Source organism: Kitasatospora sp. NPDC023118 (assembly GCF_055560875.1).
The window spans coordinates 1-54118 of sequence record NZ_JBVHHW010000002.1; the positions used below are offsets into that span (position 1 = coordinate 1).

Consider the following 54118-nt stretch of genomic DNA (forward strand, 5'->3'; position numbering starts at 1 on the left):
GGGCACGTGCCCCCTGGTTGACCGAGCGGTCGCGAATCTCGAAGTCCATCGCATCCCCTGAGCTGGGGTGTTGCGAGGACCGCTAGAACTCAAGTGTCCCCGCAGGCCGTTTTGTCCTTGAGTGCCTCCACGGGCAGCAGAGCACCTACCTGGCTGACCGGCGAGGTCCGGGAGGACGGCCGGTACAACGTCGTACGCGGTCTACAGCGGGACGCTGTTGGTCATTCATTCGCCAGCAGCGTCTTCCTCGCAGGGGGCCGCCGCCCCTATGAGACGCCTGTGCGCGCGGCAAGCTCCCGCACGCCGGCCACGGTGACCGGCGCGTACAGCAGGTCCGCTGTGAGCGCCCGCAGAGCCGGCCGACGCACCTCCTCCGGGGCGACCTGCTCGGTGAACCGCAGCGACGCGAACGTCTTGCGGTGGTCGCCGAGGTGGTGCCACATGCGCGCGCAGTCCGTGCCGTACCGGGCCCGGCGCTCGGCGGTCGGCAGCTGTCCCGGCGCAATACGCACCGCGTACGGCACTCCCTCGTCGGGGGTACCCAGCGCCGTGTGTACGCCAATCCAGTACAGGTCCACCTGCGGGCTGGTGGCGTCGACGGTGAACAGCGGGATGCTCGGCCGGAACCTGGCGCTGGTCACCCGATCGACCGCGTCCGCCGCACCCGACATGAGGTCGAGGGCTTCGCCTCGGCGCTGCCCGCACGCAGCCGTGTAGGCGGACGTCATCAGCAGGGTCGCCGCCACAGCCCAGGACACGTCGTTTCGGTCCTGGGAGAGCGAGTCAGCGGTGCGACGCAGGAGATCGACGGCGGCGGCCGGGCGTCCTGAACGTCGCATCGTGATCGCCAGAACCCGAGCTGCCTCCCCGTGCACCACCGGATCGCCGCTGGCCTGGGCCGCAGCCAGAGCCCGGTCCGCTGCCGGCCACGCGACGTCGGAGTGAGCCTTCAACGCGAGCTCCGTCGCCAGCACCCAGGCACGGGCCACGCACCCATGGGCCTCCTCGCGGGACCGGCCGGACAGGGCCTCGCGGGTCGCCTGCGCCGAGCCCAACAAGCCGGGCAGGAAGTCGCCGAGGTGTCGGTAGCGGGCCGCCGTGAACTGTGCGCGCGCCGAGGTCAGCGATGCCTTGAGCTGCTGCAACGACGTGGGTTCAGAGGGTCCGGGCTCATACAGGGCCCCAACGATCCGGGCTGATGCATCCGGGCGCGCGGCAGCAGCGGAGGCGGATGAAAGCACTGACGCCCCAGCTGCCGCCATGCCGGCCACGAGCAGCTGCCTGCGGAGCATGGCGTCCTCCTGATCCGGGGTCACATCCCGCGCCAGCGTAGCCGGTCGACCCAGGCCAATGGCGTCAAGCGACAGGTCTAACGCCTGGGCAATCCGCAGCAGCGCCTGCTCGGTTGGCCGGAGCACGCCCGCTTCAACCCGGCTGATCGCCGACGCCGAGTAGCCACACGCCCGGCCCAGCTGGGCCTGAGTCATCCGCCGTGCACACCGAGCGGCCCTGATGACCACCCCAAGCTGACGTTGACGTGACACGGTGTCGCCCTTCGACTGCGTGGAGTGGCAACCGTATCGACAGGACGGCATCCCCAAGCAGGGCGTGCACGGGGTGTGCGGGGCACGCACACGGCGTGCGGGAGCCCCCCGACGGCATCCACCTCTGGACCGCAGCCGAGTTCCCTGGGTGATGCCCGGCCGGCGCACCTCTGCCACTCCATCCCGAGGGGAGACGCCATGAGCACCATCCTGCTCGACAAGCCCGTCACCGAGATCGAGCCCACCGCCACCCCAACGCCCAGTACCCTGCTGGAGCGGGTCGACGAGCCGAGCGCCCGCACCTGCCCGGTCTGCGGATCGGGCGCCACCTACCAGACCATGGACGGCCGATGGGGCTGCACCGCGTGCGGCTCCACCTGGGCCTGACCCCGGGGAGGACGCGATGGCGGACTGCACGCAGTGCTCCGCTCCTGCGGTGATCGAGGATCTCGACGTGCAGCCGCCACAGCCCTGGTGCCTCGGATGTGCGACCACCCTCGTACGAGCCGGCGATCCGGTGATCAACTACCGCTCACTCAACGGCGGGAGCGAGTACCAGCACATCCTGGCCGGTGGCAGCACCCAGGTCCTGCCCTTCGGCTGACCGGCACACCGAAGCGACCCGCTCCCTGCGCGCAGGGAGCGGGCCGCTCTCGAAGTCCATGACAAAATCGCTCCACTGCGCGGTCAGCGGGATGTCCGAGTAGACCGCCCTCCGCCACGCCTCCGGGTCCTGCGACCGGTACACCACGGGGTTCTGTCGGGCGCCGTCCGCGATGCCCGGCCAGATGCGATCTGGGACGAACAGTTCGCGGGGTACGGCCCGGAAGGACGGAAGCCAGTCCGAGGACAGCGTGCCGCCGGCCACCAGCGCGGAGGCGAGCCCCTGCGGGCCCGCCTCTCTGTGCGTCCCGCTGGTCGCTTGATCAGGCTTCGGACTGCGTCGCTGACTTCGGGCAGATTGCCGGGCCGGGCCCACTGGTGGGCGTCGTGTTCGGTCAGGACGATCGGCTCGGTCTTCTCCACGGTGACGGCGAAGTTGAACTGGCGGGTGGTGCCGCCACGACTGTTCTGGTAGTCGAAGTAGCCGATGTAGCCCGTGACCTGGTCGATGGTCAGACCGGTCTCCTCGCTGGTCTCGCGGTACAGGGCGTCCAGGATGGTTTCCCCGGCCTCGACCGTCCCGGAAGGGATCTCCCACAGGCCGCCCATGTAGTCGTCGGGGTTTCGGCGCACGAGCAGGACCCGCCCGTCGTGGTTGATCACGGCGGCGGCGACGAAGCCGGTGATGCCGGCGGCTTCGGCGTCGGCAACGAGGCCCGCCACGAACTCGGGGGAGGCGACAGTCACAGCAGCTCCTTGTGATGGTCGCTGATCTTGATGGCCGCGCGGACGTACTGCTCGGCCAGTTCGAGATCCTGCTCACGATGCCAGACCGGGAGCTTGATCGTGTGGGCGTGGGCGTGCTCGGCGACGGGGAAGTCCCCAGCCTGGTACCGGCGGTGGGAGTGCGGGTTGCCCGGGAAGAGCGAGGCGGGGTGCTGGTATAGCGGGAGCAAGCCGACCACGTGTTGCAATGACCTGGGAATCTCCCGGAAAGGGCCCCTGGGGGATTTCAACAGCTCAAAACAAGCTATAGGACTGCAACACCCCCTGTATTCTCAACTGCCTTTCTCTATGCGCCAGTTAAGTGCTAGCGTTCGCTTCCTCCACTCCGATAACTGCGCGAGGCTCCCTTCATGACTCAGGAAAATTCTCGCCCGAAGAATCCCATGACTCCGCGATTTCAGGTTGCGTTGCGACCTGCGGAATTGCCCGACCACGACTTTGAGGACGACGCCACGATCAAAGGCAGGCAATACAGCGGGCTGAGCCTCGCTGGCCGAGCGGGCGAAGCAGTCGAAGTCGAGCAATGCGCCTTCGAGAACGTCCGATTCACCGGGATGCACCTGGTCCGGTCGGTGCTCGCTCACATCACCTTCGAGACCTGCGACTTCGCCACAGTCCGGACACAGGACGTGTCCATCCTCCGAAGCACGGTGACCGGATGCCGGCTCACCGGGTCGTCCTGGAGCAACGACAGTTTCCGTGACGTCCTCTTCGAGGGCACCCGGACAGACAGCACGTTGTTCCGCTACGCGAAGTTCAAAACGGTGGTCTTCAGGGAGTGCAATCTCTCCCAGGCAGATTTTGAGTTCTCCGAACTCCGCGATGTCCGATTCGAGAAGTGCAACCTCACCGGAGCCCAGTTCGCCAACGTCGCCATTCAGCCCGGTGTCAGCTTCGACAACTGCACACTCGTTGATGTCGGAGGTGCCTCGCACCTCAAGGGCGCCACTGTGCGAGGCCCAGGATCCATGGAGCTGGCCCTGAGCCTCGCCAGGGAGGCCGGCATCCTGTTCGAACCCTAAGCGGCGACAGGCAGCTCGTAGTATGCGAACTCCTGGCCCGAGATCGACCGGATGACAAGGTCGAAGTCGATCGTCTCGGCGAAGGCCGCGAGTTCGCGCACCATCCCCTGGCCGTACGGCGTGAACAGGTCCAGCTTGCCGAGCAGACCGTCCGTGCACTCGCGGATCGAGTGGCGGAACTTGTCCACCAACTCGGTCTCGCCCCTCAGATGCTGCATGAGCATGAGGGGCGGGGCCACCACCGCGCTGTGGAACGCCTTGTCGAGCGGGCGCATCTGTCCGAACTTCACTGCGGACACGACCCGGAACTCGTCGGCCTCCAACTCCTTGGCTGGCCTCGTGTAGAGGCGGTACACCATGTCCGCCAGGAAGACGTTCAGGTGCACGGTCTCGTGCACCAGGGACTCGGCGTAGTCGTGGGGCCGCCACTCGTCGCCGGGGCTCATGCTCACCAGGCCCGGAAGCGTCGAACCGGTGCCGCCGCCCTTGTTGGTCGAGCTGAACATCACGACGTTGGTGACCACCAGGTCCACGAGCGCCCCGAGGTCGGGGACGAGGTCCCTGGTGTGCAGGAGCGCCACGGAGAAGTCGCGCTTCCACCGCTCCCGCAGGTCGGCCGGAGTGTTCTCCAGTCCCTCGAAGATGTTCTCGAAGGTCCTGTTCTCGATCAGGTAGCTGCCCCACTCGCTGTCCTTGAAGGACAGCGAGATGCCCTCGCCCTCCACCGGCAGCGGGCGGAGAGCGGAGATGACACTCCGGTATGCGGCCGGGAGGTCCGCGGCGGTCGGCGGGGGCTGCTCGTTGACCGCGCTCACGAGTCGGCCGATCGTCTCACGGACGTGGTGGATGTTGAGGAAACGCATGGACACTCGCTCCTTCGCTGGAATGCTTGGGAAGCGCGTGCCCGGCCCCAGTTGAGGTGGGGCCGGGCACGCGACTACTTCAGGCGCTCAGGTCGGCCGTCAGCTGGTCCAGCCGCCCATCATCGAGGTGTTGTCCTCGCCCAGGAACGCCCGGACGTTGCCCCGGATGGTGTCAGCGGCGCCCTCGCCGAGCGTCACGGCCTCGGTCACCTCGGTGTTCTCGGTGTCGCTGGTGATCACGGACATTGCGATCTCCCTTCGCTGGATGGATGGAGCAACCTCCCCGGACTGGGAGGAACTTGTGGGGGTCGGTGACCCGAGTCGGCTACGTAAGCCGGGTACCGCTCCCTACGGCAGGGACGTTGGTGGGGATCAGCCGGACCGTCGACGGCTACCGGGCCCGCAGCACTCGCGCCGCTTGAGGACGTCCGGGTCAGTGCGGAACTTGCCTGATTGTCGATCAGTCGGCGTCTGTGACAGCCCTACTTCGCCCCAACGAGCCGGCATGGCTCGACGGGGCGTGCAGCGGGAATCTGCGGTCAGTCCCGGAGTCGCTGTAACCGATAGCAACACGCCAGGAGGGCAGGCGAGTTGGGATCCATGTGATTCTACGAGATTGCACGACGTCACCCGATCGCATCAATGACAGCCGTGATCAACGCACGGGCCTTCGAGCCGTATACCGCCATGTCCGCCAGCACGGCGAACGTGTCGGCGTACATGGCCACTTCGCTGGGCTGCGTCAGGGTGAGGTGCCCGGAGACCAGCTCCACATTCACCTGAGCCGTGTCGAAGATCCAGAACCCTTCCACGGGCATCTTCGTCCGGTGGAGCCGCGTAGGGACGATCCCAGTCAAGCTGAGATCGTCCGCGTCTAGGGCGCATACAAGACGTCGGCCCGCCGCTCGGGAGCGGCGGGCCGACGGGAGGAAGTCGGATCAGGCCGGCGGGGTGCCGTTGGGCCAGACGCAGGGTGAGCTGACGTTTAGGGAGACGTTGCGGCTTGCGTCGGAGACCCCGTCCAGGACGGCGAGGAAGTTGTCCTTGGGGTTCTTGAGCTTGATCCAGTCCGGGTGGAAGTTGGGGGCGTCCGCTACCGGCTGGAAACCCCGCTCGGTCATGAGGGCACGGAATGCACTGGCGGTTTCGGCCCTGGTGGCGGACGGAACGTCCCCGAAGTCGTATCCTCGGCTCGTCTGTGTTCTGCCATGCGGACCGATGTCGTTGGCCTCGCATTCCAGATCGCTGAAGTCGCCCGAGCTCGCCGTGGGCTTGATCGGCAGCTTGGCCAGGATATCTGCGAGGTAGCTGTCGACCTGCTTCTTGGTCTGGTCCAGTGTCATTGTGGGCTTGGACCGTTCCTGCAGCGTGCTCACTCCGCAGGCATTCAGGGCCAGCGTCGTGATTCCCAGCACGGCTGCGACCGCGGACCTTTTGGTCAGTGACAACGCTGCGGAGGCGCGCATCGTGGTGCTCATGTGATCGGCTTTCCCGCGATGGCCTGTCCCATCGCGATGAGGGACGCAGAGTTGTTGTCCCAGTAGCCGGAGTGATCCGTCCCCGGGCTGGTGGGGAGTATCTGCGCGCCGAACTGCGAGACGCTCGGGTCGCGCCCGTAGGCCACGTGGTGGTCGGGGTTGTCAGTGATTCCGAGGTCAACGGCGACGTTGTTGTCTATGTTGCTCGCCGGCCCGTTGAGGCTCTCGGGAAACGCGTACTTGATGCTGTCCTTGTCGCCCTGCGCCGCGAAGACGTGGGACGGGTCGACACCCAGATCACGGGCGTGCTCGACGCCGACGCCAGGGCTGGCGATCAGGACGACGTTGTCGACCGGCAGGCCCTTGTCACGCAAGGTGTAACCCACGGTCGTGGTGCCGTAGCTGTGACCGAGGATGGTGTTGTTCGATGGTTTGCCCTCGTGCGTGGCGCGGAGCCCGGTCTCGAAGCTGTGCAGCTTGTCCTCGGCGGCCTTGGCGTAGATGTCGATCGCCGCATCGGGGACGATTGACTGTGGTGCGTCGTAGCCGACCCAGGTGATCGAGGAGGTGGTGGCGGGGTCGCCGACCTTCTTGTTGGCCGAGTTCGCCGAAGCAACCATCAGATCCGACCGCTCGATGTCGCTGCGGAGGCTGTCACCGAGGCGGGCTCCAGTGCCGGGGACGTAGGTCGAGACGTTGTCGGCGGTGTCCGGATTGTTGACCGCGACGATGGCGTGGCCGTGGCCCTTGGTGTCGAACCCGAGCAGGAACGTGGGCGGGTGGTCAGCGTCGACCGGCTGGTGCAGCCGGTCCTCGATGGCCTTGACACCGTGCATCTTGTCCTCAAGGTCATCGTGCTTGCGCTTCCACTCGTCGTAGTCGGGGTTCTTGATGGGCTGGCCGTTGTAGGTCGCCAGGGTCTTCACCGGCTCGGGGCCGAGGCCGTCAAGCTGGCGTTGGAGGTCCTGCTTGCCCTGCTGCAGGTTGATCAGGTTGGCCTGGTTCCGGGCGACGGCGGGGATGCCGTCGAGGGCGCCGATCTTGTCATGGCCGGTGAGGATCATCCGCTGCTGCTGAGCGTCGGTGAGGCCGTTCCACCACGCCTTGACGCTGTTCGGGTCGGTGCCGGCGGCGGGGATCTGGCTGAGCGCGTCCGCGGCGGCCTGGTCGCTCTTCGCCGTGGCGGCGTCGAGCCCGATGCCGTTGCTCGCATTGGTGGCCAGATGGCCGAGCCGCGCGCTGATGGTCTGGTCGGCGTGGTCGGCCTCGGCGAGCGCGGCGGCGATCCGCTTGCTGATCTCCTGTGCGGTGGCGTCGGCCTTGTCGCCAGCGTAGTTGGCGGAGTGGGGGTCGTTGTCCCAGGTGATGCGCCCGTCGGGGGCCACGGTCATCTTGTTGGTCTTGGCGTCGTCCAGCGCGCTGATCAGGTGGGACTGCGCCGCCGCGATGCCCTCGGCAGCATCGGAGAGTGCCTTGCTGATGAGGCCGAGTTCCTGCTTTGCCGCCTGGAGCTCGGTCCCCAGGAACTGGATGCGGGTGTGGGCGTGGCCGGAGGCCGTCCCGGTCCAGTGTGAGTTGGTCAGCCGGTCGACGACCTCATGCTGCCAGGACTCGATGTGCTGGCCGAAGGCGGTGAAGAGGGCGTCGTATGCGTTCTTCGCGACGGTGATGTTGTTGATGTTGGCGTCGTAGAGCGTCTTGATGTCCATCGCTTACTCGGCCGCCTTCGCGCTGTAGGGCTTCACGGGGCCCGGGACGACGACCGTGCCGAAGGGATCGGGCTCGTCCGTCGGCGCGTTCGGATCCCTGAGGCTCGCGTGGATGTTCTTGTCGACCTGGCGGTAGTAGGTGGCCGATGTGGCGAGCTTGGTGCCGACGTCCCCCATGTCGCCGCCGAGCTTGTCCAGCAGCGCCTTCCAGTTCGTCTGGCAGTTTCGGATGGCGGTGGCCATCTGCCAGCCTGTCAGACTGCCGGCGGCCTGGTTGGACGGTTCGGTGACCTTCGAGGTCTCGCCCGGTATGAGACCCCCGATGTGCTGCGCGCTCTGTCCGCAGCCGTCCAGCTCGGCCGGGTTGACCTTGAACTCGTTCGCCGGACCAGGATCTGTCATGTGTTCCCCCCCACTCTGCTACCACGGGCCTCGCGCTCCCTGCCGGAGCCGATTGAAACAGGCAGCGGCATCTCGCGCATGAGTACGAGTACTCATGCGCGAGATGTGCACTCAGAGCTCGGCCGACTGCTTTGATGCCGATCTCGAAAGACGCGGCTACAAGCGGCAAATGCGTGGCGGAACTCACCCGTTGGGCGCGAGCCTTCGCGTGTTTCAGGGCTGGTCGTTGTGCTCCTCGGAGCGGGGCATCCTGAGGGTCGCGAGGACGCCGAGGGCCACGGTGGCGATCGCGAGGGCGAGCAGGGCGAGGAGGATCGCGCCGACGAAGAACTTCACCGGTGCCACGCCTCGTCCCTCTCCAGGTCGCGGAGCAGGTGGAGGAGGTTGAGCAGGGTGCTGACCGGCGCGTTGCCGAAGTCGATCAGGATGCGGCCGTCGAGGGTCGTCTCGCCGGCCGAGGCGGAGCCCCAGAGGAACCCGTACGGCAGGCCGCGCAGGTGCAACTCGCCCAGGAGCGAGGTGATCTGGGGCTCGGTGTAGTCACGCATCCGGGGGTCGCCCGGCGCGATGGGGTCGCGGGTCACGCGCTGGAGTCCAGCTCGTACCAGGTGGTCTTGCCGCGCTTCTGGGGGTCGACGCCCCAGCGGTGGGTGAGGCCCTCCACGAGCTGGAGGCCCCGACCGGTCTCGACGAGGTCGGAGGACGTTCGCGACTGGGGAAGGGCGTCGCTCTCGTCGGAGACCGTGACCCGGAGGGTGCCGTTGAGGAGGGAGAACCAGACGACGGGCGCGGGGGTGTCGGCGTGCCGCCAGGCGTTGGCGATGAGCTCCATCAGCGCGAGTTCGGCGTTGAAGATGGTCTCGGCGTCCCAGCCGCTGCGGGTCATGGCGTCTCGCAGGGCCTGGCGGGAGAGGGAGAGCGAGGGGGTGTTACGGGTGCACACGGGAACCTCCGTGAGGCTGTGGCGTGGGAGAGGTGAGGACGGTCGTCACCGTGAGCCAGACCGGGGCGGCGGTTGCTCTTCGGTGCGCGGGCAGCAGGCGCCTACTGCCCTGAAAACAGGCCTTACTGACGATCCGTCGAATCGAGCTGAGAACGACGATAGCGCGGTCCGCCACAGATTTGTGGCGGACCGAGGGAAGTTCCCTCTAACGTGGCAGTCTCTCTGCGGCAGACTGAACCCACGACCTGCAGAGAGGACGCCATGGCGCTTCGATCGAACCCAACTCTCCGCCAGCGTCGGCTGGGTGCCGAACTGCGCAGGATGCGGGAGCAAGCCGGACTCGGCGGAAGCCAACTCGCCCGGGCCCTGGGCATCAACCCTGCCCATGTGACGCAGATGGAGAGCGGGAAGACAGGTATCAGCGTCGAACGCCTTCGCATGATCGCCGCGTTGTGCATGTGCGCCAACGAGCCTCTGGTCGAGGCCCTGGCGGAGATCATCACGGATCGTGACAAGGGCGGCTGGTGGGAGGAGCACCGTGGAACAGTCTCGGACGACTTCCTTGAGGTCGCCGAGATGGAAGGCCATGCTCACGGGCTTTCGACCTACACGATGGCCTTCATTCCCGGACTTCTCCAGACCAATGCATACACCTCTGCCGTCTTCGATCGATCCCTGACGCCCCTCCCGCGCCACGAGGTCGATCTGAGAACGGCATTTCGGATGCGGCGGCAGGACGTCGTGCGATCCGGCGCAACACCGTACTCCGCCTACATCCACGAGGCGGCCCTACGCATGCAGTTCAGCGGGCCGAAGATTCAAGCCGAACAGCTGCGGAGCCTCACCGAGGACTCCGAGCGGTCGACCATCTCGGTTCGAGTCGTGCTGTTCGACGTCGACGCGCTTCCACTCAACTATGAGAACTTCACGTACGTCGAAGGTCCGATTCCGGAGCTCGACACAGTGCAGGCGGACTCCAGCGTTGGCAACGTGCTCTTCGATGCACCGGCTCACATCGCCAGGTTTCGATCCATGCTCGCTCGGCTCGATTCGGCGGCTCTCTCAGAAGATGACTCCCGAGAGTTCATTCGCTCGATCAAGAAAGATATGGAGAGCAAGTATGCCTAACTCTACCTGGCAGAAGTCCAGTTACTCCGGCGCTAACTCCGACTGCGTCGAGATCCGTACCGTTGAGGAATTGGTCGAACTCCGTGAGTCCGACGAAGGTAATGTCATCGTCCGGACCACCCGCCCCACCTTCGCCAGCTTCCTCCAGGCCGCCAAGGCAGGCGAGTTCGACCATCTGACCGCCACCCCCTGAACGCGAAGCCCCCGCGCCCGCCACCCCGGGGGCGCGGGGGCCGTCTAAGGGTCCTAGACCTCCCGGACGCCTGCTCGCCAGACCGCCGCCGTCAGCGGCACGCCCGGCCGGTACGCCAGGTGCACGTGCGAGGGCGCGTCCAGCAGCAGCAGGTCCGCCTGCGCGCCGACCGCGACCGTCCCCACGTCACTGCGCCGCAGGGCGTGGGCGCCGCCCGCCGTGGCCGCCCAGACCGCCTCGTCCGGGGTCATCCCCATCTCCCGCACCGCCACCGCGATGCAGAACGCCATCGAACTCGTAAAGCTGGAGCCCGGGTTGCAGTCCGTCGAGAGCGCCACCACCGCGCCCGCGTCCAGCAGCCGGCGTCCGCTCGGGTACTCGGCACGGGTGGAGAACTCCGCCCCCGGCAGCAGGGTCGCGACCGTCGCCGAACCGGCCAGCGCCGCCACGTCCTCGTCGGTGAGGTGGGTGCAGTGGTCCGCCGAGGCGGCCCCCAGCTCCACCGCGAGCTGTACGCCCGGCCCGTACGTGAGCTGGTTGGCGTGCACTCGGGGGGTGAGGCCGCGCTCGATCCCCGCCGTCAGAACAGCCCGTGCCTGGTCCCCGTCGAACGCGCCCTTCTCGCAGAACACGTCCACCCAACGGGCGTGCGGCGCACACGCGTCCAGCATCTCGCCGGTCACCAGCTCCACATACCCCGCCGGGTCCTCGGCGTACTCGGGGGCCACGATGTGCGCGCCCAGGTAGGTGGTCTCCGGGGTGTACTGGGCGGCGATCCGCAGCGCCCGGGCCTCGTCCTCGACCGTCAGCCCGTAGCCGGACTTGCACTCGATGGTGGTGGTGCCCTGCCTCAGCGCCTCCCGGACGAACCCCGCCAGGTTCGCCTCCAGCTCGGCATCGCTCGCCGCCCTGGTGGCCGCCACCGTGGTACGGATGCCGCCCGCCGAGTAGGACTGCCCGGACATCCGGGCGTTGAACTCGGCGGTGCGGTCGCCCGCGAACACCAGGTGGGCGTGCGAGTCGACGAAGCCGGGCAGCAGCGCCCGGCCCTCGGCGTCGAAGCGCTCGTCCGCCGCCGGGGCCTGCGCGGCCGGGCCGACCCAGGCGACGGTGTCGCCGTCGACCACCACGGCCGCGTCGGCCAGCAGGCCGAGCGGCCCGGTGCCGTGTCCGGGGTCGTTGGTGACCAGGCTGCCGATGCCCGTGATCAAGGTGGTCCTGGTACTCAAGACAACGCCTTCCGAGGGGAGTTGGGAAACAGGGGTCAGCAGTCCAGCGCGCCGATCGCGGAGCGCAGCGCCCCCGGCACGTCGGCCACCAGCTGGTGCACGCCGTCCCGGACGACGTGCCGCCCGCCGACCACCACGTGCCGCACGTCCGCCGCCGAGGCCGCGAAGACGGCGATCTCGGCGCCGAGCCGGGGCGGCGGGCCCGCCGTACGGACGGTGTCCAGCGCGATCGCCGTGAAGTCGGCGAGCGCCCCGGCCTCGATCCGCCCGGCCTCGGGCCAGCCGAGCGAGGCGTGGCCGTCCTCGGTGCCGGCCCGCAGCAGTGCCTTCGCCGTCCAGTGGCCACGGGTCTGCGTGCGCAGCCGCTCGTTCAGCTCCAGCGCGCGGGCCTCCTCGAACGGGTCGATCACCGCGTGGCTGTCGCTGCCCAGGGTGATCGGGCTGCCCGCCGAGGCCAGCCGGCGGGCCGGGCCGATGCCGTCCGCGAGGTCCCGTTCGGTGGTGGGGCACATGCAGACGATGGTGGAGGAGTCGGTGAGGAGCCTGACGTCCTCGTCGGTGAGGTGGGTGGCGTGCACGGCCGAGGTGCGCGGGCCGAGCGCGCCGTGGTCGGCGAGCAGCCGGGTCGGGGTGACGCCGTGCGCGGCGAGGCAGGCATCGTTCTCGGCGGTCTGCTCGGACAGGTGGACGTGCAGCGGGGCCTTGCGCATCGCCGCCCAGTGCGCGACGGTGCTCAGCTGCTCGGCCGGGACGGCCCGGACCGAGTGGATGGCGGCGCCGATCCGGGCGTGCTCGCGGGGCTTGAGCGCGTCCGCCCGTACCGCCCAGGCCTCGGCGTCGCCGTCGCTGAACCGAAGCTGCGGGTGCGTCGGTTCGGCGCCGAAGCCGGAGGACAGGTAGCAGGTGTCCAGCAGGGTGATCCGGATGCCGGCCAGGGCGGCGGCCTCGATCAGCGCCTCGCCCATCGCGTTCGGGTCGGTGTAGCGGGCGCCGCCGGGCGCGTGGTGCAGGTAGTGGAACTCGCCGACGGCGGTGATCCCGGCGAGCGCCATCTCGGCGTAGACGGCGGTGGCGAGCTCCAGGTAGGTGTCCGGGTCGAGCGCGCCGGCGAACCGGTACATGGTGTCGCGCCAGGTCCAGAACGTCCCGGAGCCGACCTGCACGTGCCCGCGCAGCGCCCGGTGGAAGGCGTGCGAGTGGGCGTTGGCCTGGCCGGGCACCAGCAGGCCGTCGAGGCGGACGGCGCCGGGCGGGCAGGGACCGCTGTCCGGGGTCACGGAGGTGATCCGGCCGTCGGGGCCGGTGGCGATCAGCACGTCCTGCCCGACCACCGGCCCGTCGTCGTGCGGCAGCCACGCGTACTGCGCCCAGTAGGTCACCGGGGTCGATGCGGTCAGTGGCACGCCAGGTCCTCCAGTACGTCGGCGAGGGCGGCGACCCCGGCCAGGCAGTCGGCCTCCTCGGCGCGTTCGGCCGGGGAGTGCGAGACGCCGGTGGGGTTGCGCACGAACAACATGGCGGTCGGGACCGCGGACGCCAGGATGCCGGCGTCGTGTCCAGCGCCGGTGGGCAGCACCGGGGCGTCCAGCAGCTTGGCGAGCCGGTCGCGCAGCGGGCCGTCGAAGTCCACCACCGGGGTGTAGGACTCGCGGGTCAGCTCGACCCGGACGCCGTCGCGCCCGCCGCGCTCGGCGGCGGCCCGCTCGATCTCGGCGACCAGCTCGGTGAGGGTGGCCTCGTCGGCGGCCCGGGAGTCCAGCCAGCCGCGCACCAGCGAGGCGATCGCGTTGGTGCCGTTGGGCTCGACCGCGACCTTGCCGAAGGTGGCCAGCGCGCCCGCGAGCTTCGCCTTCTTGCGGGCGGCGAGCACGGTGTTGGCGAAGGTCAGCATCGGGTCGCGGCGGTCCTCGATCCGGGTGGTGCCGGCGTGGTTGGCCTCGCCGTGGAAGTCGAACCGCCACCGGCCGTGCGGCCAGATCGCGCTGGCCACGCCGACCGGCTGCCCCTCGGTGAGGTGGCGGCCCTGCTCGACGTGGAGTTCGACGAAGGCGCCGATCCGGGCCAGCCGCTCGTCGTCCGCGCCGATCGCGGTCGGGTCGTAGCCGGCCTTCTCCATCGCGTCGGGCAGCCGCAGGCCGTCGGCGTCACGCAGCTCGTACGCGTCCTCGCGGGAGAGCACCCCGGCGGTCAGCCGGGAGCCGATGCAGGCCACGCCGAACCGGGCGCCCTCCTCGTCACCGAAGTTGACGATCGCCAGCGGCCGGGTGAACTCGGCTCCCCTGGCGCGGAGTTCGTCCAGCGCGGCGAAGGAGGAGACCACCCCGAGCGGCCCGTCGAAGGCGCCGCCGTCCGGGACGGAGTCCAGGTGCGAGCCGGTGACGACCGCCCCGTGCGCGGTCGGGTCGCCCAGCCAGGCCCACTGGTTGCCGTTGCGGTCCAGCTCGTACGTCAGACCGCGGCTGCGGGCCTGCTGCTCGAACCAGGCGCGGCACTCGGCGTCGGCGGAGTTCCAGGCGAAGCGGCGGTAGCCGCCGGAGGAGGCGGAGCGGCCCACGGGGAGCAGCTCCGCCCACATCTCTTCGAACGATGAGGTCACAGCTCGCCCATCGGGACGCGGACCCCGCGCTCGGCGGCGACCTCGGTGGCCCGGTCGTAGCCGGCGTCCACGTGCCGGATGACGCCCATGCCCGGGTCGTTGGTGAGCACCCGGCGGATCTTCTCCCCGGCCAGCGCGGTGCCGTCGGCGACGGTGACCTGGCCGGCGTGGATCGAGCGGCCGATGCCGACGCCGCCGCCGTGGTGGATGGACACCCAGGAGGCGCCGGAGGCCACGTTGACCATGGCGTTGAGCAGCGGCCAGTCGGCGATCGCGTCCGAGCCGTCCAGCATCGCCTCGGTCTCCCGGTACGGGGAGGCCACCGAGCCGCAGTCCAGGTGGTCGCGGCCGATCACGATCGGGGCGGACAGCTCACCGGAGGCGACCATGTCGTTGAAGCGCTCGCCGGCCTTGTCGCGCTCGCCGTAGCCGAGCCAGCAGATGCGCGCGGGCAGGCCCTGGAAGTGCACCTTCTCCTGGGCCATCTTGATCCAGCGGGCCAGCGACTCGTTCTCCGGGAAGAGGTCGAGGACGGCCTTGTCGGTCTTGTGGATGTCCTGCGGGTCGCCGGACAGCGCCGCCCAGCGGAACGGGCCCTTGCCCTCGCAGAACAGCGGGCGGATGTACGCCGGGACGAAGCCGGGGAAGGCGAAGGCGCGGTCGTAGCCGGCCAGCTGGGCCTCGCCGCGGATCGAGTTGCCGTAGTCGAAGACCTCGGCGCCGCGGTCCAGGAAGCCGACCATCGCCTCGACGTGCCTGGCCATCGACTCGCGCGAGCGCTGGGTGAACTCGGCGGGCTTGGCGGCCGCGTAGTCGGCCATGTCCTCGAAGGCGACGCCGAGGGGCAGGTAGCTGAGCGGGTCGTGGGCGCTGGTCTGGTCGGTGACGATGTCGATCGGCGCGTCCATCGCGAGCAGCTGCGGGACCAGCTCGGCGGCGTTGCCCAGCACGCCGATGGAGAGCGGCTGCCGCTTGTCGCGGGCGGCGGTGGCGAGCTCCAGGGCGTGGGAGAGGTCCTTGGCCTCGACGTCCAGGTAGCGGTGCTCGATCCGGCGGGAGATGCGGGACGGGTCGCAGTCGATGCAGATCGCCACGCCGCCGTTCATGGTGACGGCCAGCGGCTGGGCGCCGCCCATCCCGCCGAGGCCGGCGGTGAGGGTGATGGTGCCCTCCAGCGTGCCGTTGAAGCGCTTGTTGGCGACGGCGGCGAAGGTCTCGTAGGTGCCCTGGAGGATGCCCTGGGTGCCGATGTAGATCCAGGAGCCGGCGGTCATCTGGCCGTACATGGTGAGCCCGAGGCTCTCCAGGCGGCGGAACTCCTCCCAGTTGGCCCAGTCGCCGACCAGGTTGGAGTTGGCGATGAGCACGCGCGGCGCCCACTCGTGGGTCTGCATCACGCCGACCGGCCGGCCGGACTGGACCAGCATGGTCTCGTCCTGCTTCAGCCCCTGCAGCGTCTTCACCATCGCGTCGAAGGAGCGCCAGTCACGGGCGGCCTTGCCGGTGCCGCCGTAGACCACCAGCTTCGACGGGTGCTCGGCCACCTCGGGGTCGAGGTTGTTCATCAGCATCCGCAGGGCGGCCTCCTGCTGCCACCCCTGCGTCGTGAGTCCCGTCCCGCGCGCCGCACGCACCTCTCGCGGTCCGCTCGTCTGCTGCACCATGTCCCGGCCTCCCTGCGGATGGATTCATTCAAGCTCGGTCCGGCTGAATATATCTAAACAGCCAGCTTTCGACCAGACCCTGAAACCGATCGAGCCAATCCGATCAGCCACGCCGCGAAGCGGGTTCGCGCGCTAGCCTGAACCCGGCGAACACCAGCCACTCGGCCCAGCGCCAGGGAACGGAGGACAGGATGACGGCCATCGGCGTGCGGCCCGGCAGACTCCGGGATGTGGCGGAGGAGATCGAGCGGAGCACCGGCCTCCGTGTCCAGATCATCGGAGGAACCCTGGTGATGTCCCCGACCCCTCGCGGCAAGCACGCGGGGACCGTCAAGCGCCTGTCCCGCCAGCTCGACGCCGGGCTCCCGGTCAGCCTCGGCGCCTACGAGGTCTCGTCGATCAACATGCCGGACAACGCGGAGGACTACGCGACGCCAGATCTGGTCGTCCTGCCGTCCGACTGGGAGGACGACGACAACTGCCTGGCCGACCCGCACGATGTCGAGCTCGCCGTGGAGGTCATCTCCACCTCTGAGCGAGTCAGCTTCATTGCGGCCAAGACCAACTGGTACGCGATCGCAGGCGTGCCAGTCCTCCTCGCGGTCGACCCCCGCGAGGGCGCCTGGACACTCCACACCCACCCCCGCGACGGCGAGTACCAGGGCGTCCTGCACGGCAAGTACGGCGAGCCCGTCCCGCTGCCCTCGCCGCTGCCCGCCGAGCTGGACACCTCCGGTCTCCCCCTGTACGCCTCCCACCGCTGACTCACGCCGCAGCGTCACCGCCGTCCCAGTCGATGCCGATCTCGGCCAGCCAGCGGCGGTCGGCGGCATCAGGGGCGGGCGGGGACGGCGGGCGGGGGATGTTCTGGACGGGCCCGAGGCCGTACCTCTCGGCGGCCTCGGCGGCACGGGCGTCGGGTTCGATGACGCCGACGTGCACGGCGGACTCGTCGCCCGGGTCGAGGACGGTCAGTTCGGGATCGGGCAGGCGCCGCAGGGTGACGCGGCGTCCGCAGGTGGGGCAGGACCATTCGTCAGCACCCGAGGCCAGGCGGGCGACGAACTTCATCTCGTGGATCACGCGCATGGGCGGCACCCCCTGCAGTAGGGGATGCCCGGGTTCGTGCCGAGTACTCCCCAGGCACTATTCCAGGAACAGACCCCGGGCCGCCGCCGACTGCTCGATCGCCTCCAACCGCGCCTCGGCGCCCGGGAGTTCGTCGCACATGGTCTGCAGCAGCACCCGGCCGAGCATCATCGGCGCGCAGGCGGTGTCGAAGACCAGCCCGGTCCCGACGGCCGCCGGCAGCATCAGGTCGGAGAGCTTGGCGACCGGCGAGAAGGCGCTGTCGGCCACGGTGAGCACGGTCAGTCCGCACTCGCGGGCCACCGCCAGCGCGTCCATCAACTCCCGCGGGTAGCGCGGCAACGCGAAGCAGAGCAGCGCGGTGGCACCCGCCGCCGCGGCCTGTTCCAGCCGGTCGGCGAGCATGCTGCCGCCCTCGTCCAGCAGCCGGATGTCCGGGTGCACCTTGGACGCGAAGTACGCGAAGCCGCGCGCCTGCGCGGAGGCGGCCCGCAGGCCGAGCACCGGCAGCGGACGGGAGGCGGCGAGCAGCCGGGCGGCCCGGGTGATCGGCTCGGGGTCGGCGAGCAGTTCGGCGAGGTGGCGCAGGTGCTCGATCTCGGCGAGCACGGCCTGCTGGTGCTCGTTGCGCACCGCGTCGGCCGGGGTCTCCGGCGCGGCCGGCTCGCCCGCGCCGAGTTCGCGAAGCTGCTTGCGCAGTGCCGGGTAGCCGTCGTACCCGAGCGCGACCGCGAAGCGGGTGACTGAGGGCTGGCTGACCCCGGCGAGCTCGGCCACCTCGACGCTGGACAGGAACGGCGCCTCGGTGGCGTGCCGGACCAGCGAGTGCGCGATCCGCCGCTGGGTGGGCGTCAGCCGGTGCCCTTCGAACAGCTGCAGCAGGCGGGCGGAGGCGCCGACGGTGCCGGCCTCGTCGGTGGCGGTCATAGCGGTACCTCCGGATGCGAGCGGTTCGGACGACGACTGTGCAGCAGCGCGGCGCGCCTGGCAAAGCCGTCTCGTACGACGGAACGTCCCTTGAGACGTCCCGGAGTTCGGACAGCGGTCCCGCCCGGACCGGCGGGGTTCGGGGTAACCCTGATTTCCCCCTGAGCGCGCCCGGATTCCCCCCGCGAACGGATGGACCGGGCTCTGCGGCGGCCCCAGGCTAAGGGCATGGACACTCGCCAGGACGACCTGCGGCGCGACCTCGACGCCACCCTGCAGGCCCGCAAGGAACTCGGCAAGGAGTACGAGGACGAACTCGTCGACTCCTTCATGAAGCGCCTCGACGCCCGCCTGGACGCCCGGGTCGACCGCTCGGTCGCCGAGCGGATGGACGACTACGCACCCTCCTACCGGGACCGCGACCGCAGTCGGGACCGGGACCGCCGCGGCTGGGCCCCCGGCCGGTCCGGCAACCGCCTGGCGGTGGTCTCGCTGGCCTTGGGCATCCCGCTGACCGCGATCGCGAGCAGCCCCGAAAGCGGCGGCTTCGCCGGTCTGCTGGCCTGCTGGGCGGGCATCGTCGGGGTCAACTTCGCCGCCGCGCTGGGCAACCGCCGCGACCGCGCCGACCGCCGGCCGCGGGGCGACTGGGACTGAGCCCCAGCCGCCCCGCAACGCGCCCATCTCAGGCCAGCGGCCCGGTGACCCGCTCCACCGCGCGCAGCAGGTCACCGGAGGCGACGAACGCCGCGGCGGCCTCCAGGTCCGGCGAGAGGAAGCGGTCCCGACCGGCGCCGCCGACCCCCGCCTCACGGGCGGCGGCCAGCGCGGCCGCGGTGGCCGGGGCCAGTCGGCCGCCCGAGTCGGCCTGCTGACGGATCTCCAGCGCGCGGGCCGCGGCGGTCAGTTCGACGGCCAGGATCCGGCCGAGGTTCTCCACCGCCTGGCGCAGCTTGCGGGCCGCCGACCAGCCCATCGACACGTGGTCCTCCTGCATCGCGGAGGACGGGATCGAGTCGACCGAGGCCGGGACGGCGAGCCGCTTGTTCTCGCTGACCAGCGCCGCCTGGGTGTACTGGGCGATCATCAGGCCGGAGTCCACGCCCGGGTCGTCGGCCAGGAAGGCCGGCAGGCCGTGCGAGCGGGCCTTGTCGAGCAGCCGGTCGGTGCGGCGCTCGGAGATCGAGCCGAGGTCGGCGGCCGCGATGGCGAGGAAGTCCAGCACGTAGGCGACCGGCGCGCCGTGGAAGTTGCCGTTGGACTCCACCCGGCCGTCCGGCAGCACCACCGGGTTGTCCACCGAGGCGGCCAGCTCGCGCGAGGCGACCAGCTGGGCGTGCGCCAGGGTGTCCCGGCCGGCCCCGGCCACCTGCGGGGCGCAGCGGATCGAGTAGGCGTCCTGGACCCGCGGCGCGTCGTCCTGGTGGTGGCCGGTGAGGCCGGAGTCCTTGAGCACGGCCAGCATGTTGGCGGCGCTGAGCGCCTGGCCGGGGTGCGGGCGGATCGGGGCGTGCAGCTCGGGGGCGAGCACCTTGTCGGTGCCGAGCAGCGCCTCCAGGCTCATCGCGGCGGTGATGTCGGCGGTGGTGAACAGGCGGCTGAGGTCGGCGATGGCCATCACCAGCATGCCGAGCATGCCGTCGGTGCCGTTGATGAGGGCCAGGCCCTCCTTCTCCAGCAGCTCGACCGGCTCGATGCCGGCGGCGGCGAGCAGCTCGGCGACGGGCTTCTCCTGCCCGTCCGGGCCGGTGGCGGTGCCTTCGCCCATCAGCACCAGCGCGCAGTGCGACAGCGGCGCGAGGTCGCCGGAGCAGCCGAGCGAGCCGAACTCGCGGACCACCGGGGTGATGCCCGCGTTGAGCAGGGCGGCCATGGTCCGCGCGACCAGCGGCCGGACGCCGGTGCGGCCGGAGGCCAGCGTCTTCATCCGCAGGAACATCAGCGCGCGGACCACCTCGCGCTCGACCGCCGGGCCCATGCCGGCCGCGTGCGAGCGCACCAGCGAGCGCTGCAGCTGGGCGCGCAGCTCGGGGCTGATGTGCCGGACGGCGAGCGCGCCGAAGCCGGTCGACACGCCGTAGACGGGGCGCGGCTCGGCCGCGAGGGCGTCGATCCGCGCTCGGGCGGCCGCCATCTCGGCGAGCGCGTCGGGACCGATCTCGACCCGGGCATTGCCCCGGGCGACGGCCAGCACGTCCTCCGCACTGACGTCGGCCTTGCCGACCTGGACCAGCGGAGCGTCGGGGGCCACAGCACTGTGCATATCCATATACACAATCACAGCAGGTGAATGAAGATATGACAACAGCTGCTCACCATCCGGATTCTCCGACGCCCCGATCCGCGCCGCACCCCGGGGGTCCGCGCCAACCCTTCAGCTAACCCTTCAGCTCGGCCTCGATCAGGTCAACAGCCCGCCGAGTGCCGCCCTCGGCGCGGCCGGCGGCGGACAGCGTCGTCAGCCGTTCGGCCACCGCCGGGTCGCCGACCAGCTGCAGCAGCGCGGCGCGCAGCGCCTCCGCGGTGGCCTGCTCGGTGTCCAGCCGGCGGGCGACGCCGAGGCGCACCAGGGCGTCCGCGTTGGCGAACTGGTCGGCGGCCTGCGGTACCGCGATCATCGGCACGGCGTGGAACAGCCCCTCGCTGGAGCCGCCCATGCCCGCGTGGGTGACGAAGGCGTCCGCCTGGGAGAGCACCGACAGCTGCGGCACCCAGCGGTGCACCTCGACGGTGTCCGGCACCTCGCCGAGCTCGGCCAGGTCGGTGTGCTTGCCGATCTGGAGCACGACGCGCCAGCCCGGCAGGTCCCCGAAGGCCTCGACGCAGGCCCGGTAGAAGGCGGGCTGGTGGGTGAAGGCCGAGCCCAGCGAGACCAGCAGCACCTTCTCGGCGTCCGCCGGGCGCTCCCACCGCCCCTGGTGGGAGCGGTCGCCGAAGCAGGGTCCGACGAAGCTGAAGCGCCGCTCGTCGACCCGGTCCGCGTGGGGCTGGAGCGCGCGCGGGACGAGCGCGATGCACCGGTCGGGCCGGTTCTTGAAGGCCTCCACGTCGCGCTCCACCGCGCCGGCCTCGGCCAGCCAGTCGGCGAACCGGCGGTAGTGCTCGGGGCCGCCGGGGCCGTTGCGGATCGCCTCGAAGACCGCGGCCATCTCCTCCTCGATGTCGTCCCAGCCGACGAAGCTGGAGGACAGCTGCACCACCGGCACGCCCAGCCGTTCGCCGAGCGCCCGTCCGGCGAAGCCCGCGATGTCGTAGAGCACCAGGTCGGGGCGGTCGCCCTCGAAGGCCTCCAGCAGAGCGGACCACATCGACAGCGTGTCGTCCAGGAACACGTCCTGGATCGCCACCGGGTCCTCCGGCCAGCCGACGGGGTCGTCGGCGAGCGGCAGCCTGGACGGGTACGGGACGAAGGCCGCGCCGGTGGACTCGACGATCTCGCGGAAGGAGGGGTCGTTGACGTAGCTGACCCGGTGGCCCCGGGCGACCAGCTCGGTGATCACGGCGAGGCTGGGGTTGACGTGCCCATGGGCCGGAACGGAGACCATCAGGATGTGTGCGGGGCGGTTCACGGGCACCTCCGGGGGTAGCGATCGAGACGAGACGTACCGTCTCGCAATGTCTGAGAAGACAATACGTCTCGTCTCGCCGTTGCGCATAGAATTTTTCCCATGGCTTCCAGAACCGCCCCCGACCCCGCCCGCCGCAGCGAGCGCGCACGCGCCGCCGTCCTCGCCGCCGCCACCGAACTCGTCGCCGAAGTCGGCTACAGCAAGCTGACCATCGAGGCGATCGCCGCCCGGGCCGGCGTCGGCAAGCAGACCATCTACCGGTGGTGGCCCTCGAAGGGTGCCGTCGTCTTCGACGCCTTCCTCGCCGTCAACGAGCACGAGGGCGGCCTCGCGCTCCCCGACACCGGCGACCTCGCCGCCGATCTGCGGGCCGTCCTGCGCCCCACCAGCGACGAGCTCACCGACCCGGGCGCCGACCGCACCTACCGCGCCATCATCGCCGAGATCCTCAACGACCCCGCGCTGCACGCCGAGTACCGCACCCGCCTGCTGGACCCGCTGCTGGAGATCACCCGCGACCGCCTCCGCACCGCCCGCGAGGCCGGCCAGCTCGCCCCCGACGCCGACCTCGACCTGGCCGTCGAACTGGTCTACGGCCCGCTCTACTACCGCTGGCAGTACCGGCTCGGCCCGCTCACCCACGAGCACGCCGACCGCCTGGTCGACGCCGCCCTACGGGCCCTCAACCCGCCTGCCGCTAACGGCCGTTCCGACGTCTGACCGCGTACACCAGCAGCACGACGACCAGCAGGACCACCAGCGCCGCGACGGCGAGCCAGCCGAACACCGCGTCCAGCGCCCGCCCGACGACGCTGCGGCGGACCTTCCGGGTACGCCGCGACGCGGCATGGTCCGTGATCCGGTGCGCCCGCAGGCCCACCCGCAGCTGCGGCGCCCGCTCAGGGGCCGTCCGTACGGGTGTGGCCCGGACCGGCGTCGGACCCGCCTGTGCCGGGACCGCCGGTACGGCCACCGACGCCGCCGACGCCGCCGACGCCGGGGCGGCCGTCGCCACCCCGCCCCCGAGCACCAGCACCCCGGCCACCGCCGCGCCCACCAGCCGTCCGCCCACCGCCGACCCCCGCTCCCCGGTCCACTCCCGCCACCATCCCACCGCCCCGCCCACCCGCGGCAGCCCCCGCCCCAACCGCGACCCACCCGCGACACCCCGGTCACCGAACCGGCACAAAGCGGCGCCGACCCGCCGCCGGACGGGGCACCGGCAGGCAACGCCCAGCCGCCAAGGGGCGGCCGGCGCCCGCGGATTACGCCCTACGGTACGGGCGAGTCGCGGATCAACTCAGCGGCAGCGTCGCATCGTCGGCGAAGAACTCCACCAGCCGGCCCCCGGCCGCATTCCGCCCACCTCCCGCGGCCACCCCCCGGCCCCTCACATCGCCGGCGGCGAAGCCGCCCCCGCCAACGCCACCGCCACCAGTGCCCGCATCGCGCAGGCGACCTGCCCCAACGGCAGCGTCGCGTCGTCGGCGAAGAGCTCCACCAGCCAGCCCCCGGCCGCATTCTGCCCACCGGCCGCGACCATCCCCCGGTAACCGGAGACGACCAGCATGGCCTCCTCCGCCGGGTCGTTCCCCGCCGCGCCCGCGCGGAGCGCGAAGGCGCCGCCCCGGACGGCGCGGCGGGTCATCGGGTAGTGGCGGAGGTCGAAGACGGCGTCCGGGGCCTCGATCTGGGCGCGCTGGGTCTCGGCGCGGGTGCTGCTGGGCCCGCTGGTCATCCGGTAGACGGCGTGCTGGGAGGTGCGCATCAGCTGGGAGCCGGGCGAGACATAGGAGACCCACCAGCCGACCGCGTCGAGCAGCCGGGCAGAGGTCTCGGCGACCACGACCAGCTTGGCGAGGGTGTCGGCCGGGTGGACGGCCCGGGCGGCCGCGGCCTGGTCGAGGGCGGCGAGGACGGCGGTGAGCAGCTGCCCGGGGTCGGCGCTGTGGGCGGCGCCGCGGAAGCGCCGCCGGTCCGCCGCACCGGCCCGCCCGCCGGGGCCGCGGCGGCCGTCGGCGCGGTGGTGCGGGTCGGCGGCGTCGGCGAGCAGCACGGTGGGGTCGGGCGAGAAGCCGGGGCCGTGGCTGCGGCCGGCGACGACGGGGTGGGCGGCGCGCGCGGCCTTGGCCCGGTACTGGGCGGCGTCGGCGAGCCGGAAGAGCCGGTCGGGGGTGGTGACCGGCCCGATGGAGTCCCCGGTGGAGGCGACGCCGCAGGCGACCCCCTCGCCCTCGGACAGCGCGAGTGCCCGCGCGCACAGCTCCTCGGCGACGGCGACCACCTCGTCGGCCTTCTGCCCCTCCGCCAGCAGGCAGAACTCGTCCCCGCCGAGCCGGGCGGCGAGGCTGCCGGGCAGCTTGGCGGCGGCCAGCGACAGCTGGTGGGCGAAGCGTTCCAGCAGCCGGTCGCCCATCTCGTGGCCGAGCTGGTCGTTGACCCGTTTCAGCCCGTTGACGTCGCAGACCACCAGCGAGACCACGGTGTTGTCCCGGTTGTGCGCCTCCAGCGCGCTCTCCAGCCGGGCGTCGACGGCCCGCCGGTTGGCCAGGCCGGTGAGCGGGTCGGAGAAGGCGAGCTTACGCAGGTCGGCGAGGCGCTCGGTCTGGGCGAGTCCGGCCGAGACCTGGGCGGCGAGCAGGGTCGCGTAGTCGGCGTCGGCCTGGGTGAACTCGGGCGTCCCGGTCGACCGGGCGAGGTAGAGCTCGCCCCAGGCCTGCCCGTGCAGCACGATCGGCGCGACCACGCAGCAGGCCCGCCCGCGCCGGCGCAGCGCCGCGGCGCGTTCCTGGCAGTACGCGCTGGCGGCCGGGTGCGTATGTCCGGCGTGCGGTTCGGCGTTCTCGGCGGTCTGCAGCCAGGCGCGGGGCAGGCGGCCGGTGGTCCAGCGTTCCTCCAGGTAGGTCACGATCTCCGGGAAGTCCGCGACCGGGTACGACTCGTCCTCCGGCAGCTCCTCCTCGCCGGGGGCGAGCGACCCGTGGTTGACCAGGACCCGCAGCCGGCCGGACTCGCGGTCCCACACGGAGACGGCGGCCATGGTGGCGCCGAGCGCCTCGGTGGCCCGGGCGGCGGCGGCCCGGACGGCCTCCAGCGGGGTGAGCGCGCCGGCCATGTCCTGGGCGAGTTCGACCACCGACTGCAGCCGCAGGTCGGGCAGCGGGTCGGGGTGGCGCGGGCCATCGCAGTCGCAGCCGCGGTCCGTCATGATCGCCTCACTGCTCACCGGCTCGCCTCGCTCCCTGTGCTCGGTCCTGCCAGACCCCCGAAGCCGATCGCACCCGTCCGGCCGCTTGCACCAAGACTATGGCGATTTCGTTCGGTTATGCCCCGTTTGCCCGGATGGACCCGCAGCGGACCGTACGGCTTTCAACCGTTCGGCCACTCGGAGACCCCTCCCCGGACTCGGGTACCCCTCGGAGACCCCCGAAGCCCCTCCCCGACTCGCCCCCCGAAGAAGGCCCCGAAGAAGGCCCCCGGAGGAGCTCCCGGAGGAGGCACCCGCCCGCTACTCCGGCCTCAGCCGCCGCGACAGCAGCCACGGTTCGACCAGCCCCAGCCCCCGCACCGGCCGCCGCCACATCGGCTGCAGGTGGAACCGGGCCCCCGCGTCCGGGCCCGGCACCGGCAGCCCGGAGGCGGGCATCCCGGCGGCCACCGACAGCGCCTCCGCCAGGCCCGGCCCCTCCGAGTCGGCCGGGGCGACGCTGCCGTTCTGCTCCAGCGCGGCGGCGAACTGCCCGTCGATCAGCACCGCGTCCTTGGGCGCGATCGAGGTGAGCCGGCTGGCCAGGTTCACCGTGGTGCCGAAGACGTCGCCCATCCGCTGGGTGACCGTCCCGAAGGCCATGCCGACCCGTAGCGCCGGGATGGTTTCGTCCTCGGCCAGCGCCTCGATCAGGCTCAGCGCGATCTCGGCGGCGGTCGCCGGGTCCTCCGAGACGTAGAGGATCTCGTCGCCGAGGGTCTTGATCACCCGGCCGCCCTGCCCGGCGATCAGGTCGGAGCAGGTGTTCTCGAAGGTCTCGACCAGCTCGCCGAGTTCCTCCTCCTCCAGCCGTCGCGACAGCCGGGTGAAGCCGACCAGGTCCGCGAAGCCGACCGCGAGCCGACCGCTGGTGATCTCGTTGTCCTCGGCGGCCTGCACCACCCGGCCGGTGACGGCGGCCAGCTGACGCCGCCAGACGTACACCAGGAACTGCTCCAGTTCCGGCAGCAACAGCTCGACCAGCGGGTACGCGACGTCGGCGCGGGTCAGCCCCGGCTCGGCGGACTGGGTGAGGTTCTCCAGGAAGGTGTCCATCTGCCAGCCGGCCAGCCGGGCCGTGGTCTGGCCGGTGGAACGGGCCACCTGGATCGCCATCGACTCGCTGAGCAGCCCGGACTCGACCAGGCCGGCGAGGCGCCGCAGCGCGATCACGTCGCCGTCGGTGAGCGCCCGGGACTGGCCGATGTCGGGGAAGCCCATGGCCCGCCAGAACCGGGTGGCCAGCTCCATCGGGACGTCGGCGGCGCGCGCGGCCTGGTACGGGGTGTAGCGGCGTGGCGCGTCCAGGATCAGGCGTTCCAGTTCGAGCGCGACCGTGGGGTCGTGGTTGCCCGCCGTCCCGCCGCTGCCGTCCTCTGCCACCGGTCCGTCCCCGTGCGGTTGCCGCACTTGCCTCGTTTCCTACCTGTCCGGGCGCGCCGCCCGCCACCCGGGCGGGCAGTGGCGCGCCTCACACCTCTGCCAGGTGGAATGTTCGCACGGAATCCCGTGATCCGGGGCATCCGCCCGAGTCAAGGGGAAGTGAAGACTGCCGTTCAGGGGGCTTCGGGGCGGACGTGCACCACGTCCCCCGCGCCGACCGCCCGGCGCGCGCCGTCGGCGGTACGGACCACCAGGCGGCCGTCCCCGTCGATCGCCACCGCCTCGCCGACCAGCTCGCGGTCGCCCGGCAGGTGCACCTTCACCCGGCGGCCCAGGGTGGTACAGCGGTCCACGTACGCGCGCATCAGGTCGCTCGCGTGCGGGTCCCCGGCCGCGGTCGTCCACTCGCCGTACAGCTCGGCGAACTCGCGCAGCAGGGCGCGCAGCAGGACGGAGCGGTCGGTGGTCCCGGCGCCCGCCAGGGCGAGCGAGGCGGCGGTGGGGACGGGCAGCTCCTCCGCGCGCAGCGAGACGTTCAGCCCCATCCCGGCCACCACCGCGCCGCCGCTGAGCTCGGTGAGGATGCCGCCGAGCTTGCGCTCCGCGCCGTCGATCTCCACCTGCAGGTCATTGGGCCACTTCAGCCCGGTCTCGACCCCGGCCACCCGGCCGAGCGTGCTGGCGGCGGCCACCCCGACCAGGATCGGCAGCCAGCCGTACCGCTCGACCGGTACCTCCTCGGGGCGCAGCAGGAAGGACAGGAACAGCCCGGAGCGGGCCGGGGCGCTCCACTGCCGGTCCAGCCGCCCGCGCGCGGCGCTCTGCGCCTCGGCGACCAGCACCGCGCCCTGCGGGGCACCGGCCCGGGCCCGCTCGGCGAGGTCGGTGTTGGTGGAGCCGGTCTCGGCGACGACGTCCAGCGAGGTCCAGAGCCCGCCCGGGACGACCAGGTCCCGGCGCAGCGCCTCCTCGTCCAGCGGCGGCCGGTCCAGGTCGGTCCAGGGGGACGGTCCGGTACGGCCGAAGCCGCGCAGTCCGCTGCGGTGGGGAGTGTCGGGTGCGGTCATGGGCAGCAGACTAGAGGCGTAGTCCGCCCCATCGTCCCGCATAACGCTCGTTAACACACTGTGTCGATGGCCATAACGCCAGGACATGACGCACAGCCCTACGCGCTGGCTACGCTACCCAACGGTAGTTCGCAGCGCCGCCCTGCCCTCGTGCGCGAGCCCCCGACTCCGGCCCGCGCGCAATCGAACAGGCCGCGGCCCATGATCAGGGAGAGCCACCCGGATGACCGAGGCGCCGTACGACCCCCACACCACCGCCGGCAAGCTCGCCGACCTGCGGCGCAGGCTGGACGAGGCGGTGCACTCCGGCTCGTCCAAGGCCGTGGAGAAGCAGCACGCCAAGGGCAAACTGACCGCCCGCGAGCGGGTCGTGGAGCTGCTGGACGAGGACTCCTTCGTCGAGTTCGACGAGTTCGCCCGGCACCGCTCGACCAACTTCGGCCAGGAGAAGAACCGCCCGTACGGCGACGGCGTGGTGACCGGCTACGGCACCGTCGACGGCCGCCAGGTCGCGGTCTTCGCCCAGGACTTCACCGTCTTCGGCGGTTCGCTCGGCGAGGTCTTCGGCGAGAAGATCGTCAAGGTGATGGACTTCGCGCTGAAGACCGGCTGCCCGGTCATCGGCATCAACGACTCCGGCGGCGCCCGGATCCAGGAGGGCGTGGTCTCGCTCGGCCTGTACGGCGAGATCTTCCGCCGCAACGTGCACGCCTCGGGCGTCATCCCGCAGATCTCGCTGATCATGGGCCCCTGCGCCGGCGGCGCGGTCTACTCCCCCGCGATCACCGACTTCGTGGTGATGGCCGACCAGACCTCGCACATGTTCATCACCGGCCCGGACGTGATCAAGACCGTGACCGGCGAGGACGTCGGCATGGAGGAGCTGGGCGGCGCCCGCACCCACAACACCAAGTCCGGCAACGCGCACTACCTGGCCACGGACGAGAAGGAGGCGGTCGAGTACGTCAAGAGCCTGCTCTCGTACCTGCCCTCCAACAACCTGAGCGACCCGCCGTCCTACCCCGAGCAGGCCGACCTGTCGGTCACTGCCGAGGACCTCGAACTCGACACGATCGTGCCGGACTCGGCGAACCAGCCGTACGACATGCACAAGGTGATCGAGCACATCGTCGACGACGGCGAGTTCCTGGAGACCCAGCCGCTGTACGCGGGCAACATCATCACCGGCTTCGGCCGGGTCGAGGGCCACGCGGTCGGCATCGTCGGCAACCAGCCGATAGACCTGGCCGGCTGCCTGGACATCAACGCCAGCGAGAAGGCCGCGCGCTTCATCCGCACCTGCGACTCGTTCAACATCCCGGTGCTGACCTTCGTCGACGTGCCCGGCTTCCTGCCCGGCACCGAGCAGGAGTGGGACGGCATCATCCGCCGCGGCGCCAAGCTGATCTACGCCTACGCCGAGGCCACCGTCCCGCTGATCACCGTGATCACCCGAAAGGCCTTCGGCGGCGCGTACGACGTCATGGGCTCCAAGCACCTGGGCGCCGACCTCAACCTGGCCTGGCCGACCGCGCAGATCGCGGTGATGGGCGCGCAAGGCGCGGTCAACATCCTGCACCGCCGGGAGATCGCCGAGGCCGAGGCGGCCGGCACCGTCGAGGAGACGCGGGCCGAGCTGATCGCCTCGTACGAGGACACCCTGCTGAACCCGTACCTGGCCGCCGAGCGCGGCTACGTCGACGCGGTGATCGCCCCGAGCGAGACCCGCCGGCACATCGTCCGGGGTCTGCGGGCCCTGCGCGGCAAGCGCGAGGTGCTGCCGCCCAAGAAGCACGGCAACATCCCCCTGTAGGCCCCATCCCTGTCGGGAGAGAACAAGCCATGTCCCCGATCCACGTGCTGCACGGGCAGCCGACCCCCGAGGAGCTCGCCACCGTCCTGGCGGTGGTCCAGGCCCGGGCCGCCGCCGCGCAGGCCGCCGCCGAGGCGGCGCGCCAGGCCGGCGTCGGCCCGGCCTCCCCCTGGAACGACCGCTCCCGCCTGCTCCGCCCCGCCGTCCACCCGGGCGTCAACGCCTGGCGGACGTCGGGCTGGGCGCACTGAGTTGACGCGCCCGGCGCAGGAAGTCGGGCCCGTCCGACTTCCTGCGCCGCTATTCGCCCGCTCGCCTCCGGGGCTGTTATTCGCCCGCTCGCCTCCGGGGCGCTCTGACCCGGCGCCGACGGTCGGCGCTCCGGCGCTCGTACCTCGCTGGTCGCTTCTCCGTTTCGGCACCGGCGCGCCCCTTCGGCTCGGGGCGGGCGCCCGCCATGCCGTATCGGCCGCCCGCGTTCCCGTCCAGCCGCCCGCGTCGCCCGAAACCTGAGTACGGATACTCAGGCGCCCGTCCCCCGCGCGGCGCACTCTGGACGGGTGCTCTGGTCAGACCCCCGCGATGAGCCCTCGCCCGAGGCCCGCCGCATGCAGGAACGGATGCAGCGGGCCGGCAAGGTGCTCGCCGCCCTGGTGCTGGTGGGCGCCGTCCTGATCATGATCGCCCGGTCGTTCACCTGAGCCGTTCACCCGAACGGCGGACACCGGCACCCCCTACCCTGGTGGGCATGACCGACCAGCGCCCCCTCGTCCTCGCCTCCGCCTCCCCCGCCCGCCTCGGGCTGCTGCGCCAGGCGGGGCTCGACCCGCGCGTGGTGGTCAGCGGCGTCGACGAGGACGCGATCAGTGCCGCCTCCCCCGCCGAGCTCGCCCTCGTCCTGGCCGAGGCCAAGGCGAAGGCCGTCGCCGCCGAACTGACCGGCGGCGAGCTGGTGATCGGCTGCGACTCCGTCCTGGAGCTGGACGGCAAGGCCCTCGGCAAGCCCGCCGACGCCGCCGAGGCGCTGGCCCGCTGGCAGTCGATGCGCGGCCGCGCCGGCGTGCTGCGCACCGGCCACTGCGTGATCGACACCGTGACCGGCCGGCAGTCCTCGGCGACCGCCTCCACCACCGTCCGCTTCGGCACCCCGGACGACGAGGAGATCGCCGCCTACGTGGCCTCCGGCGAACCGCTGCACGTGGCCGGGGCGTTCACCCTGGACGGCCGCTCGGCGCCGTTCATCGACGGCATCGACGGCGACCCGGGCAACGTCATCGGCCTGTCCCTGCCGCTGCTGCGCCGGCTCCTCGCCGACCTGGACGTCCGGCTGGTCGATCTCTGGGCCTGACGGCCGGGGCTGATCCGTGGACCAAGCAACCTGCCGCCCCCGGCAGGTGCGCCTCTAAGCTGAGCGGCGTTCGAACGGGGAGGGAACGCGGCGATGACCGACAGCGTGCTCAACGTGGTGCTCGGCCTGGTGGCCAGCGCCATCAGCGCCGGCCTGGGCTGGCTGGCCCAGGCCCTGCGGCGGCGCCGAAAGGTCGAACGGGTGCGGGGCTTCCTCGGGCTGCCGTCCGGCAGCGAGTGCCTGATCGTGGTGCCCCGCAGCATCGGGACGGGTTCGCACGCGCACACCGTGACCCGCCGGGACGCCTACGCGCTGATGTGGCTGGCCGGGCTGGTCGAGGAGTGCGGCGCCCGGCCCGAACTGGTCGCCCACGACGCGGCGCACCGCGGCCTGGGCGCCAAGACCGAGCTGTGCCTGGGCGGTCCCGTCAGCAACGACCGGATGGCCGCCCACCTGGCCTGGGGCCTGCCGGGGGTGCTGGTCACCTCCGGTCCCGGTCCGGGCAGCAACGTGCTCGTGGTGGGCGAGCGCGACTTCCGTGCCGACCAGGACCAGGCGCACACCCTGCTGGCCCGGATCGCCACCCCGGACGACGGCCGGCCGGTGTTCCTGATCTCCGGCCAGACCGGCACCGCCAACCAGGCCGGGGTGCGCTACCTGGTGTCCCACCACCGCGAACTCGCCCGCAAGTACGGCCAGAACGGAACGTTCGCGCTCGTCCTGCGGGTGGTCAACCCGGAGGCGTACGGGCCGGACATGGTGGAGCTCGTCGCCGACGTGACGGCCGAGGCGCTGCGGCGCCCCGCCGCCGCCTCGACCACGGCTTAAGCGGGCTGCGGGAAGGTGTGTCCCATGACACCGTCCCGCCACGCCGCCCCCCGGTCACCCACCGTCGACCGCCTCGGTCCCACCGCACCGGTCTCGACCTGCGAGGTCGCCGCAAGGACGGTGTCCAGGGCCGGAATTCCCATCACCGAGCGTGTGGGATAGTTCACAACCTGGGGCTACTCGCCGGTACTGCCCAGGAATCCATAAACTCAACGAGGTTCAAGAAGGGAGCCACAGTGCGCAAGGTGCTCATCGCCAACCGCGGGGAAATCGCCGTCCGCATCGCCCGGGCCTGCTCGGACGCCGGTATCGCCAGCGTCGCCGTCTACGCCGAGCCGGACCGGGATGCGCTGCACGTCCGCGCGGCCGACGAGGCTTACGCGCTGGGCGGTGACACCCCCGGCACCAGTTACCTCGACATCGCCAAGGTCCTCAAGGCCGCCGAGGACGCCGGCGCCGACGCCGTCCACCCCGGCTACGGGTTCCTGTCGGAGAACGCCGACTTCGCCCAGGCCGTCATCGACGCGGGTCTGACCTGGATCGGCCCGCCGCCGCAGGCCATCCGCGACCTCGGTGACAAGGTCACCGCCCGTCACGTCGCCCAGCGCGCCGGCGCCCCGCTGGTGGCCGGCACCCCGGACCCGGTCTCGGGTGCGGACGAGGTCGTCGCGTTCGCGCAGGAGCACGGCCTGCCGGTCGCCATCAAGGCGGCGTTCGGCGGCGGCGGCCGCGGCCTCAAGGTCGCCCGCACGCTGGAGGAGATCCCGGAGCTGTACGAGTCCGCGGTGCGCGAGGCGGTCGCCGCCTTCGGCCGCGGCGAGTGCTTCGTCGAGCGCTACCTGGACAACCCGCGGCACGTGGAGACCCAGTGCCTCGCGGACAAGCACGGCAACGTGGTGGTCGTCTCCACCCGTGACTGCTCGCTGCAGCGCCGGCACCAGAAGCTGGTCGAGGAGGCGCCCGCGCCGTTCCTGACCCCGGAGCAGAACGCCGAGCTGTACCGCGCGTCGAAGGCCATCCTGAAGGAGGCCGGCTACGAGGGCGCCGGGACCTGCGAGTTCCTGGTGGCGATGGACGGCACGATCTCCTTCCTGGAGGTCAACACCCGTCTGCAGGTGGAGCACCCGGTCACCGAGGAGGTCACCGGGATCGACCTGGTCCGCGAGATGTTCCGGATCGCCGACGGCGAGGAGCTCGGCTACGGCGACCCGGAGGTGCGCGGCCACTCCTTCGAGTTCCGCATCAACGGCGAGGACCCGGGCCGCAACTTCCTGCCCGCGCCCGGCACCGTGACGCTGTTCGCCCCGCCGTCCGGCCCGGGCGTGCGCCTGGACTCCGGTGTGGAGACCGGCTCGGTCATCGGCCCGGCCTGGGACTCGCTGCTGGCCAAGCTGATCGTCTCCGGCCGTGACCGCAAGCAGGCCCTGGAGCGGGCCAAGCGCGCGCTGAACGAGTTCAAGGTGGAGGGCATGGCCACCGCCATCCCGTTCCACCAGGCGGTCGTCACCGACCCGGCGTTCGCGCCCGAGGTGCACGGCAGCGACGAGCCGTTCACGGTCTACACCCGCTGGATCGAGACCGAGTTCAACAACACCATCCCGGCGTTCGCGGGCTCGGCCGGCGAGGCCGAGGAGGCCGAGACCCGGGAGACCGTGGTCGTCGAGGTCGGCGGCAAGCGGATCGAGGTCTCGCTGCCGTCCTCGCTGGGCGTCTCGGCGGCACCGGCGGCCGGTGCGGCGGGTGCCGCCAAGGCCAAGCGCCGGGTGGGCGCCAAGAAGGCCGGCTCGGCCGTCAGCGGTGACACCCTGGCCTCGCCGATGCAGGGCACCATCGTCAAGGTCGCCGTCGAGGAGGGCCAGGTCGTCGCCGAGGGCGAGCTGATCGTGGTCCTGGAGGCGATGAAGATGGAGCAGCCGCTGAACGCCCACAAGTCGGGCACCATCGTCGGCCTCAAGGCCGAGGTGGGCGCGAGCGTCAGCAGCGGCGCCGCGCTCTGCGAGATCAAGGACTGACCGAGGCCGTAGCGGTTCGGGCCCCGGCGGAATCGGGGGCCGACCCGCGGTCGTCAATCCTTCGACCGGTCCGTACGCCCTTCGGGGGGTGCGGACCGGTCGTGTTTCCCGGTCGTACGGGCGACGGCCTCAGCGCCCCCGCGGCAGGCCCAGCTCGGCCAGCCGGACCGGCATCCCGCCCGGGCCGACCGGCCCGCCGTGCGCCCCGGGGCGGCGCTGGCCGGGCAGCGGGGCGCCGCCGGGGCCCTGGGCGGGGCGGCGGCCCATCGGGCCGGGCTGGGTCTGGTGGACCGGGCCGCTGCCCGTGCCGTGCACGGGGGCGTCGCCACCGGGGGCCGCGCAGAGCGGCGCCAGGTCGATCTGCACCCCGCAGTCGGCCAGCGCGTCCAGCTCGCGGACGGTGGCGTCGTCGGCGGTGGCCTGCTCGTCGGTGACGAGCCGGGTGATGGTCTCGGTGGCCACGGTCTGGAACATGCCGGCCGCGCCGAGCTTGGTGTGGTCGGCGAGGACGATGACCTCGGCGGCCGCCAGCACCATTGCCCGGTCCACGCTCGCGGACAGCATGTTCGCGGTCGACAGCCCGCGCTCGGCGGTCAGCCCGCTGCCGGAGATGAAGGCCTTGGTGACCCGCAGCCCCTGCAGCGACTGCTCGGCGCCGCTGCCCACCAGCGCGTAGTTGGAGCCGCGCAGGGTGCCACCGGTCATCACCACCTCGACCCGGTTGGCGTGCGCCAGCGCCTGGGCGACCAGCAGCGAGTTGGTGACCACCGTCAGGCCGGGCACCCTGGCCAGCCGGCGGGCCAGCTCCTGGGTGGTGGTGCCGGCGCCGACCACCACCGCGTCGCCCTCCTCCACCAGCCCGGCGGCGAGGTCCGCGATGGCGCTCTTCTCCGCCGCGGACAGGTGGGTCTTCTGCGGGTAGCCGGGTTCGCGGCTGAAGCCGCCGGGGAGCACCGCGCCGCCGTGCCGGCGGTCGAGGAGCCCTTCTGCCTCCAGCGCCCGCACGTCGCGGCGCACGGTCACTTCGGAGGTCTGGACGACGCGGGCCAACTCCCGGAGCGAGACGGCTCCGTTGGCGCGCACCATTTCGAGGATCAACTGGCGACGTTCTGCTGCAAACACAGAACCGACGGTAACCTGAGTGACCGTCTGCTTTCAGGCGTTTGCAGCTAGTAGCGGGAATTGCTCGCGCACGAGCGGCGCGTGACCGTACAATGCGCGCCGTCAATAGCCCGGGACCGCGCCCGCCGTCCGGGTGACGATCACCCATGCGCGAAGGGCGGCCGCCGATCGGCAGCCGCCCTCAACTTCACGCCTTGAGCTCAGGATTCGCCGTCGGCCCGCTTGCGGATGTGCAGCTGCCGCGCGGCTTCGGCGGTCGAGCCGGAGACCGACGGGTAGACGGTGAAGGCGCTGGCCACCTGTTCGACGGTCAGATTGGCGTCCACCGCGAGCGAGATCGAGTGGATCAGCTCGCTGGCCCGCGGGGCGACGACCACGCCGCCGACCACGATGCCGGTGCCCGGGCGGCAGAACAGCTTCACGAAGCCGTCCCGGATGCCCTGCATCTTCGCCCGTGGGTTGCCGCGCAGCGGGAGCTTGACCACGACGGCGTCCATCTTGCCGCACTCCACGTCGGCGGCGGTGTAGCCGACGGTGGCGATCTCCGGGTCGGTGAAGACGTTGGAGGCCACGGTCTTGAGGTTCAGCGGCTGCACCGCGTCGCCGAGCGCGTGGTACATCGCGATCCGGCCCTGCATGGCCGCCACCGAGGCGAGCATGAAGACGCCGGTGCAGTCGCCCGCCGCGTACACGCCCGGGGCGCTGGTGCGGGAGACCCGGTCGACCTGGATCTGGCCCCAGTCGTTGAGCTTGACCCCGGCCTCCTCCAGGCCCATGCCGGCCGTGTTGGGGATCGAGCCGACCGCCATCAGGCAGTGGGTGCCCTCGATCACCTTGCCGTTGGAGAGGGTCACCTCGACCCGGTCGCCGATGCGCTTGGCGCTCTCGGCGCGCGAGCGGCTCATCACGTTCATGCCGCGGCGCCGGAAGACGTCCTCCAGCACCTCGGCGGCGTCCGGGTCCTCGCCCGGCAGCACCCGGTCGCGGCTGGACACCAGCGTGACCTTGGAGCCGATCGCCTGGTAGGCGCCGGCGAACTCGGCGCCGGTCACACCGGAGCCGACCACGATCAGCTCGCGGGGCAGCTCCTCCAGGTCATACACCTGGGTCCAGGTGAGGATCCGCTCGCCGTCCGGCTGGGCGTCCGGCAGCTCGCGCGGGTGGGCGCCGGTGGCGATCAGCACGGCGTCGGCGCGCAGCGACTGGACGCTGCCGTCGGGCCCGTCCACCAGCACCTCGCGGGAGCCGTCCACGGCCTGCCCACCGGCACCCAGCCGGCCGCGGCCGCGCAGCACGGTGACCCCGGCGCGGGTGACGGACTGGGTGATGTCGTGGGACTGCGCGATCGCCAGGCGCTTCACACGGCGGTTGACCTTGCCCAGGTCCACGCCGACGACCTTGCTCTCCTGGGAGTCGCCGTCCCGGGCGACCGTGATGCCCAGCTCCTCGTACGAGCTGTCGAAGGTGGTCATCACCTCCGCGGTCGCGATCAGGGTCTTCGACGGTACGCAGTCGGTGAGCACCGCCGATCCGCCCAGACCGTCGCGGTCGACGACGGTCACCTCCGCGCCGAGCTGAGCGGCCACCAGCGCCGCCTCGTAGCCGCCGGGTCCGCCACCGATGATCACGATCCGAGTCACGCTCACCATTGTCCCGCACGCCGAGAGTGCCGCCACAACGGGGTCCGGGCTCCGTGCGGACGCACAACCGCCCGCCGCGTGCGCCGACCGGGCTACGCTGGCCCCCATGCCCCTTTACGCCGCGTATGCCACCAACCTCGATGCCCGGCAGATGACCCGCCGAGCCCCGCACTCCCCGCTGCGCGGCACGGGGTGGCTGGACGGCTGGCGGCTCACCTTCGGCGGCGAGCAGCTCGGCTGGGAGGGCTCGCTGGCCACCGTCGTCGAGGACGAGAAGCACCAGGTCTTCGTCTCGCTCTACGACATCGCGCCGATGGACGAGGAGGGCCTGGACCGCTGGGAGGGCGTCCAGCTCGGCATCTACCGCAAGACCAAGCTGCGCGCGCAGACCCTGGACGGCGACATCCAGGTCTGGACGTACGTGCTCAACGACTACGAGGGCGGCCTGCCCGCGGCCCGCTACCTCGGCCTGATCGCCGACGCCGCGGAGAGCGCCGGCGCCCCGCACGACTACGTGATGGACCTGCGCCACCGGCCCTGCTGAACACGCGCTTCCTTCTTTCTGTACGTATCAACGACCCGGTCGCCCGAAAAGCGCCACCGAGCTGTGTTTTCGGGTCAGCCGGGTAACGATCCGGCACGCCGCACCAGATTTTCTACGCGCGTAGCCGAAAGCCGTCTATCCTCGGACCCGTGAACGCTTCTCCTCAGTCGGTCGTCTCCGCCGACCCCTACGCCGCCGCCCAGGCCGCCGCCGAGCGCCTGCGCGAGCTGACCGGTGCCGAGCGGCACGACGTCGCCCTGGTGATGGGCTCCGGCTGGGTGCCGGCCGCCGACGCCCTGGGCGAGACCGTGGCCGAGTTCCCGGTCACCGAACTCCCGGGCTTCCCCGCCCCCGCCGTGGCCGGCCACGCCGGCAAGATCCGCTCGGTGAAGATCGGCGACAAGCGCGCCCTGATCTTCCTCGGCCGCAACCACTACTACGAGGGCCACGGCGTGGCCACCGTCGTCCACGGCGTGCGCACCGCCGCCGCGGCCGGCTGCGGCATCATCGTGCTGACCAACGGCTGTGGCGGCCTGCGCGAGGGCTGGGTGCCCGGCCAGCCGGTCCTGATCCGCGACCACATCAACCTGACCGCGGACTCCCCGATCGTCGGCGCCAACTTCGTCGACCTCACCGACCTGTACTCCAAGCGCCTGCGCGCGCTGTGCCACGAGGTCGACCCGAGCCTGGACGAGGCCGTCTACGTCCAGTTCCGCGGCCCGCACTACGAGACCCCGGCCGAGGTCAACATGGCCCGGGTGATCGGCGGCGAGCTGGTCGGCATGTCCACCACCCTGGAGGCCATCGCCGCCCGCGAGGCCGGCTCCGAGGTGCTCGGCATCTCCCTGGTCACCAACCTGGCCGCCGGCATGACCGGCGAGCCGCTCAACCACGAAGAGGTGCTGGAGGCCGGCAAGGCCTCCGCCGAGCGCATGGGCGAGCTGCTGGCGAAGGTCCTGGAGCGGATCTGACGCCTCCCGGGCGCAGAATCATGAGTGACGGGGCCCACGGGCGGCGTGATCCGCTGATCACGCCTTCCCGCGGGCCCCGTCCGCATGTGCACACCTCATCCCTTCTTGTTGCGCGGAACCCTCCGGCCGACATCCCGACGCACTTCCCGATGGAGACAGGCAACATGACGCAGGCACCCACCACCGACCTCCTCGCCCGGGCCCGCACCTGGCTGGCCGAGGACCCCGACCCGCAGACCCGCGAGGAGCTGACCGCCCTGCTGGCCCGGGCCGAGGCACCGGAGGGCGAGGAGGACGGCAAGCTCGCCTGGGCCGAGCTCGCCGAGCGCTTCGCCGACCGCCTCCAGTTCGGCACCGCCGGCCTGCGCGGCGAACTCGGCGCCGGCCCCATGCGGATGAACCGCGCCGTGGTGATCCGGGCCGCCGCCGGCCTGGTCGCGTACGTCAAGAAGGAGAACCTGGGCGACCTGGTCGTCATCGGCTACGACGCCCGGCACAAGTCCTACGACTTCGCCCGCGACACCGCCGCCGTGGTGGTCGCGGCCGGCCTGCGCGCCGCGCTGCTGCCGCGCCCGCTGCCGACCCCGGTGCTCGCCTTCGCCGTCCGCCACCTGGGCGCGGCCGCCGGTGTGACCGTCACCGCCAGCCACAACCCGCCGCAGGACAACGGCTACAAGGTCTACCTGGGCGACGGCTCGCAGATCGTCCCGCCGGCCGACGCCGGCATCGCCGCCGAGATCGACGCGATCGGCTCGCTGGACGACGTCCCGCGCGCCGAGGAGGGCTGGGAGGTGCTCGGCGAGGACGTCATCGAGGCCTACCTGGCCCGGGCCGTCTCCATCGTCGACGAGCACAGCCCGCGCGAGCTGGACGTGGTCTACACCCCGATGCACGGCGTCGGCCGCGACACCCTGGTCGCCGCCTTCCGCCGGGCCGGCTTCCCGGCGCCCACCGTGGTCGCCGAGCAGGCCGAGCCCGACCCGGACTTCCCGACCGTGGCCTTCCCCAACCCGGAGGAGCCGGGGGCGATGGACCTCGCCTTCCGCACCGCCGCCGCGGTCGGCCCGGACATCGTGATCGCCAACGACCCGGACGCGGACCGCTGCGCGGTGGCCGTCCCCACCAACGCCAACGCGGCCGGCAGCGGCAACGGCACCTCCGGCTGGCGGATGCTGCGCGGCGACGAGGTCGGCGCGCTGCTCGGCTCCGCCCTGGTCGCGAAGAAGGCCGAGGGCACCTTCGCCACCACCATCGTCTCCGCCACCCTGCTCGGCCGGATCGCCGAGGCCGCGGGCCTGGACTACGCCGAGACGCTGACCGGCTTCAAGTGGATCTCCCGCGCCGAGGGCCTGCGCTACGGCTACGAGGAGGCGCTCGGCTACTGCGTCGACCCGCAGGGCGTCCGGGACAAGGACGGCATCACCGCCGCCCTGCTGGTCGCCGAGCTCGCCGCGACCCTCAAGAAGTCCGGCCGCACCCTGACCGACCTGCTGGACGACCTGGCGCTGGAGCACGGCCTGCACGCCACCGACCAGCTCTCCGTCCGGGTCCGGGACCTCTCGCTGATCGCCGACGCGATGCGCCGCCTGCGCGAGCAGCCCCCGACCGCCCTGGCCGGCCTGACCGTCACCCGCGCCGACGACCTCTCGGCCGGCTCCGCCGACCTGCCCCCCACCGACGGCCTGCGCTACTACCTCGCCGGCGAGTCCGTACGCTCCGCCCGCATCGTGGTCCGCCCCTCCGGCACCGAGCCCAAGCTCAAGTGCTACCTGGAGGTCGTCCTCCCGGTCGCCACCGCCGCCGACCTCGCCCCCACCCGCACCCGGGCCGCCGAGCTCCTCGCCGCCATCAAGCACGACCTCGCCCAGGCCGCGGGCATCTGACCCACCCCGTACGAGAAAGGGCCCGCCGGTGCGGCGGGCCCTTTCGTACGTGTCGGTTTCGTACGTGTCGGTCGCGGTCAGACCGTGATCACCGTGATCAGGGCGACGAGGCCGACCAGGGTGGGGGCGATGACCCACCAGCACCAGCGGACGACGAGGGGGCCGGCGGCTTCGGGGCGGGTGGCGTTGCGTTCGGCCATCTCCTGGAGGACGTCGGTGATCTGGTCGGACCAGGCGCGGGTGGGGTCCGGGGAGCCCTGGACGACCGGGTTGGTCTGGCGGCCGAAGACCATGCCCATCCGGGAGGCGTGCTCGGCGGCGCCGCGGGTCTGGGCGCGGGTGGCGCGCTTGCGCTGGCGCAGGGAGACCGGGACGGCCCATACCTGGTACTTCTTGCCGCCGGCGAGGAGCTCGACCGAGTAGCCCGCGCGCAGGGCGTCCACCGAGGCCCAGGGGGCGGTGATGGTCCGCCACGGGTTGCGGACGAGCAGGCGGCTGTTGTTGGCCCGCACCGCCGGGCGCAGGGTGTAGGCGATCACCGGGAGGGCGAACACCGGTACGGCCGCGAGGGCGACGTACGGGGTCTTCCCGGTGCCGGTCACCACGGCGTCGCCGATCAGCCAGGCGGCGACGGCCAGCAGGAACACGCCGGAGATGACGCCGGGGACGGAGCGGTACACGCGGTCCGCGTACTCGGGCTCCCCGTCGGGGGCGGCCGAGCCCTGGTGGGGCTTGCCGTCGGAATCGGTCATGGCGTCGATTCTGCCCCATGCCCCTCACCTACAGGTCTCGGTCCGGCCACGAATGGCAGGCACCCTAGCGGTCGACTACGCGCGTAGATATGCTGGTCTGGTGACTATGTCCACTGTTGCAGCCAATGCCCTCCCCCAGCCTGGCGGCCGGGAGGTACCCCCAGGCGTTGCGGGCAGCGGCCTCGCGGACGTTGCGGCGTCCGAGGCCTCGCTCCGCCGCTTTCTGCACGGCCTGCCCGGCGTCGACCAGGTCGGCCTGGAGGCGCGTGCCGCCGCCCTCGGCACCCGCTCGATCAAGTCCACGGCGAAGGCCAATGCCATCGACCTGGCGATCTCCATGATCGACCTGACCACGCTGGAGGGCGCGGACACGGTCGGCAAGGTGCGCGCCCTGTGCGCGAAGGGCAGGACCCCCGACCCGACCGACCCGACCACCCCGCGCGTCGCCGCCATCTGTGTCTATCCCGACATGGTCGCCACCGCGAAGGACGCCCTGCGCGGCACCGACATCCAGGTCGCCTCCGTGGCCACCGCCTTCCCGGCCGGCCGCGCCGCCCTCCCGGTCAAGCTCGCCGACACCGCCGACGCGGTGGCCGCGGGCGCCGACGAGATCGACATGGTGATCGACCGCGGTGCCTTCCTCTCCGGCCGCTACCTCGACGTCTTCAACGAGATCGTCGCCGTCAAGGAGGCGTGCAAGCGCGCCGACGGCAGCTACGCCCACCTCAAGGTGATCTTCGAGACCGGCGAGCTGCAGACCTACGACAACGTGCGCCGCGTCTCCTGGCTGGCGATGCTGGCCGGCGCCGACTTCATCAAGACCTCCACCGGCAAGGTCGCCGTCAACGCGACCCCGCCGGTCACCCTGCTGATGCTGGAGGCGGTCCGCGACTTCCGCGCGCAGACCGGCGTCCAGGTCGGCGTGAAGCCCGCCGGTGGCATCAAGACCACCAAGGACGCCATGAAGTACCTGGTGATGGTCAACGAGACCCTCGGCGACGACTGGCTGACCCCGCACTGGTTCCGCTTCGGCGCCTCCAGCCTGCTCAACGACCTGCTGATGCAGCGCCAGAAGCTCACCACCGGACGCTACTCCGGCCCCGACTACGTGACGGTGGACTGATCACCATGGCCAAGAAGAAGAACATCGAGGAGCCCGTGCGCAAGACCGGCCTCTTCGAGTACGCCCCGGCCCCCGAGTCCCCCGCCGCCGCGGGTGACATCGCCACCTCCTACGGCCACTTCATCGGCGGCGAGTTCGTCGACTCCTCCGGCAGCGAGGCCCTGAAGACGGTCAACCCGGCCACCGAGCAGGTGCTCGCCGAGTTCGCCCAGGGCACCGACGAGGACGTGGACCGCGCCGTCGCCGCCGCCCGCAAGGCCTTCGCCGACTGGTCGGCGCTGCCCGGCAGCGAGCGCGCCAAGTACCTGTTCCGGATCGCCCGGATCATCCAGGAGCGCAGCCGCGAGCTGGCCGTGCTGGAGTCGATCGACAACGGCAAGCCGATCCGCGAGACCCGTGACGTCGACCTGCCGCTGGTCGCCGCGCACTTCTTCTACTACGCCGGCTGGGCGGACAAGCTGGACTACGCCGGCTTCGGCCCGAATCCGAAGCCGCTGGGCGTGGCCGGCCAGGTCATCCCGTGGAACTTCCCGCTGCTGATGCTGGCGTGGAAGGTCGCGCCCGCGCTGGCGACCGGCAACACGGTCGTCCTGAAGCCGGCCGAGACCACCCCGCTGACGGCCCTGCGCTTCGCCGAGATCTGCCGCCAGGCCGGTCTGCCGAAGGGCGTCGTCAACATCGTCACCGGTGACGGCCGCACCGGCGCCGCGCTGACCGCCCACCCGGACGTCAACAAGGTCGCCTTCACCGGCTCCACCCCGGTCGGCCGGGCGATCGCCAAGCAGCTGGCCGGCACCCGCAAGAAGCTGTCGCTGGAGCTGGGCGGCAAGGCCGCCAACATCGTCTTCGACGACGCGCCGCTCGACCAGGCGGTCGAGGGCATCGTCAACGGCATCTTCTTCAACCAGGGCCACGTCTGCTGCGCGGGTTCGCGCCTGCTGGTCCAGGAGTCGATCCAGGACGAGCTGCTGGACGCCCTGAAGCGCCGGATGGGCACCCTGCGGGTCGGCGACCCGCTGGACAAGAACACCGACATCGGCGCCATCAACTCGGCCGAGCAGCTGGCCCGGATCACCGCGCTGACCGAGGCCGGCGAGGCCGAGGGCGCCGAGCGCTGGTCGCCGTCCTGCGAGCTGCCGGGCACCGGTTTCTGGTTCAAGCCGACCCTGTTCACCGGCGTCAGCCAGGCCCACCGGATCGCCCAGGAGGAGATCTTCGGCCCGGTGCTGTCGGTGCTGACCTTCCGCACCCCCGAAGAGGCGGTCGCGAAGGCCAACAACACCCCGTACGGCCTCTCCGCCGGCATCTGGACGGAGAAGGGCTCGCGCATCCTCTGGATGGCCAACAAGCTCAAGGCCGGTGTGGTCTGGGCCAACACCTTCAACAAGTTCGACCCGACCTCGCCGTTCGGCGGCTACAAGGAGTCGGGTTACGGCCGCGAGGGTGGCCGCCACGGTCTGGAGGCCTACCTCGATGTCTGATGTCGCGACGCGTCTTGACGCCCCTGCACGGATTCAGGTCAGCAAGACCTACAAGCTGTACGTCGGCGGGAAGTTCCCGCGCTCCGAGAGCGGGCGGGTGTACGAGGTGACCGACTCCAAGGGCGAGTGGCTCGCCAACGCCCCGCTGGGCACCCGCAAGGACACCCGCGACGCCGTCCTGGCCGCCCGCGCGGCGGTCAAGGGCTGGGCCGGCACCACCGCGTACAACCGCGGCCAGGTGCTGTACCGGGTGGCCGAGATGCTGCAGGGCCGGCGCGAGCAGTTCGCCGCCGAGGTGGCCGTCTCCGAGGGCATCGGCCCGAAGAAGGCCGCCGCGCTGGTGGACGCCGCGATCGACCGCTGGGTCTGGTACGCGGGCTGGACGGACAAGGTCGCCCAGATCGCGGGCGGCGCCAACCCGGTGGCCGGGCCGTACTTCAACCTCTCCACCCCGGAGCCGACCGGCGTGGTCGGGATCGTCGCGCCGCAGGCCGGGTACGGGCACTCGCTGCTCGGCCTGGTCTCGGTGATCGCCCCGGCGATCGCCACCGGCAACACGGTCGTGGTCGCGGCCGCCGCGGACGCCCCGCTGCCCGCGCTGTCGCTGGGCGAGGTGCTGGCCACCTCGGACGTCCCGGGCGGCGTGGTCAACATCATCTCGGGCCGGACCGCGGACATCGCCCCGACGCTGGCCTCGCACCAGGACGTCAACGCGCTGGACCTCACCGGCGCCATCGCCGCCGAGGGCCCCGGCGCGGCGCCCGCCCTGGAGGCCGCCGCCGCGGATACCCTGAAGCGGGTGGTCCGTCCGGAGCTGGACCCGTTCGCCCAGGACTGGACGAATACGCCCGGTACGGACCGGCTACTCTCGTTCCTGGAGACGAAGACGGTCTGGCACCCGATGGGGATCTGACCCTCCGTCGACACTTCGTCACAACTCCACAGACTGGCCGTCCCCAGTGCCCTCTCCCCCCCAGGGCCCGGACGGTCATTGGACGGACCCGCACCTCTCCCCCCCCTGGTGCGGGTCCGTCGGTGTTCCGGCGGCTTACGTCCCGCCCGGAGCCGGAAGTTCTGCGCACACCGGTTTCGGCAACCGGCCCGGATGCGTCAGACTGGTGTCCCGTGAGTGACTCCCCCATGAATCCCGCCCCGCCGGCCCATGCCCGGGTGATCCTGCTCTCCGGGCCCTCCGGATCGGGGAAGTCCTCGCTCGCCGATCGCAGCGGTCTGCCGGTGCTCCAGCTGGACGACTTCTACAAGGACGGGGACGACCCGACCCTGCCCCGGCTGCCGGACGGCGCCGTGGACTGGGACTCCCCGCTCGCCTGGCACCGCGACCAGGCCGTCGCCGCGATCCGCGCGCTGCACGGGCACGGTCGCGCGGACGTGCCGGTGTACTCGATCCCGGACAACGGCCGGATCGACACCCGCACCCTGGACCTGGGCGGCGCGGCCGCGTTCATCGCGGAGGGCATCTTCGCCGCCGAGATCGTCGCGCAGTGCGCCGCCGAGGGCCTGCTCGGCGACGCCCTGTGCCTGCGCAACGGCGCGCTCACCACGGCCTGGCGCCGACTGCGCCGGGACGTCCGCGAGGGCCGCAAGTCGCTGCCGGTGCTGCTGCGCCGGGGCTACCGGCTGATGCGGGCCGAGCGCTCCATCGTCGGGCGGCAGGTCTCGCTGGGCTCGTATCCGTGCGCAGGGGCGGAGGCCGCGCGGCGGGTCCGCGCCGCGGCCGGGAGGCGGGAGCTCTCGGCGGTCTGAGCCGCCGGACCGGCCGCCCGGAGCGGCCGCCCCGAGCAGTCCCCGCAGCGGCCCCTGGGGCGACCCCCTGGCGGCGGCCCGGGAGCGTGGAGCCCCGGCCCCCTGAAGCGAAAAGGACGACGGGCCCGGTGCGTCTCCCCCGCACCGGGCCCGTCGCCTTCCCCGAACGGCTCTCGGCTCCCCACGGGCGCCGCTCCCCCCGAGTCGGCGTCCCCGAACCGCAACCGTCCGCTACCCGTCCCCCGACGGGAGTCCTACGCAACCAGCTCGCCGAACGCCCGGACGGTGTCGCCCGACTTGTTCAGGTGCTCGTCGTCGCGCAGCCGGCGCAGGGCGCGCCAGATGCTGCTCTTGACCGTGCCGACGCTGATCCCCAGCACGTCGGCGATCTCCGGGTCGGTCTTGCCCTCGTAGTACCGCAGCACCAGCATGGTCCGCTGGTTCTCCGGCAGCTTCGCCAGCGCCTGCCAGAGCACGGTGCGCAGCTCGGTGCCGCCCATCGCGTCGGTGTCGCCGGCCGTCTCCGGCAGCTCCTCGGTCGGGTACTCGTTGACCTTGCGGCGCCGCCAGGCGGAGATGTGCAGGTTGGTCATGGTGCGGCGGAGGTACCCGCCGACCGCGGCCTTGTCGGTGATCCGGCCCCAGGCCCGGTAGGTGCTGAAGAGCGCGCTCTGCAGCAGGTCCTCGGCCTCGTAGCGGTCACCGGTGAGGTGGTACGCCGTGGCGTACAGGGAGGCGCGGCGCTCGCGCACGTACGCGGTGAACTCCGTGATGTGGTCCTCCGCGACGGCCGGGTGCTCCCCCTGCGCGTCTCCCTGTCCCGCCTCGGTGGTGCGGGCCGGTGCGGGGTTCAGCCGCAGCAGCGTCGCACCGGCGGCCTCGCGGCCGGCCGGCTCCCCCGAACCGACCGTCCGCAGGCCGTTGTTCCCCCCGGTCCCCCCCAGGGCGTCCTTGCCCTCGACGCGGACGGGGAGGATCCCCCGCAGCGTGAGGGTGTTGGCGGAGTCGACTGCACTCCCCAGTCGGCCGATTCCGTACAGCTCCCCCGTCCTGCCGCCGCCGCTCACCCGGCGTGCGACAGGGTTTCCACCGGTGCTGTGCGCGCACCCCCGTACGGTCACGGCACCGGAGTTCTCGTCGGTCCTGATCTCGTACCGGGTCCGATGGGTGGTCGCTGAGGAACGCGCGGTGCGGAGAGCCGGGTTGGTCCGGGTCTGAAGCGTGGCGTTCATCGTGCGCCCCCTTGGTCGGTACGAGCGGTTCCTGTTGCCGCCCTCCAGCCGGCCCTTGCGGCCCGCTGTCCTGCGGCGACATGGAAAATCCTGCCCGGCGGTTGTGATGGCGCTGTCCGCCGACTGTCACAGGGGTGTCACAGGGGCAGGCCTTTCGTCCCGGTCCGCCTCCCTCCGTACCGGACGCCGGTAGCAGCCCTTCCGGTTCCCATACGATCGGTGACCGGTGCGGGGGGTGATTCAACGCTCCCGGTGGGCCAAAATGGGGCCGTGCCTTTCCTCCTACTGATCGAGGACGACGACGCCATCCGGACCGGCCTCGAACTCGCCCTCACCCGCCAGGGCCACCGCGTGGCCACCGCCGCCTCCGGTGAGGACGGCCTGAAACTCTTCAAGGAGCAGCGGCCCGACCTGATCGTGCTGGACGTGATGCTGCCCGGGATCGACGGCTTCGAGGTGTGCCGTCGGATCCGCCGCACCGACCAGCTGCCGATCATCCTGCTCACCGCGCGTTCGGACGACATCGACGTGGTCGTGGGCCTGGAGTCCGGTGCGGACGACTACGTGGTGAAGCCGGTGCAGCCGCGCGTCCTGGACGCCCGGATCCGGGCGGTGCTGCGACGCGGGGAGCGGGAGAGCTCGGACTCCTCCGCGTACGGCAGCGTGGTGATCGACCGGGCCGCGATGACCGTCACCAAGGACGGACAGGACCTCCAGCTCACCCCGACCGAGCTGCGGCTGCTGCTGGAGCTCAGCCGCCGCCCCGGCCAGGCGCTCTCCCGCCAGCAGCTGCTGCGGCTGGTCTGGGAGCACGACTACCTCGGCGACTCGCGCCTGGTGGACGCCTGTGTGCAGCGGCTGCGGGCGAAGGTCGAGGACGTGCCGTCCGCGCCGACGCTGATCCGCACCGTGCGTGGCGTCGGCTACCGACTGGACCCGCCGACGGTCTGACCGCTCATTTCAGGCATTCTGAACTCCCGTACGACGACAGGCTCTTGTGACTGACCATCAGCAGACTGCCCGACGGTTCTCCGCGGGCCGGTGGCGGAAGCTGCGCTCCCTGCGGGTGCGGCTGATCGCGGTGTTCGCGGCGGTCGCGCTGCTCGCCGCCGTCTCGGCCTCCGGCATCGCGTACTGGTTGAACCGCGACGCGGTGCTCAAGCGTGCCCAGGACACCGCGCTGAACGACTTCCGGGTCTCGCTCAGCCGCAACGTCTCCGACCTGCCGCTGAACGCCAGCTGCCCGGAGCTGGCCACGCTGGCCTCCAACGTGGCCAGCTCCGGCCTGAGTTACGACGTGGTGGTGGTCGACCCGGCGCACCCGGAGTGCCCGGCCTCCTCGGACCCGCAGCACTACACGCTGGCCGACGTGCCGGCGGCGCTGCAGTCCACCGTCGCCAAGCCGCGCGAGGTCAGCGAGAGCAACCCGTACCCGTACCACCTGTACTGGCAGCGGCAGAACCTGGAGGGCCACCCGTTCGTGATCGGCGGCACCAAGGTGGTGCCGAACGGGCCGACGGCCTACATGTTCAAGTCGCTGGAGAACGAGCGGGCCGACCTCAACACGCTGGGCTGGTCGCTGGCCATCGCGACACTGCTCGCACTGATCGGCTCGGCACTGCTCGCCCAGGCCGCCTCGGCGACCGTGCTGCGGCCGGTCAAGCGGCTCGGCGAGGCCGCCCGACGGCTCGGCCAGGGACACCTGGACACCCGGCTGGAGGTCGATGGCTCGGACGAACTCGCCGACCTGGCGCGGACGTTCAACCGGGCCGCGGAGTCGCTGCACGAGCAGGTCGAGGAGCTGAGCGCGCGCGAGGCGCAGAGCCGGCGGTTCGTCGCCGACATGTCGCACGAACTGCGCACCCCGCTGACCGCGATGACCGCGGTGACGGACATCCTGGAGGACGAGGCCGAGTCGCTGGACCCGATGATCGAGCCGGCCGTACGGCTCGTGGTGAGCGAGACCCGCCGGCTGTCCGACCTGGTGGAGAACCTGATGGAGGTAACCCGCTTCGACGCCGGCACCGCCAAGCTGGTCGCCGACGAGGTGGACATCGCCGACCTGATCATGTCCTGCATCGACGGCCGGGCCTGGTACGACGCGGTCGAACTGGACGCCCCGCGCGGCATCCTGGCCGTGGTCGACCCGCGCCGACTGGACGTGGTCTTCGCCAACCTGATCGGCAACGCGCTCAAGCACGGCGGCTCGCCGGTGCGGGTCAAGGTCCGGCAGACCGACGACTCGGTCGTGATCGAGGTCTCCGACAGCGGCCCCGGCATCCCGGAGGACGTGCTGCCGCACGTCTTCGACCGCTTCTACAAGGCCGACCGCGGGCGGGCCCGCTCCGAGGGCAGCGGCCTGGGGCTGTCCATCGCGATGGCCAACGCCCAGATCCACGGGGGGACGATCACCGCGGCGAACGGGGAGGTCGGCGCGGTGTTCACCCTGACGCTGCCGCTGACCCCGCCGCCTCCGCCGTCCGCCGGCGAGGCCGATGGCGGCCCCGTCGGCAACGCCGCCGAGCACAAGGACGCCACGTGACCTCCCCCACCCGCACCACCGTGCGCCGCACCGCCGGCGTGCTGCTCCTGCTCGTGCTGGCCTCCGGCTGCGGCATCCGGCCGACCGCCGTCCCGGTCGACGCCGGCGCGCCCGCCAGCCGGACCGCCTGCCCGGCCACCCCGCACGTACCGACCGCCCTGGCCACCCCGTCCGGCCCGGCGCCCGCCGCGACCCCGGCCCGCGGCACGGCCGCCAAGGCGAGCGCGAGCCCGAGCCCCTCGCCCACCCCGGTGACGCCGGGCTCGCCGCCGCCGGACAACGTGTTCAGCGCGGTGCCGACGGCCTCCCCGTGCAAGTGAGGAGGCCGCGCGAAGGGGCGTGTCCGGGAATGTTCATGCCCGGCGTGGAACCGCCGCGCCACCGGGGCACGTCCTTGTCCCCGTGCAGCGAGATGGCACCAGGACACGCGACGAGCGTTCCGGCGCGCGGACCGAGACGAGGCCGGCGGCGGCCGTCCACCGTCCCCTCCGGCTGGTCGGGCTGGCGGGCCTTGCCCTCCACCTGACGCTGGCGCTCTGGCTGGTGCTCAGACCCCTGCCGGTGGCCTGGGTGTACGACGCCAACCTGACGCCGCTCGCCTCGCTCCGCTCCTCCACCACCTGGCAGGTGGTCGGCGAGTTCCTGCTGCTCGCCCCGCTCGGCCTCCTGCTCCCGCTGGCCGGCGGCCGGATCCGGGCCCCTTGGCTGCCGTCCTTCCTGCGCACCACCGGCGTCTCCGCCCTGCTGGCGACCGGCCTGGAGTTCCTCTCCTCCTGGACGCCCGGGCACGTCCTCAACGTGGACCACATACTGTTCGCCGTGATCGGCGTGGTGATCGCCCACCTCGCCCTCGTCCCCGGCCTGCGCCACCTGCTGCGGGACCGCCGGCCCGAGCCGCGGGCACCACGGGTCGCCGTCCTGGCCGGCCCGCCGGTGACCGTCACCGTCGTTCCGACGGCGGCGGTCGCGCCTGCGGCCCGTCCGCGCGCCTACGCGGAGCCGACGCCGCCGGCGGGCTGAGCCTCCGCCCTCATCACCCGGCCGCCGACCTCGATCAGCCCGTCCGGGCGCGGCCCGGTCAGCAGTTGCGAGCCCCGACCCTGGGTGATGGTCAGCTCCCGCCCGAGCCGGGCGGTCAGCAGCAGGGCGGCCGCGCCGGTCGCCTCGTCCTCGTCGATCCCGTCGCCCCGGCCGGGGAAGGCCCGCGCCCGGACTGTACCGGCCGCCTCGTCCCGCCAGGCCCAGGCGTAGATCCACTCCCCCGGCGGCGGCACCCGGAGCGCGTCCACCTCGGCCGCCGAGCCGTACTGCCGCAGGGTGCGCCCCGGGGTCCACTCCGGCCGGGCCTCGATCCGGGTCAGCCCGCCGTCGTGCCGGGCGGCGACCACCCCGACGGGGGTGACCAGTCGGTCCACGCCGAGCAGCCAGGCCGTGCCGACACAGGGGTGACCGGCGAAGGGCAGCCGCACCGTCGGGGTGTAGATGTCGATCTCCCCGCGCTCCGGGTCGTCGACGAACACCGTCTCGCTGAAGCCGAGTTCGCGGGCGAAGGCCTGCCGCTCCGCCCGCTCAGGCAGGGCGGCGCCGTCGCGCACCACCCCGAGTTCATTGCCGTGCCGTCCGTCGGGCCCGCAAAAGACCCGCAGCACCTCATAGTCAGTCATTTCCCACCTCGTCAATTGCCGTTCCGGCGCGGCGCAACGACACCGTGATGAAAAGGCGACGACGGATGTCGGCCGCCTCCAGTACTGTGCGCTCTCGTCCCCGAACGGTTCCCGCCGTTTTTCTTCCTCCCACAGGAAACCCCCCTTGAACAATCTCGACTTCAGCGCCGAACCGCTGTTCTCCTGGTACGTCGTCCTGCTGACGCTCAGCGGCGCCATCATGCTGGTCCTCGGCGCCATCGGCGGCGGAATGAAGGCCGGCCTGCGGATCCTCAACGTGCTCTTCGGCCTCGGATTCCTGGGCTACGCCTACTACCTCGCGTTCGTCTTCAACGGCGGCGAGTACTTCATCTTCTTCAAGGCGTTCATCCTGCCGGTGCTGATGATCGTCGCCTCGGTGAAGGCGATCGTCGAGCGCAGCAACGCGAAGAACCAGCCGACGGCCCCGCCTGTCGGGGCGTACAACCCCAACGCGCCGTACAACCCCAACGCGCAGCAGGCCCCGTTCAACCCGAACGCCCCGCAGCCGGGCCGGTCCGTCCCGCCGCAGGGTGCCGCGCCCGCCGCGCCGTACCAGCCGGGTGTCCCGCCGCAGCCGGTGGCGGACAACCCGTACGCCCAGCCGCAGCCGCCGCAGCACCCGGCCGGCTGATCCCGCCGCACCAAGGCCGAAGGCCCGTCCGTCCCCGCTACGCAGCGGGTGAGGGGCGGGCCTTCGGCCGTATCAGGTCACTTCCCGGCGCCCCGCGCGCCCTTGCGGCGGCGCGCGACGACCAGGGTGCCGATGCCGAGGGCGATCGCCGTCGCGCCGGTGATCGCCATCGGGGCGGAGGAGGAGCCGCCGCCGGTGGAGGCCAGCCGAGTGCCGGTCGCGGCGGCCTGCGCGGGGCCTGCCGCCGGGTTCGGCGCAGCGGTGGTGACCAGGGCGGCCGGGGCAGCGGACGGGTCGGCGGTGGCGGCCGGGGTGGTCGGCGTCGCGTCGGTGGCCGGGGAGGTCGGGGCCGGGGTGCCGGCGGAGCCCGTGGCGGCCTCGATCCGGAAGGCGACCTTCGGGCTGGTGGCGGCGGAGTCGTGCCCGCCCGGGCCGGCCAGGCTCCATCCGTTGGCGAACACCGACTCGGCCGCCGCCGGAGCGCCCTTGGCCCAGGCGAGGCGCAGGTTGACCGTACGGGTCTCGCCGTTCGGCAGCGCGATGACGTCGGCGTCCTTGGAGCCGCTGAGCAGCCGCACGCCCAGCTGGCTGTCGGGGAGGTCGTGCCATTCCGGCGTGCCGGCGATCCAGTCGCCCGCCTGGGTCTGGAATTCGATCTTCACCATGTCCGCGCGGAGCAGGCCCTCGCCCTCGAACACGATCGTCGGGACGATCCGGAGGTCCTTGCCGGTGTGGTTGCCGTAGACCACCTTGAACGGCTTGGCCTCGCCGCCGGCGGTGAAGGAGGCGGGCACGCCCTGGACCTTCACGTCCGGGAGCCCGACGGGGACCGGGGTGGTCGGGGTGCTGCTCTCGATGGTGAAGTCGGGGGTGCCGCCGGAGGCCTGGGTGATTCGCTGCTCCGGGGGCAGGGTCGGGTCCGAGACCATCGCGTCGAGGCCCGCGGAGGCCCAGCCGGGGGCGGCGTCGGCGGTGAAGGTCAGCCGCAGCCGGTAGGTGGCCTCGGCGCCCGCCGCCAGGTGCACCTGGGTGCCGAACTCGTCCAGCTCCCACCATCCGCCGGAGTCGGTGTTGCCCGCCTTGGCGTCCTGCCACTGTGCGGCACCGGGGCGCTGGTACTCCAGCTTGAGCTGGCTCGGCTTGAGGCCACTGCCGCGGTAGGTCGAGACGCCGAAGGAGGTCGTCACGTCCATCTGATGGTCGGCGGTGTTCTTGAGGGTCGAGGTGAACTCGACCGCGCTGCCCGCCGTCACCGTGGTCGGGAAGCCGCTGGTGGTGATCATGACGGGCGAGGCCCAGCCGTGCGGCGCCGGGGTGGGAGCGGTGGTGGCCGGGGTGGTGGCCGGGGTGGTGGGCTCGGTCGTCGGGGTCGCGACGGCGGCCGGGGTGGTGGGCTCGGTCGTCGGGGTCGCGACGGCGGCCGGGGCCGAGGTCAGGGCGAGACCGGAGACCAGGGCGGTGGTGGCGGCTGCGGCGAGGAATCTGCGGGACTGACTGCGCAATGGAACCTCACGGAGGAATCGGGCGAAAGCCCGAGAGAGTGCGAAATCGCAGGCGTGAGGGGTCGCTTGAGGCCGTGAAGGCGCCGCCGAATCGCCCCCCACCACCAGCGACCGCGGAATCATATCCCCCCGGCCGTACAGCTTTGCGAACGGGTTTTCCACACCCGCACCCCGGGCCGGACGGACTTTCGGCCCATTGGTCTCCGGGGCATCCCTGAGGCGGACCCCGACTCCGGCCTACGTCTCCCCGGTGACTCGTCGGGGTGGAGAATCGCCTGGTGGGCGGAGGTTTTCGGGCCGGCGAACGCCGAGCATGGAAGTACGCCCGCCGGAGCAGCCGGACCGGGTCGCCACCGCCGAGGAGTTCACATGAGTGCCCGTCTCGCCCGTCCCCGTCACAACCGCGTCATCGCCGGCGTCTGCGCCGGGATCGCCGAGCGCTTCGGCCTGACCCCGTGGACCGTCCGCCTGATCTTCCTGCTCTCCTGCCTGCTCCCCGGCCCGCAGTTCCTGATCTACCTCGCCCTGTGGGTGCTGCTCCCCCAGGAGCCGTGACGCCGTACGGGCGGGCACGACGACGGGCCGCCCGCTCCCGGGGTCTCCGGGGGCGGGCGGCCCGTCGTCGTACGGGCTGGGCGGATCAGCCCAGCGGCAGGCCCGGCAGGGTGTTGGCCAGCCCGCCGACGGGGGTCTTGTCCAGGCCGGGGACGCCCGGGAGGGCGCCGCGCTGCTGGGTGGTACCGGCGACCGGGGCGGCCTCGGCGGCGGGCGCGGCCTGACCGGCGGTCGGGGCCAGAGTGCCGAGCGTGCCGGCGACCTTGTCGCCGCCGGGCAGCTTGGCGGCGGTGTCGGTGACCGCGCCGGTCACCGCGGGGTTCGTCACCGCGCCGGTGGGCAGCCCGAGGCCGCCGGTCGCCTGCCCGGCGGCCGCGGAGGCCGTGCCGGCGCCGACCGCCGCGATCGCGATGCCGAGCGCCGCGGTACCGGCGGCCTTGAGAGCCTGCTTCATGGTTCGTTCCCCTTGGATCGTCGTCGGTGGCCGACATCGCGCGCGGAATCGGCGGACGGGCGACCACCGCCACGGCCTGTCAGCAATGACTGGCACACCGTAGTGAGAGGGTCGCGCGAGAACCAAAGGGCGTTCACTCACCCGAGTGAGTAGTCGGATGAACGCCAACTTCCCTACGGGGAAGCCGCGTTCATCCGACGCAGGGCGGGGCGCCGGCTCAGCCGGCGACGGCACCCGCGCTGAACAGCCACTCCGCCTTGAGCTCGGCGTAGCCCGGCTTGATCACGTCGTTGATCATCGCCAGCCGCTCGTCGAAGGGCAGGAACGCGGACTTCATCGCGTTCACCGTGAACCACTCCATGTCGCCCAGCGTGTAGCCGAAGGCGTCCACCAGGTGGCCGAACTCCTGGCTCATGCTGGTGCCGCTCATCAGCCGGTTGTCGGTGTTCACGGTGACCCGGAACTTCAGCCGGCTGAGCAGCCCGATCGGGTGCTCGGCGTACGAGGCGGCGGCCGCCGTCTGGAGGTTGGAGGTCGGGCACATCTCCAGCGGGATGCGCTTGTCGCGCACGTACGCGGCCAGCCGGCCGAGCTCGACGCTGCCGTCCTCGTTCACCGTGATGTCGTCGACGATCCGCACGCCGTGGCCGAGCCGGTCGGCGCCGCAGCACTGCAGGGCCTCCCAGATCGACGGCAGACCGAAGGCCTCGCCCGCGTGGATGGTGAAGTGGTTGTTCTCGCCCTTGAGGTAGTCGAAGGCGGCCTGGTGGCGGGTGGGGGGGTAGCCGGCCTCG

Annotated in this window: 57 protein-coding genes and 2 pseudogenes (1 of these 59 cut by a window edge); 27 read left to right on the plus strand and 32 right to left on the minus strand. The window is 71.8% G+C overall.

Annotated elements, in window-relative coordinates; all coding sequences use genetic code 11:
- Positions 1-266 precede the first annotated feature (266 nt).
- Positions 267-1487: a helix-turn-helix domain-containing protein gene (locus tag ACZ3UD_RS02380; protein ID WP_465581400.1), complete on the minus strand. Its 1221-nt coding sequence runs from the start codon at positions 1485-1487 to the stop codon at positions 267-269.
- A gap of 255 nt (positions 1488-1742) precedes the next feature.
- On the opposite strand from ACZ3UD_RS02380, the gene ACZ3UD_RS02385 reads away from it, so the two are divergent.
- Together ACZ3UD_RS02385 and ACZ3UD_RS02390 are read left to right on the plus strand one after the other, a co-directional pair.
- Complete coding sequence (locus ACZ3UD_RS02385) at positions 1743-1931, plus strand: hypothetical protein (RefSeq protein WP_465581402.1); 189 nt, start codon at positions 1743-1745, stop codon at positions 1929-1931.
- A 16-nt stretch (positions 1932-1947) separates the two neighbouring features.
- Positions 1948-2148, plus strand: coding sequence for a hypothetical protein (locus ACZ3UD_RS02390; protein ID WP_218198576.1), 201 nt, complete (start codon positions 1948-1950; stop codon positions 2146-2148).
- An 83-nt stretch (positions 2149-2231) separates the two neighbouring features.
- Here the strand turns inward: ACZ3UD_RS02390 and ACZ3UD_RS02395 are convergent, their stop codons facing one another.
- Positions 2232-2894, minus strand: coding sequence for an NUDIX hydrolase (locus ACZ3UD_RS02395; RefSeq protein WP_465581405.1), 663 nt, complete (start codon positions 2892-2894; stop codon positions 2232-2234).
- Positions 2891-3103, minus strand: a complete 213-nt coding sequence (locus tag ACZ3UD_RS02400) for a hypothetical protein (RefSeq protein WP_465581407.1) — start codon at positions 3101-3103, stop codon at positions 2891-2893. The genes ACZ3UD_RS02395 and ACZ3UD_RS02400 overlap by 4 nt, the downstream gene beginning before the upstream one ends.
- Positions 3104-3355: 252 nt before the next feature.
- On the opposite strand from ACZ3UD_RS02400, the gene ACZ3UD_RS02405 reads away from it, so the two are divergent.
- On the plus strand, positions 3356-3955 hold the full coding sequence (locus tag ACZ3UD_RS02405; RefSeq protein ID WP_465581409.1) for a pentapeptide repeat-containing protein: 600 nt from the start codon (positions 3356-3358) through the stop codon (positions 3953-3955).
- Here ACZ3UD_RS02405 and ACZ3UD_RS02410 read toward each other — a convergent pair.
- From ACZ3UD_RS02410 to ACZ3UD_RS02450, 9 genes and pseudogenes are all read right to left on the minus strand, one after another.
- Positions 3952-4818 carry an aKG-HExxH-type peptide beta-hydroxylase gene (locus ACZ3UD_RS02410; protein ID WP_465581411.1) on the minus strand — a complete coding sequence of 289 codons (867 nt, stop codon included), beginning with the start codon at positions 4816-4818 and terminating at the stop codon, positions 3952-3954. The genes ACZ3UD_RS02405 and ACZ3UD_RS02410 overlap by 4 nt on opposite strands.
- Before the next feature lie 99 nt (positions 4819-4917).
- Positions 4918-5064 carry a hypothetical protein gene (locus ACZ3UD_RS02415; RefSeq protein WP_465581413.1) on the minus strand — a complete coding sequence of 49 codons (147 nt, stop codon included), beginning with the start codon at positions 5062-5064 and terminating at the stop codon, positions 4918-4920.
- Between the two features lie 380 nt (positions 5065-5444).
- Positions 5445-5669 (minus strand): annotated as a pseudogene (locus ACZ3UD_RS02420) (transcriptional regulator); the annotation flags it as partial.
- Between the two features lie 87 nt (positions 5670-5756).
- The gene (locus ACZ3UD_RS02425; protein ID WP_465581415.1) at positions 5757-6296 is read right to left on the minus strand and encodes a hypothetical protein; all 540 of its coding nucleotides are present in this window, start codon (positions 6294-6296) and stop codon (positions 5757-5759) included.
- On the minus strand, positions 6293-8005 hold the full coding sequence (locus ACZ3UD_RS02430) for an alpha/beta hydrolase (RefSeq protein ID WP_465581417.1): 1713 nt from the start codon (positions 8003-8005) through the stop codon (positions 6293-6295). The genes ACZ3UD_RS02425 and ACZ3UD_RS02430 overlap by 4 nt, the downstream gene beginning before the upstream one ends.
- Before the next feature lie 3 nt (positions 8006-8008).
- Positions 8009-8407, minus strand: coding sequence for a WXG100 family type VII secretion target (locus ACZ3UD_RS02435; protein WP_465581419.1), 399 nt, complete (start codon positions 8405-8407; stop codon positions 8009-8011).
- Positions 8408-8620: 213 nt separating this feature from the next.
- Entirely contained in the window at positions 8621-8752 is a 132-nt protein-coding gene (locus ACZ3UD_RS02440; protein ID WP_465581421.1) for a hypothetical protein, read from the minus strand.
- On the minus strand, positions 8740-8991 hold the full coding sequence (locus ACZ3UD_RS02445; RefSeq protein ID WP_465581423.1) for a hypothetical protein: 252 nt from the start codon (positions 8989-8991) through the stop codon (positions 8740-8742). Before ACZ3UD_RS02445 ends, ACZ3UD_RS02440 begins: the two co-directional genes overlap by 13 nt.
- Positions 8988-9350, minus strand: a complete 363-nt coding sequence (locus ACZ3UD_RS02450; RefSeq protein ID WP_465581425.1) for an ATP-binding protein — start codon at positions 9348-9350, stop codon at positions 8988-8990. The genes ACZ3UD_RS02445 and ACZ3UD_RS02450 overlap by 4 nt, the downstream gene beginning before the upstream one ends.
- 261 nt (positions 9351-9611) lie before the next feature.
- On the opposite strand from ACZ3UD_RS02450, the gene ACZ3UD_RS02455 reads away from it, so the two are divergent.
- Both ACZ3UD_RS02455 and ACZ3UD_RS02460 read left to right on the plus strand, forming a co-directional pair.
- Positions 9612-10478 (plus strand): helix-turn-helix domain-containing protein, encoded by an 867-nt coding sequence (locus ACZ3UD_RS02455; protein ID WP_465581427.1) that lies wholly within the window; start codon positions 9612-9614, stop codon positions 10476-10478.
- Positions 10471-10671 carry a DUF397 domain-containing protein gene (locus ACZ3UD_RS02460; RefSeq protein ID WP_465581429.1) on the plus strand — a complete coding sequence of 67 codons (201 nt, stop codon included), beginning with the start codon at positions 10471-10473 and terminating at the stop codon, positions 10669-10671. The genes ACZ3UD_RS02455 and ACZ3UD_RS02460 overlap by 8 nt, the downstream gene beginning before the upstream one ends.
- Before the next feature lie 53 nt (positions 10672-10724).
- Here ACZ3UD_RS02460 and hutI read toward each other — a convergent pair whose 3' ends face one another.
- Genes hutI through hutU form a run of 4 tightly spaced genes read right to left on the minus strand, consistent with a single transcriptional unit; the run spans position 10725 to position 16160 of the window.
- Positions 10725-11900, minus strand: a complete 1176-nt coding sequence (gene hutI / locus ACZ3UD_RS02465) for an imidazolonepropionase (RefSeq protein WP_465581431.1) — start codon at positions 11898-11900, stop codon at positions 10725-10727.
- 35 nt (positions 11901-11935) lie between these two features.
- Positions 11936-13303, minus strand: a complete 1368-nt coding sequence (locus ACZ3UD_RS02470; RefSeq protein WP_465581433.1) for a formimidoylglutamate deiminase — start codon at positions 13301-13303, stop codon at positions 11936-11938.
- Positions 13294-14475 carry an allantoate amidohydrolase gene (locus ACZ3UD_RS02475; protein ID WP_465582045.1) on the minus strand — a complete coding sequence of 394 codons (1182 nt, stop codon included), beginning with the start codon at positions 14473-14475 and terminating at the stop codon, positions 13294-13296. Before ACZ3UD_RS02475 ends, ACZ3UD_RS02470 begins: the two co-directional genes overlap by 10 nt.
- Positions 14476-14492: 17 nt before the next feature.
- Positions 14493-16160 (minus strand): urocanate hydratase, encoded by a 1668-nt coding sequence (hutU, locus tag ACZ3UD_RS02480; protein ID WP_465581435.1) that lies wholly within the window; start codon positions 16158-16160, stop codon positions 14493-14495.
- 191 nt (positions 16161-16351) lie between these two features.
- On the opposite strand from hutU, the gene ACZ3UD_RS02485 reads away from it, so the two are divergent.
- Positions 16352-16924 carry a Uma2 family endonuclease gene (locus ACZ3UD_RS02485; RefSeq protein ID WP_465581437.1) on the plus strand — a complete coding sequence of 191 codons (573 nt, stop codon included), beginning with the start codon at positions 16352-16354 and terminating at the stop codon, positions 16922-16924.
- 1 nt (position 16925) lies between these two features.
- Here ACZ3UD_RS02485 and ACZ3UD_RS02490 read toward each other — a convergent pair whose 3' ends face one another.
- Both ACZ3UD_RS02490 and ACZ3UD_RS02495 read right to left on the minus strand, forming a co-directional pair.
- On the minus strand, positions 16926-17249 hold the full coding sequence (locus ACZ3UD_RS02490; RefSeq protein ID WP_465581439.1) for a hypothetical protein: 324 nt from the start codon (positions 17247-17249) through the stop codon (positions 16926-16928).
- A 57-nt stretch (positions 17250-17306) separates the two neighbouring features.
- Positions 17307-18176 carry a MurR/RpiR family transcriptional regulator gene (locus ACZ3UD_RS02495; RefSeq protein ID WP_465581441.1) on the minus strand — a complete coding sequence of 290 codons (870 nt, stop codon included), beginning with the start codon at positions 18174-18176 and terminating at the stop codon, positions 17307-17309.
- A 228-nt stretch (positions 18177-18404) separates the two neighbouring features.
- On the opposite strand from ACZ3UD_RS02495, the gene ACZ3UD_RS02500 reads away from it, so the two are divergent.
- Positions 18405-18833, plus strand: coding sequence for a hypothetical protein (locus ACZ3UD_RS02500; RefSeq protein WP_465581443.1), 429 nt, complete (start codon positions 18405-18407; stop codon positions 18831-18833).
- A 28-nt stretch (positions 18834-18861) separates the two neighbouring features.
- Here ACZ3UD_RS02500 and hutH read toward each other — a convergent pair whose 3' ends face one another.
- Both hutH and ACZ3UD_RS02510 read right to left on the minus strand, forming a co-directional pair.
- Positions 18862-20439, minus strand: coding sequence for a histidine ammonia-lyase (gene hutH / locus ACZ3UD_RS02505; protein WP_465582047.1), 1578 nt, complete (start codon positions 20437-20439; stop codon positions 18862-18864).
- Between the two features lie 115 nt (positions 20440-20554).
- On the minus strand, positions 20555-21721 hold the full coding sequence (locus ACZ3UD_RS02510; protein WP_465582049.1) for a macrolide family glycosyltransferase: 1167 nt from the start codon (positions 21719-21721) through the stop codon (positions 20555-20557).
- A 123-nt stretch (positions 21722-21844) separates the two neighbouring features.
- Between ACZ3UD_RS02510 and ACZ3UD_RS02515 the strand changes: the two genes are divergently transcribed.
- Complete coding sequence (locus ACZ3UD_RS02515) at positions 21845-22465, plus strand: TetR/AcrR family transcriptional regulator (protein ID WP_465581445.1); 621 nt, start codon at positions 21845-21847, stop codon at positions 22463-22465.
- Here ACZ3UD_RS02515 and ACZ3UD_RS02520 read toward each other — a convergent pair.
- The 4 genes and pseudogenes from ACZ3UD_RS02520 to ACZ3UD_RS02535 form a co-directional block, all read right to left on the minus strand.
- On the minus strand, positions 22443-22817 hold the full coding sequence (locus tag ACZ3UD_RS02520; protein ID WP_465581447.1) for a hypothetical protein: 375 nt from the start codon (positions 22815-22817) through the stop codon (positions 22443-22445). The genes ACZ3UD_RS02515 and ACZ3UD_RS02520 overlap by 23 nt on opposite strands.
- Before the next feature lie 885 nt (positions 22818-23702).
- Positions 23703-24860 (minus strand): annotated as a pseudogene (locus ACZ3UD_RS02525) (GGDEF domain-containing protein); the annotation flags it as partial.
- A 393-nt stretch (positions 24861-25253) separates the two neighbouring features.
- Positions 25254-26375 (minus strand): adenylate/guanylate cyclase domain-containing protein, encoded by a 1122-nt coding sequence (locus ACZ3UD_RS02530; protein ID WP_465581449.1) that lies wholly within the window; start codon positions 26373-26375, stop codon positions 25254-25256.
- Between the two features lie 173 nt (positions 26376-26548).
- Positions 26549-27442, minus strand: a complete 894-nt coding sequence (locus tag ACZ3UD_RS02535) for a biotin--[acetyl-CoA-carboxylase] ligase (RefSeq protein ID WP_465581451.1) — start codon at positions 27440-27442, stop codon at positions 26549-26551.
- Positions 27443-27665: 223 nt separating this feature from the next.
- Here ACZ3UD_RS02535 and ACZ3UD_RS02540 point away from each other — a divergent pair, with 223 nt between their 5' ends.
- The 6 genes from ACZ3UD_RS02540 to ACZ3UD_RS02565 all read left to right on the plus strand — a co-directional run bounded on the left by ACZ3UD_RS02540 (position 27666) and on the right by ACZ3UD_RS02565 (position 33443).
- Positions 27666-29255 (plus strand): acyl-CoA carboxylase subunit beta, encoded by a 1590-nt coding sequence (locus tag ACZ3UD_RS02540; RefSeq protein ID WP_465581453.1) that lies wholly within the window; start codon positions 27666-27668, stop codon positions 29253-29255.
- A gap of 29 nt (positions 29256-29284) precedes the next feature.
- On the plus strand, positions 29285-29506 hold the full coding sequence (locus tag ACZ3UD_RS02545) for an acyl-CoA carboxylase subunit epsilon (protein WP_387616863.1): 222 nt from the start codon (positions 29285-29287) through the stop codon (positions 29504-29506).
- Between the two features lie 309 nt (positions 29507-29815).
- Positions 29816-29956, plus strand: a complete 141-nt coding sequence (gene mmpB, locus ACZ3UD_RS02550; RefSeq protein WP_380610560.1) for a morphogenic membrane protein MmpB — start codon at positions 29816-29818, stop codon at positions 29954-29956.
- Between the two features lie 47 nt (positions 29957-30003).
- A complete protein-coding gene (locus tag ACZ3UD_RS02555; RefSeq protein ID WP_465581456.1) occupies positions 30004-30603 on the plus strand; it encodes a nucleoside triphosphate pyrophosphatase in 600 nt (199 codons plus the stop codon).
- Between the two features lie 93 nt (positions 30604-30696).
- Positions 30697-31431, plus strand: a complete 735-nt coding sequence (locus ACZ3UD_RS02560; protein WP_465581458.1) for a hypothetical protein — start codon at positions 30697-30699, stop codon at positions 31429-31431.
- A gap of 236 nt (positions 31432-31667) precedes the next feature.
- A complete protein-coding gene (locus tag ACZ3UD_RS02565; protein WP_465581460.1) occupies positions 31668-33443 on the plus strand; it encodes an acetyl/propionyl/methylcrotonyl-CoA carboxylase subunit alpha in 1776 nt (591 codons plus the stop codon).
- Positions 33444-33572: 129 nt separating this feature from the next.
- Here ACZ3UD_RS02565 and ACZ3UD_RS02570 read toward each other — a convergent pair whose 3' ends face one another.
- A complete protein-coding gene (locus ACZ3UD_RS02570) occupies positions 33573-34565 on the minus strand; it encodes a DeoR/GlpR family DNA-binding transcription regulator (protein WP_465581462.1) in 993 nt (330 codons plus the stop codon).
- A 200-nt stretch (positions 34566-34765) separates the two neighbouring features.
- Entirely contained in the window at positions 34766-36214 is a 1449-nt protein-coding gene (locus tag ACZ3UD_RS02575) for an NAD(P)H-quinone dehydrogenase (RefSeq protein WP_465581464.1), read from the minus strand.
- A gap of 97 nt (positions 36215-36311) precedes the next feature.
- Here ACZ3UD_RS02575 and ACZ3UD_RS02580 point away from each other — a divergent pair, with 97 nt between their 5' ends.
- The 3 genes from ACZ3UD_RS02580 (at position 36312) to ACZ3UD_RS02590 (ending at position 39603) form a co-directional block, all read left to right on the plus strand.
- Positions 36312-36749, plus strand: a complete 438-nt coding sequence (locus tag ACZ3UD_RS02580; RefSeq protein WP_465581466.1) for a gamma-glutamylcyclotransferase family protein — start codon at positions 36312-36314, stop codon at positions 36747-36749.
- A 149-nt stretch (positions 36750-36898) separates the two neighbouring features.
- Complete coding sequence (locus ACZ3UD_RS02585) at positions 36899-37720, plus strand: purine-nucleoside phosphorylase (protein ID WP_465581468.1); 822 nt, start codon at positions 36899-36901, stop codon at positions 37718-37720.
- Between the two features lie 164 nt (positions 37721-37884).
- On the plus strand, positions 37885-39603 hold the full coding sequence (locus tag ACZ3UD_RS02590) for a phospho-sugar mutase (RefSeq protein WP_465581470.1): 1719 nt from the start codon (positions 37885-37887) through the stop codon (positions 39601-39603).
- A 77-nt stretch (positions 39604-39680) separates the two neighbouring features.
- Here ACZ3UD_RS02590 and ACZ3UD_RS02595 read toward each other — a convergent pair whose 3' ends face one another.
- The gene (locus tag ACZ3UD_RS02595) at positions 39681-40355 is read right to left on the minus strand and encodes a PH domain-containing protein (protein WP_465581472.1); all 675 of its coding nucleotides are present in this window, start codon (positions 40353-40355) and stop codon (positions 39681-39683) included.
- A 100-nt stretch (positions 40356-40455) separates the two neighbouring features.
- On the opposite strand from ACZ3UD_RS02595, the gene deoC reads away from it, so the two are divergent.
- The 4 genes from deoC to ACZ3UD_RS02615 all read left to right on the plus strand — a co-directional run bounded on the left by deoC (position 40456) and on the right by ACZ3UD_RS02615 (position 44723).
- Positions 40456-41478: a deoxyribose-phosphate aldolase gene (gene deoC / locus ACZ3UD_RS02600; RefSeq protein WP_465581474.1), complete on the plus strand. Its 1023-nt coding sequence runs from the start codon at positions 40456-40458 to the stop codon at positions 41476-41478.
- A 5-nt stretch (positions 41479-41483) separates the two neighbouring features.
- Positions 41484-42959 (plus strand): aldehyde dehydrogenase family protein, encoded by a 1476-nt coding sequence (locus tag ACZ3UD_RS02605; protein WP_465581476.1) that lies wholly within the window; start codon positions 41484-41486, stop codon positions 42957-42959.
- A complete protein-coding gene (locus ACZ3UD_RS02610; protein ID WP_465581478.1) occupies positions 42952-43872 on the plus strand; it encodes an aldehyde dehydrogenase family protein in 921 nt (306 codons plus the stop codon). The genes ACZ3UD_RS02605 and ACZ3UD_RS02610 overlap by 8 nt, the downstream gene beginning before the upstream one ends.
- A 212-nt stretch (positions 43873-44084) precedes the next feature.
- Positions 44085-44723 carry an ATP-binding protein gene (locus tag ACZ3UD_RS02615; protein ID WP_465581479.1) on the plus strand — a complete coding sequence of 213 codons (639 nt, stop codon included), beginning with the start codon at positions 44085-44087 and terminating at the stop codon, positions 44721-44723.
- 254 nt (positions 44724-44977) lie between these two features.
- Here ACZ3UD_RS02615 and ACZ3UD_RS02620 read toward each other — a convergent pair whose 3' ends face one another.
- Positions 44978-45955: a SigE family RNA polymerase sigma factor gene (locus tag ACZ3UD_RS02620; RefSeq protein WP_465581481.1), complete on the minus strand. Its 978-nt coding sequence runs from the start codon at positions 45953-45955 to the stop codon at positions 44978-44980.
- A gap of 270 nt (positions 45956-46225) precedes the next feature.
- On the opposite strand from ACZ3UD_RS02620, the gene ACZ3UD_RS02625 reads away from it, so the two are divergent.
- The 4 genes from ACZ3UD_RS02625 (at position 46226) to ACZ3UD_RS02640 (ending at position 49517) form a co-directional block, all read left to right on the plus strand.
- The gene (locus ACZ3UD_RS02625) at positions 46226-46906 is read left to right on the plus strand and encodes a response regulator transcription factor (RefSeq protein ID WP_355669748.1); all 681 of its coding nucleotides are present in this window, start codon (positions 46226-46228) and stop codon (positions 46904-46906) included.
- A gap of 46 nt (positions 46907-46952) precedes the next feature.
- A complete protein-coding gene (locus ACZ3UD_RS02630; protein WP_465581483.1) occupies positions 46953-48497 on the plus strand; it encodes an ATP-binding protein in 1545 nt (514 codons plus the stop codon).
- Positions 48494-48817, plus strand: coding sequence for a hypothetical protein (locus ACZ3UD_RS02635; protein ID WP_465581484.1), 324 nt, complete (start codon positions 48494-48496; stop codon positions 48815-48817). Before ACZ3UD_RS02630 ends, ACZ3UD_RS02635 begins: the two co-directional genes overlap by 4 nt.
- 82 nt (positions 48818-48899) lie before the next feature.
- Entirely contained in the window at positions 48900-49517 is a 618-nt protein-coding gene (locus ACZ3UD_RS02640; RefSeq protein WP_465581486.1) for a VanZ family protein, read from the plus strand.
- Here the strand turns inward: ACZ3UD_RS02640 and ACZ3UD_RS02645 are convergent.
- A complete protein-coding gene (locus ACZ3UD_RS02645) occupies positions 49487-50161 on the minus strand; it encodes a PhzF family phenazine biosynthesis protein (RefSeq protein ID WP_465581488.1) in 675 nt (224 codons plus the stop codon). The two genes, ACZ3UD_RS02640 and ACZ3UD_RS02645, sit on opposite strands and share 31 nt — an antisense overlap.
- 145 nt (positions 50162-50306) lie before the next feature.
- Between ACZ3UD_RS02645 and ACZ3UD_RS02650 the strand changes: the two genes are divergently transcribed.
- A complete protein-coding gene (locus ACZ3UD_RS02650; RefSeq protein WP_465581490.1) occupies positions 50307-50813 on the plus strand; it encodes a hypothetical protein in 507 nt (168 codons plus the stop codon).
- 77 nt (positions 50814-50890) lie between these two features.
- Here the strand turns inward: ACZ3UD_RS02650 and ACZ3UD_RS02655 are convergent, their stop codons facing one another.
- Positions 50891-52315 carry a hypothetical protein gene (locus ACZ3UD_RS02655; RefSeq protein WP_465581492.1) on the minus strand — a complete coding sequence of 475 codons (1425 nt, stop codon included), beginning with the start codon at positions 52313-52315 and terminating at the stop codon, positions 50891-50893.
- Between the two features lie 369 nt (positions 52316-52684).
- On the opposite strand from ACZ3UD_RS02655, the gene ACZ3UD_RS02660 reads away from it, so the two are divergent.
- A complete protein-coding gene (locus ACZ3UD_RS02660) occupies positions 52685-52870 on the plus strand; it encodes a PspC domain-containing protein (RefSeq protein WP_207813471.1) in 186 nt (61 codons plus the stop codon).
- Between the two features lie 85 nt (positions 52871-52955).
- Here ACZ3UD_RS02660 and ACZ3UD_RS02665 read toward each other — a convergent pair whose 3' ends face one another.
- Together ACZ3UD_RS02665 and ACZ3UD_RS02670 are read right to left on the minus strand one after the other, a co-directional pair.
- Entirely contained in the window at positions 52956-53324 is a 369-nt protein-coding gene (locus ACZ3UD_RS02665) for an ATP-binding protein (RefSeq protein WP_465581494.1), read from the minus strand.
- A gap of 217 nt (positions 53325-53541) precedes the next feature.
- On the minus strand, positions 53542-54118 hold the final stretch of the coding sequence (locus tag ACZ3UD_RS02670) for an adenosine deaminase (RefSeq protein ID WP_465581496.1). 581 nt of this gene lie beyond the right edge of the window; 577 of the gene's 1158 nt are visible here — the last part of the coding sequence; its start codon lies beyond the right edge, outside the window; the stop codon is at positions 53542-53544.

What these genes read in the sequence shown, in the direction of transcription:
- ACZ3UD_RS02610 (WP_465581478.1), top strand. Translation starts at nt 42,952, where the DNA reads ATGTCTGATGTCGCGACGCGTCTTGACGCCCCTGCACGGATTCAGGTC.
- ACZ3UD_RS02575 (WP_465581464.1), bottom strand. Translation starts at nt 36,214, where the DNA reads ATGGTGAGCGTGACTCGGATCGTGATCATCGGTGGCGGACCCGGCGGC.
- ACZ3UD_RS02555 (WP_465581456.1), top strand. Translation starts at nt 30,004, where the DNA reads ATGACCGACCAGCGCCCCCTCGTCCTCGCCTCCGCCTCCCCCGCCCGC.
- ACZ3UD_RS02455 (WP_465581427.1), top strand. Translation starts at nt 9,612, where the DNA reads ATGGCGCTTCGATCGAACCCAACTCTCCGCCAGCGTCGGCTGGGTGCC.
- ACZ3UD_RS02620 (WP_465581481.1), bottom strand. Translation starts at nt 45,955, where the DNA reads ATGAACGCCACGCTTCAGACCCGGACCAACCCGGCTCTCCGCACCGCG.
- ACZ3UD_RS02590 (WP_465581470.1), top strand. Translation starts at nt 37,885, where the DNA reads ATGACGCAGGCACCCACCACCGACCTCCTCGCCCGGGCCCGCACCTGG.
- ACZ3UD_RS02385 (WP_465581402.1), top strand. Translation starts at nt 1,743, where the DNA reads ATGAGCACCATCCTGCTCGACAAGCCCGTCACCGAGATCGAGCCCACC.
- ACZ3UD_RS02500 (WP_465581443.1), top strand. Translation starts at nt 18,405, where the DNA reads ATGGACACTCGCCAGGACGACCTGCGGCGCGACCTCGACGCCACCCTG.
- ACZ3UD_RS02580 (WP_465581466.1), top strand. Translation starts at nt 36,312, where the DNA reads ATGCCCCTTTACGCCGCGTATGCCACCAACCTCGATGCCCGGCAGATG.
- ACZ3UD_RS02435 (WP_465581419.1), bottom strand. Translation starts at nt 8,407, where the DNA reads ATGACAGATCCTGGTCCGGCGAACGAGTTCAAGGTCAACCCGGCCGAG.
- ACZ3UD_RS02645 (WP_465581488.1), bottom strand. Translation starts at nt 50,161, where the DNA reads ATGACTGACTATGAGGTGCTGCGGGTCTTTTGCGGGCCCGACGGACGG.
- ACZ3UD_RS02490 (WP_465581439.1), bottom strand. Translation starts at nt 17,249, where the DNA reads ATGCGCGTGATCCACGAGATGAAGTTCGTCGCCCGCCTGGCCTCGGGT.
- ACZ3UD_RS02540 (WP_465581453.1), top strand. Translation starts at nt 27,666, where the DNA reads ATGACCGAGGCGCCGTACGACCCCCACACCACCGCCGGCAAGCTCGCC.
- ACZ3UD_RS02390 (WP_218198576.1), top strand. Translation starts at nt 1,948, where the DNA reads ATGGCGGACTGCACGCAGTGCTCCGCTCCTGCGGTGATCGAGGATCTC.
- hutU (WP_465581435.1), bottom strand. Translation starts at nt 16,160, where the DNA reads ATGGTGCAGCAGACGAGCGGACCGCGAGAGGTGCGTGCGGCGCGCGGG.
- ACZ3UD_RS02595 (WP_465581472.1), bottom strand. Translation starts at nt 40,355, where the DNA reads ATGACCGATTCCGACGGCAAGCCCCACCAGGGCTCGGCCGCCCCCGAC.
- ACZ3UD_RS02380 (WP_465581400.1), bottom strand. Translation starts at nt 1,487, where the DNA reads ATGACTCAGGCCCAGCTGGGCCGGGCGTGTGGCTACTCGGCGTCGGCG.
- hutH (WP_465582047.1), bottom strand. Translation starts at nt 20,439, where the DNA reads ATGCACAGTGCTGTGGCCCCCGACGCTCCGCTGGTCCAGGTCGGCAAG.
- ACZ3UD_RS02410 (WP_465581411.1), bottom strand. Translation starts at nt 4,818, where the DNA reads ATGCGTTTCCTCAACATCCACCACGTCCGTGAGACGATCGGCCGACTC.
- ACZ3UD_RS02475 (WP_465582045.1), bottom strand. Translation starts at nt 14,475, where the DNA reads ATGTGGGCGGAGCTGCTCCCCGTGGGCCGCTCCGCCTCCTCCGGCGGC.
- ACZ3UD_RS02430 (WP_465581417.1), bottom strand. Translation starts at nt 8,005, where the DNA reads ATGGACATCAAGACGCTCTACGACGCCAACATCAACAACATCACCGTC.
- ACZ3UD_RS02560 (WP_465581458.1), top strand. Translation starts at nt 30,697, where the DNA reads ATGACCGACAGCGTGCTCAACGTGGTGCTCGGCCTGGTGGCCAGCGCC.
- ACZ3UD_RS02510 (WP_465582049.1), bottom strand. Translation starts at nt 21,721, where the DNA reads ATGGTCTCCGTTCCGGCCCATGGGCACGTCAACCCCAGCCTCGCCGTG.
- ACZ3UD_RS02485 (WP_465581437.1), top strand. Translation starts at nt 16,352, where the DNA reads ATGACGGCCATCGGCGTGCGGCCCGGCAGACTCCGGGATGTGGCGGAG.
- ACZ3UD_RS02665 (WP_465581494.1), bottom strand. Translation starts at nt 53,324, where the DNA reads ATGAAGCAGGCTCTCAAGGCCGCCGGTACCGCGGCGCTCGGCATCGCG.
- ACZ3UD_RS02425 (WP_465581415.1), bottom strand. Translation starts at nt 6,296, where the DNA reads ATGAGCACCACGATGCGCGCCTCCGCAGCGTTGTCACTGACCAAAAGG.
- ACZ3UD_RS02605 (WP_465581476.1), top strand. Translation starts at nt 41,484, where the DNA reads ATGGCCAAGAAGAAGAACATCGAGGAGCCCGTGCGCAAGACCGGCCTC.
- ACZ3UD_RS02415 (WP_465581413.1), bottom strand. Translation starts at nt 5,064, where the DNA reads ATGTCCGTGATCACCAGCGACACCGAGAACACCGAGGTGACCGAGGCC.
- ACZ3UD_RS02660 (WP_207813471.1), top strand. Translation starts at nt 52,685, where the DNA reads ATGAGTGCCCGTCTCGCCCGTCCCCGTCACAACCGCGTCATCGCCGGC.
- ACZ3UD_RS02515 (WP_465581445.1), top strand. Translation starts at nt 21,845, where the DNA reads ATGGCTTCCAGAACCGCCCCCGACCCCGCCCGCCGCAGCGAGCGCGCA.
- ACZ3UD_RS02495 (WP_465581441.1), bottom strand. Translation starts at nt 18,176, where the DNA reads ATGACCGCCACCGACGAGGCCGGCACCGTCGGCGCCTCCGCCCGCCTG.
- ACZ3UD_RS02545 (WP_387616863.1), top strand. Translation starts at nt 29,285, where the DNA reads ATGTCCCCGATCCACGTGCTGCACGGGCAGCCGACCCCCGAGGAGCTC.
- ACZ3UD_RS02535 (WP_465581451.1), bottom strand. Translation starts at nt 27,442, where the DNA reads ATGACCGCACCCGACACTCCCCACCGCAGCGGACTGCGCGGCTTCGGC.
- ACZ3UD_RS02460 (WP_465581429.1), top strand. Translation starts at nt 10,471, where the DNA reads ATGCCTAACTCTACCTGGCAGAAGTCCAGTTACTCCGGCGCTAACTCC.